Here is a 57,671-nt window from a genome sequence, read left to right as displayed (position 1 = left end):
TTTCCGTTAGTTGATATTCGATTCTCACGGGTGTTTCCGGGTAGACATGCCGGCTGATGACGCCGACGGCCTCAAGCTCCTTGAACCGCTCCGCTAGCATCCGGTCGCTCATGCCTGGGATCATTTCCGAAATATCCTTAAATCTCCGTGGACCTTGCAGCAGCCCCCGGACGATCAATCCTGTCCATCTTTTCCCCAGAATTTCAAAAGCCGCTTCAAACCTCGGACACATCGTTTGCGGATGATCTGACATCGTACTCACCTCTTCTGTATTCATTTTAACATAAGTTACTTCATTTAAGTAAGATTTTTGTGTGCCGGATTGCGTCTATTCGATGGATTTTCGCCTGGAAAGGGCATAGAAGGGCGAAGGGCTTCCGGTATTTACATAATTTCAGTTGAAAAAAAGAAACAAATCCAGTATAAATGCGATAGGAGTCAGCCCATATTACCGACAGGAGGAATTTGGATTCATGTACGGAGCACCCCATGCAGGACAAGCCAAGAGAATGCTGCTGCTCGGCTCTGGCGAGCTGGGCAAGGAGGTTGTGATGGAAGCGCAGCGACTGGGAATCGAGACGATCGCGGTAGACCGGTACGCCGATGCCCCGGCTATGCAGGTCGCTCATCGGTTCCATGTGATCGACATGCTGGACGGAGAAGCGCTGCGCCGCGTGATCGAATCGGAGCGCCCGGATCTGATCGTTCCCGAGATCGAGGCCATTGCAACCCAGACGCTCGTGGAGCTGGAGGCGGAAGGCTATAAGGTCGTGCCTACGGCAAATGCTGCCCGTCTAACGATGGACCGCGAGGGAATCCGCCGGCTGGCTGCAGAGACGCTGGGGCTCCCAACCGCTCGGTATGCATTTGCCGATAGTCTTGATGAGCTGAAAGCTGCTGTAGCGGAGATCGGAACGCCTTGCGTCATCAAGCCGATCATGAGCTCCTCAGGCAAAGGCCAGAGCGTATGCCGCACGCCGGAAGATGTCGAGGCTTCCTGGAATTACGCGATGGAGGGCGGACGCGCCAAGAAAACCCGGGTTATTGTCGAGGAGTTCATTCGCTTCGACTCGGAGATCACGCTGCTGACGGTCCGCTCGGTCAGCGGAACAACGTACTGTGCGCCGATCGGTCACATCCAGAAGGATGGGGACTACATCGAGTCGTGGCAGCCTCATGAGATGAGCGAAGCGCAGATCCAAGAGGCGCAGCAGATCGCAGGCGCGATAACGGAAGCGCTCGGCGGGTATGGACTGTATGGCGTAGAGCTGTTCCTGGCGCCAGATCGTGTCTACTTCAGCGAGGTCAGCCCGCGTCCGCATGACACGGGCATGGTGACGATGGCTACGCAGGACTTGTCTGAATTCGCGCTGCATGTAAGGGCGATTCTGGGCTTCCCTGTACCCGGCGTCCGGTTGCTGACGCCAGGAGCTTCGTATACGCTGAAGGCGGACCGGGATAGCCGGAACTTCCGCATCGGAGGCCTCGAGGAGGCGCTGTCCTTGCCCAATACGCAAGTGCGTGTGTTCGGCAAGCCGGAGACGAAGCCGGGCCGCCGGATGGCGGTGGCGCTCGCCTCTGCGGAGCAGGTAGAGGAAGCTAGAGCACGTGCCAAGCAAGCAGCGAGTCTGTTACGTATCGATTATTCGACAGGGAGCGGATTCCATGAACGCGCATGAGATTGATTACCGGATCGAAGGCACCGAGATGCAGTTTGTCGAAATCGAGCTGGACCCGGGCGAAAGTGTGATCGCCGAAGCGGGCAGTATGATGATGATGGACCAGAACATCGCGATGGAAACGATCTTCGGCGACGGCAGTGATCAGGGCAAGGGAGTGATGGGCAAGCTGTTCGGGGCTGGCAAACGCCTGCTGACTGGAGAGAGCCTGTTTATGACCTTGTTTACGAATCGGGGACAAGGCAAGGAGCGGGTCAACTTCGCTTCGCCCTATCCGGGACGCATTCTCCCGATGGATTTGTCCGAGCTGAACGGCAAGCTGATCTGTCAGAAGGATGCTTTCCTCTGTGCGGCCAAGGGCGTATCGATCGGTATTGATTTTCAGCGCAAGCTGGGAACCGGCTTCTTCGGTGGCGAAGGATTTATTATGCAAAAAATCGAAGGCGACGGCATGGCCTTCGTTCATGCCGGGGGCACCATCTGCGAGCGTGTATTAAGCCCTGGTGAGCTAATTCGCGTCGATACGGGATGTCTCGTGGCGATGACGCAGGATATCGATTATGACATCGAGTTCGTGAAGGGCGTCAAAACCGCACTGTTCGGGGGAGAGGGCTTGTTCTTCGCGACCCTGCGCGGACCCGGGCGGGTATGGATTCAATCCTTGCCGTTCAGCCGTCTCGCCGACCGGGTTTTGAGTGCCTCAAGGCCAGGCAGCCGGAAGGAATAGGGTCATATCTTGTACGGACTCGGCAATTTGCTTGACGGCGGCCGTTAAGAACGTTATCATTCATAATACAGGTTTTTTTGACTCTCAATATTGCATAGTGGAAAAGGAGTGCTGAAGATGGCATATAACCCACAGGTCGTCGATGCCAAAATCGTCAGCCACAATCCGAAGAATGGATTGTTCGAGATCGTAGCCCAACTCAAGGACCGGACGGTGTGCCGTCTTATCTACGGTACGGACGCAACCGGCACCCTGCAGCCGACTCATATCAACAGGCTGCTCAAGGAACCTTGCCCGATTTGCCGCAAGGACTTCTTGTGCAATTGCATGTCCAAGTTCAAGGGAACGATCTCCGAGCAAGCGCTGGAGATTGCAGGCAACCCGAGCTGACGCAGACCGTCAGCTGCATAGCGAATGAAGACCCGCCGGAGAACCGGCGGGTTTTTTCTGTTCTCAACTAAGCTGTGGAGGAAGTACTACATAAAGATAGTACTGGTCGACTTCCGAAAAACTGGTAAGATACAACTATAAGCATCAGGTCCTAAAAGCTTATCATAAAACTTGAAAATAAGAGGAGCTGGAACACATGAAAAAACGGAACACAGGAGCCTTTACCTTCTTAGCTTGGGCATCATTCGGATTTGCCTTGCTGGCGATGTTCATCGGGATCTATACGCTGGAAGAGGCTTTATCGGTCAAAGGGTACTACGCGGTCAGCGCTCTGTATCTGACGATGGCATCCTTCGTCCTGCAGAAAACAATCCGCGATAACCAGGATGATGCCGCTGAAGGCCGCAGAAGAAACACGGGAGCGTTCACTTTTCTCTCCTGGGCCGCCTTCGCTACCGCACTGATCGCGATGTTCATTGGGATTGTCAATCTGAATCAGCCGCTGTCGGTGCAGGGCTTCTACGCGGTGACGGCTTTGTTCCTGACAATGTCCTCCTTCGTTCTACAGAAAACCGTGCGGGATAACAAAGAAGATCAGGATACAAACGGGCACTCTGAGATTATGGAATAAAAGAGGCTTGGCCGATCTTTAGAGCCCTCCGACTTGCCGGACGGCTCTTTTGTTCTTCTCCGGAGAATTATGGTAGAATAAGGGCTATAGCCGCAAAGGAGATGACGTATGCGTATCGGTATCGTGTCCGACACACACTTATACGACCACAAGCCTGAACTTCCGGCTGCGTTAGTCGATGGGCTGCGCGGGGTGGATCTGATCCTTCATGCCGGAGACTGGATTGCGGAGTCCATCGCCGAACGCCTGGCCGCTATTGCTCCTATTGATGGAGTGGCCGGCAATAATGACGGGGCGGACATGATGCGCCGTTTCGGCAGGCGGAAGATCCTGGAGCTGGCTGGCTACCGGATCGGTCTGGTCCATGGGGACGGAGGGCGCTCGACGCCCGATACGGCGTTCCAGGCATTCTGCGACGCCGACGGCAAGCCGACGACCGACATTATCCTGTTCGGACATTCGCATATCCCGTTCTCGGAAATGCGCGGAGGCGTTCTGCTATTTAATCCGGGTTCGCCCACCGACAAGCGGCGTCAACCTTTATATTCGTATGGCATTCTGGAGCTGACCGATCAGATCGGAGCCCAGCATTTTTATTATGCGGACCGTAGTCCGCCAATTCATTCATAAGATGGAGGAGATTAGGCATGGCGACTTGGAAAGAAATTACAACGGCTGAAGAATGGGAACAAGCATTGGAGAACAGCGGTACGAAGGGGGTCGTCGTCTTGAAGCATAGCACCCGATGCCCGGTGAGCACCAATGCGCTGCAGGAATACGACGCATATCTCGGCAAGACGCCGAATACGGACGTGGATTACTTGCTGGTGAAGGTGATCGAGTCCCGTCCGGTTTCTAATCAGATCGCAGAGACTACGGGCGTGACACATGCTTCGCCCCAGGTGCTGTACGTCAAGAACAAGGAGACGGTGTGGAATACGTCTCACTGGGCCATTACCGAGGAGCATCTGCACGCAGTCCTGAGCTAATCGTAGCATGGACAATAGGCGAGAGGGGAAAGTCAGATGGCGATAGTTCCGTTTTCTTTTTTTTCCGGGGCGCTATACGCCCGAAAGGTTTGTCAGGTGTATGTGCCCGCGGGTTATCGGGAAGCAGAGGACAAGCGCTATCCCGTTGTGTATCTGCTTCACGGCGTGAATGGAGACGAGACAAGCTGGACGGTGAAGGGCGCAGCGGAATCTACGCTGGACGTGCTGATAGCCTCGGGCGAGCTGACCGAGAGCATCGTAGTGATGCCGAATGACGGCGGCTACGGACACGGAACGTTCTATGCCAACTGGTACGACGGAACAGGCCGATTCGAGGACTATATCCTGTATGATCTGATCCCGGCGATTGATCGTGAGTTTCGGACCATCGCCGACCGGACTAAGCGTTCGGTAGCAGGTCTATCCATGGGCGGCTACGGGGCATTCGTGCTGGCACTGCGCAATCCGGAAATCTTCGGAGCTGCCGCCAGCATCGCCGGCGCATTAATGTCTGCGGCGATGCTGACTCCGCAGGAGCTGCGCTCCGATATATTGCGGATCATGGGACCCGTCCACGGACCCTATGCCAAGCAGTTGGATGTGCATGTGCTGGCGGCTCAGCGCATCCGCGAGGAGCTGCGTCCGGCCCTGCACTTTAATTGCGGCCGGGAGGACTTCCTGTTCCCGGCAAATCAGGCTTTCCAAGAGCTCCTGAATCAATTGGGCTACGAGCATGAATATATGGAATTCGAGGGGAGCCACCAGTGGTCCTACTTCGGAGAGCATTTGCCTGATGCCTTGCGCTACCTGGAGCGTTCGCTTCACCGCTAACGGTTGCAGATTACTCCAGCTCATCTACAAAAAGCCTGTGGCTTCACCTTGCCGGTTAGTACGGCTCGGTGATCCACAGGCTTTTTGCATAGTTCCTTGCTGCTAGGAGGAACGGAGAGCGGACTGGGTGTCCTGTCTCCTGAGATCTGAGGCATGATCCTGCTCATCGCTGCGCTTAGGCAAGAAGACAGAGAAGGACGTTCCTTCGTCAAGCCGGGATTCGCATTCGATCCAGCCTCCGTAGTGCTCTACGTAATTCTGTGCGATGTGAAGGCCCAAACCGGAATTGGTGGATTCCGACTTGGTGGAGAAGCCTTTGTCGAAAATTCGGGCGATCTGAGCCTCCGAGATGAAGGAGCCCGTATTAAATACGGTAATTTTATAGGAATGCTGCTGGTCCTCGATCGTCAGCCTGACCGTCCGCAAGGAGTCTTCGGCAGGAATAGCCTCCACAGCATTCTTCAGCAGGTTGTGCATAATGCTGGAGAAGTAGCTGATTGGGAGCGTGAGCTGCTCGAAGCTGCAATCGAGGTCGCCGTTTACCTGAAGCTCGATTTGCTTGGAAATGCAGGTCAAGGAAAGATGATTCAGAACTACCCCGAGCACCGGGAATTTGACGGAACCGATGACCGCCTGATGTACGATTTCCTTGCACCAGACGGAGATGTAGTCTTTGGCCATATCATATTTATTCATCATCAGGAGTGCGTGCACGGTCTGGACGTTATTGATCAGCTCATGCTGAGCCTTCCGGATGTTGAGCATCGTCGCCTCGGAGGATTGTACCCAGCGTTCCTTCTCGCTGAGCTGCATGCGCATGGCCCGTTCTTGCTCCTCCAGCATCTGCAGCTTGTAATCCTTAGTCTCGATATGATCGTAGAGCTTGGCATTCTCGATCAGCACGGCAATTTCCGCGGACAGCAGACGCAGGGTCTGCAGGCGCTCTTCTTGAAACACATGAGTGGCCAGATTGTTCTCCAGGTACAGCACCCCGACCAGCTTGCCCGAGCGGGTGATCGGCAGGCAAAGAATCGATCTCGGTCTCTGCGACTGAATGTACGGGTCCTTGGCGAAGAGCTCGGCTTGCGTCGCATCGTGGAGAAGTACAGGCTCGCCGGAGCGGGCCGCATACTGCATGACGGATACGGCAGCCTGGCGGTAGCTCTCCAGCGGAGAGGCCTGCAGAACTTCGAATGGAGCCTGCAGCGCCTTATCCGCTTCAATGAATAGATGCCCGCCCCGGACAAGCGCCAGCAGCCCTCGTTCCGCTCCTGCATTCTCCAGGACGATAGCCATGATCACATCGAGCATCTGCTGGAAGACTGCCTCTCCGGACACGGCTTGAGAGGCCTTCACGACGCTGGTGAAATCGATGGAGGCCTCGGCCTGGCCCCGGGTAATCAGATACGGATACCGTTCATCCAGATCAGCGACCTTACGCTCGGCGCCGTGCTGCGCGTACAGGCTGCGTGTTTCATGCAGGTAGGCGCGTGCGACTTTCAGCTTGCCGACGTTCATGTAATGCCTGGCAGCGCATTCGCTAGCCATCGCTTCGTAATTGATGAACCCGTGCTTCCCGGCATAATGGATAGCTTGATCATACTGTTCCTCCGCCAAGCTGCGATTGCCGGTAATCCGGTTCCATTCTGCATCCAGCAGCAGCTGCATATGCAAAAAATTGTCGGGCGAATGGCCGGCCCATTTGGTCAGGAAGCGCCGGCTGGTTTGAATGCGCGAGCGGTACCGCTTTTTCTCGGAAAGGCTTGACTGCTCATAAAGACCCGCGAGGACCATCGCATAATTGAAATGATGCAGATTCACGTGCATCATGCCGAATACAGTGAAGAGGGAAGCCTCCGCCTCCTCCAGCAGCTTCTTGGCTTCGTGAAGCCGTTGAAATAGATAATACGTATGTGCCTGCATCGCGTAATACGTATGAATGATCGCCTTATTGGTGTAGGTCGCGAGCTGAGCCAGCTCACCTTCGGACATGAAGCATTCCATCTGCAGACTGCCCCCCGAAGAGAGGAACGGCGTCTGTTCCCTCATCTTGAGGATATAACGCTGCAGCACGGTTAATATCATAGACGTATCCGCGTCTTGGGCTTTCATGATGAAATTCTGATATTGTTCGGTCTCCTTGAACACATCCGCCAGATGATCTCCCTTGAACAACCGGAGAAAAAAGCTGAATGTGATCGAGTAACCCGCGTACACGAAATCCCCCGATTCTACTCCGTATTGATGAGCCTTGCGCAATTGCTCGACATTGGTTCCGATCGGCCCCTTCACCATGCTTGTGAACGCCCCGTAACCGAAATACACCTTGCACTTTACCGGCAGATCATTGAACGTATCGCTTAGCTTGACTCCGAGCATCCCATAGTCGTGGCCGGATTGCAGCCGGCCGAGGAGGGAGCTCATGATCACCCCATAGGTTGAGTAGGCCAGAGCGCTCGCTTCCGTATGCCCGTTCAGCAGCGAGTAGCTGAACATCCGCAGCATCAGATAAATATACAGCTCCGAGTTCAGATAGTAGGCAGGAGCGATGAGATGGAGCAGCAGCCGCATCACGGCGCTATGATCGGCATCGGTCATAACCGGAATATCGAGCAGATCATCGACGCTGCGCGTGCCTTTGCGGAGCTGGGACTTGAGCAGTTCCCAGATGATCGCCGGTTTGCCGATCTTGGGTCTGATCTTGATTCCGAACAGCTGCAGACCTTCCAATCCGATCCTGAGCGCTTCCTCATGGGCACCCATATTCGTGCAGAGTACCATCATCAAGGTGTAAGCATCGGCTTTCTCCAGCTTCGTCCGTGCATGCTGGATAGCCGTGGAGAACGATTGCTTGGCCTCCTCGAAATATCCGGACAAATACTCCAGCTCAGCCTTCTCCAGTTGAAGCGCATAGGCCAGTGCATATTGCGATTCCCAGGGATCTTGCAGCAGCAGCTCGTATCCGTGCAGGGCATACCGCAGTCCCGTGTCATACGCCGAGCTAGACTTGGCACGACGGCAGGCGAGCAGGTTCAGGTAAGCCAGCCGTTCGCGTTCCTCGGAAGATTCCAGCAGCGAAGCGCCTAGATTGAGCTGATTAGCGATTTCGAAGGCATTGATTTCGAGCGTATCCGCTTCACGGTAGCGGGATTCCAGAATCCGGCCGATATGAAGATGGATGAGGCACTTCTGTTCGTCGGAGACCAGGGAGTAGATGGCCTGGTACACGCGGTCGTGCAGGAACTTGTACGTCCGGTTCTCCCCATGCTCGGGTCTCGCAGATTTTGAACTATGGATCAGGCCATCCTTCTCCGCAGCCGCCAGGCATTCTCGGATATCAGGTAGGTCGTAGCCGCTGGATAACGCTAGGAGATCGGTCGTGAACTGATGGCCGATGCAGGCCGCGTGCATAAGCAGCAGCTGCAGCTTTTCCGGCAAGCGCACGATTTTGTTAATCATGAAATCGACGACATTGTCGGTCATATGCAATTCTTGAATTTTGGCTTCGTCCCAGGCCCACAGGCAGGAGTCATAATCAAACCACAGCAAGTTCTGATCAAAGATGGACCTAAAAAACTGCTTCGTAAAGAACGGATTTCCTTTCGTCTTCTGCATCATTAGCTGCGACAGCCGCCGTGCGGATTGTGTGGTCGGCTTCAGACTGTCCTCCAGCAGCAGCTCCAGATCATCCGCATGGAGCGGTTCCAGCCGGATCGGCGTATAGGTAAAGCTCTTGCTGCGCTGGACATGCTCCAGCAGACTGCGCAGCGGATGCGAGCTGCCAACTTCACGATCCCGGAAGGCGACGATGTACACGCAGTGCCTGGCATTCGTTCCGATGGTCATGTCCTGGAGCAGCTGGATGGAAGCTGCATCGGCCCATTGAAGATCGTCTAGGAAGACGACAAGCGGCTGGTCCTTGGACGAGAAGACCGATAAGTAGTTTTGCAGCGTCAGAACCAGGCGGTTGTACATCTCTGCCGGGGGAAGCTTGGGCAGTGCCTGCTGGGAACCGAGGACCGATTCCAGTGACGGATTCATTTCAAGCAGAACCTGGGCGTTAGCACCTACAAGCTGCATGATTTTATTACGCTTGACGTCCAGTTCGTTTGCTCCAAGTGTAAGCAGATGCTGCTGGAGCTGTTTACCCGCCTGATGGATGGCAAAGTAGGGCGTTTCCCGCTTGAATTGGTCAAACTTACCGGATACGAATAATCCGCCCTGCTGAGTCACCGATTTCTGAAACTCATGAATCAGGTAGGACTTTCCGATTCCCGAAATGCCGGATACAAATAAAATTTCCAGGCTTCCTTCTGTTGCGCGTTGGTAGGCTTTCTCCAGCAACGACAACTCGCGCTCCCGGCCGTAGATCGACTCCGAGATGGCGAACTGATCCGAGATATATTCGGAACTGATCTCATAATCGTCCAGAAAGCCTTCGGTGAGCAGCTTGTCTAGTGCCAGATTTAAATCCCGGCTCAAGGCGAACATGCTGGGATATCGATGGTCTGGATGCTTCATTAGGCATTTGCGGACGATATCCGAGATCGGCTTCGGAATATGCCGCGATGTCAGCGGCTCCGGCTCCTTGGCAACATGCGCATGGATCAGCTGGGAAATATCGTCGCTGTTGAACGGCGGTTCCCCCGCCAGCATGCGATAGAAAACGGCCCCGAGGCTGTAGATGTCCGTGCGATGGTCCACTCGCCGGTTCAGGCGTCCGATCAGCTCTGGCGCAGCATACAGCAAGCCGTCCATGTCCCCGGCCCATGCGGACAGAGGATCTGGAACAGAATCCGGTCCAGATGAAAGGGGGGCAGACCTGTGCAGCTCGGTCAGCCTGCTTTTTTTCCGGCTGGATTCGATAAAGAAAGCACGCGGAGACAGAGCCAGATGCACATGCTTAGCATGATGCAGCCTGGTTAAGGCTTCCGCCATGCCGGCGGCCATATGGAGAAACAAAGTGAGTTCAACCGGACTGTCCTGTACATAAGAAGACAGGGGTTGACCTTCGAGATGCTCCATCAGCAAGGCAGGGGCATCGTTCCATTCCCCCCATTGTTCAGGCATCCAGATATCAGCCGTCGTCCCCAGCTTTCCGGCTTGCCGAAACTCGTCCTGAAGCCTCTGTGGCGCGGATTCGAGCGGATGTCCGGGGAGCGGAGCCTTGAAGTAGCGGGTCAATCCGGTCGTCCGTTCTCTGGCACGGTATAAACTAATCCGCGCCTGGTCTCCAATCGGTTCGACAGATGTATCAATTAAATCCCATACCAATGCAGCGCCCTCCGATGCTAGATTTTCTGATGATGCTATTTTACTTTCATTAACTTGGTTAATCAACCGTCAAAGCTGCTCATTTCTATTGGAATATTGGACAAATCCCAGCAAAATATCCGATTTTCAGCACGCACGCATCGTGCTATTTTTCATCGTTCCCATTATGGTATATAATGTAGGGCATAATCAGGTTATTGGAATCAGGCGGAGGAATGTCAATGAAGGTGGTTATCACCGGAGGTACCGGATTTGTAGGCAAGCACTTGATCAATTACTATCTAGAGCAGAAGGTGAGTCTGATCGTCGTCACTCGGAAAAAACCAAAATCGGGTCATGCGTTGATCCGTTATGTGACCTGGGGCGAGCTGGATTCGAATGCACAGCTTATGGATGGAGTCGATGCGATCATTAATCTAGCGGGAGAAACGATTAATCAGCGCTGGAGTGCGGACGCGAAAAAAAGAATTCTGCAGTCTCGTCTTGACGCCGTCGCTCATGTCAGAACATGGATCGAGCGTGCTGAGAATAAGCCTGTGCTGATCAATGCTTCCGCGATTGCGATCTATGGCATGTCCGAGACAGAAGCGTTTATCGAGGAAAGCGATTGGAAGAAAGACGATTTTCTGTCGGGCGTGGTGGATGAATGGGAAGCAGCAGCCGAGCAAATTCCCGATGCGCGGGTCGTACTGCTAAGACTTGGGGTCGTACTGGGCAAGGACGGAGGCGCTTTTCCAAAAATGATCGCCCCCTTCAAGCTGGGTGTTGGCGGGCGGATCGGGTCTGGAAAGCAGCAGCTGTCCTGGATTCATGTTGAGGACCTGTGCAGGCTAATCCATTTCTGTATCGAGCAGGAGGAGCTGGAGGGACCGGTTAATGCCACGAGTCCGGTTGCAGTAAGCAATGACGAGTTCGGCAAGCAAGTTGCGAAGAGGATGAACAAGCCGTACCGCTTTCCAGTGCCGGCCTTCGTCATGAAGCTGTTGTTCGGGGAGATGAGCCAGCTTCTGCTGACGGGCCAGAGGGTACTGCCGAAGGTCGCACTTGAAAAAGAATTTCAATATAAGTATCCGGTTCTCGAGTTTGCGCTGGTGGATCTGCTGCCGGAGAAGAATTAGGAGGATCTGAGAGATGCTAACTTATGGGAGTACGGACATCCGAGAACTGCAGTTCGCTGGCCTCAGCCATACTGTGGACATTCGCGATGAGAAGTGGATCGACGTCTACGTCCGCTTTAACACAGAAGATCCGTCGCTCGTACCGGATTCCATCGAAGAGCTTGGCGCGCTGCTGATCGTGACGCGGGACGGGCTTCTGGTGGAGATCGCTGCCCAGGATGAGGGGCGTGACTGCGAATATCAGTTTACCGAGTCCGAGAAGGAGCAACTGCGCCGTTATTATGCAGAGCAGGTACAGCCTGAGCTGTAGAATACGCGGTAGCTTCGTAGAGGCTGTCACTACTACGGCGGATCAGTCCGGTGATGGTTCCATGGGTGATAGGTCTAAGGTTGGCTGTGACGAAGGCATAGGGGCTGTCCAGGAACGGATAGGGAACGGGGGAGTCTATGAAGGTCAACAGAATCATAGCCAATATCGAAGCGCGGGACGTAGCCGCAGCTAAAACCTTCTATCAGGATGTGCTTGGCCTAGAGGTGCTGATGGATCATGGGTGGATCGCCACGTATGGATCTGCCGGGACAATGCAAGTACAGCTCAGTGTCGCTTCACAGGGAGGATCTGGCACGCGTGTGCCTGATCTCTCGATCGAAGTGGATGATGTCGACGCAGCCTATATGCGGATGAAGGAAGCCGGAATTTCGATCGAATATGGGCCGGTTGACGAGCCTTGGGGCGTCCGGCGGTTCTATGTACGCGATCCATTCGGTAAGCTGGTTAATATATTGGCGCACCGGTCTCCAGACTGATGCGCTGGCCCGAGAACGGGCTGCTGATGACAACGGATGATAAGAAGGAAAGACCTGGCCGCCGGCCAGGTCTTTTTCCATGGAACATTCTGTATGATGTCGGAACGGTTTATTTCTTCTTCTCCATAGCGGCTCGAAGCGCCTCCTCCAGGCTGGAGCCCAGTGAGACCTTGTCGCTGTACTGCTCGGCCAGCTGCGCTTGCTGGCGCTTGGCGCTGCGGCCTCCCTTGCCGCCGGGAGCATCCCCGAGCATCTCGATCACATTGCAGGGCTTGCACTGCGCATATTTCCCGGCCTTGCCCTCGTGAAGCTCCATCTTCTTGCGGCATTGCGGGCAGCGCTTGTTCAGCAGCGGCGCTTCGGCTGCGCGGCGGTAGCTGCATTCCCGGTTGCTGCACAGGAGCCGTTTGCCTTGCTTGCCCTTGATCTCCTGGAGCTGGTTGCCGCATTCGGGACAACGGGAACCGGTCAGGTTATGCGGCTTGTACTCGGCACTACTAACCTTGACCTCGCGAACGATCGTCTCGGTCTGCTTGCGTATCCGGCTCATGAAGGCGTCAGCGTCCCCCTGTCCGGCGGAGATGCGCTGCAGCTCCTGCTCCCAGGCAGCGGTCAGCTCCGAGGAGCGCAGGTCGGGTGAGACCAGGTTGATCAGCTGGGCTCCTTTGCCTGTAGGCTGCAGCGTGTTCATCCGCCGTTCGATGGTGTCGGTCTGCAGCAGCTTCTCGATGATATCGGCACGTGTCGCAGGAGTACCCAGTCCATGCTTCTCCATGACGGTCAGCAGGGAGGCCTCGGTGAAGCGCCCCGGCGGACGGGTCATCTGCTTGTGCAGAGACAGGCGGTGCGTATCCAGCTTCTGCCCTTGGGTCAACGGAGGCAGTGCCTGTGCGGCTCCGCCGCTCTCGGCCGACGGACCGTCTGTGTCGTCATCGCTTGCCTCCGACCAAACCGCCTCCTCATACAGCTGCCGCCAGCCCTGCTCGCGGACAACCCGCCCCTTGGCATGGAAGGATTCCCCGCCAAGCTGAACCATGACCGTCGTCTCATCATACCGGTATGGCGGGTAGAATAGGGCCAAGAACCGCTTGACGATCAGATCATACAGCTTGCGCTCGTCGGCGCTGAGCAGATGGAGCGCAGGCCGTTCGTCCGTCGGAATAATCGCATGGTGATCGGTTACCTTACTGTCGTCCGCGATCCGTTTGGTGACGGGAAGGGGCCCCGCCAACAAGGGCTTGATCAGGCTTGCATAGGGCGGCAGCTGGAGAGCTCTCAGCCGGCCGGCCAGCGTCGGCACGATATCGGTGGACAAGTACCTGGAGTCGGTCCGCGGGTACGTGACCAGCTTATACTGCTCATACAGCCGCTGCAGCACATTGGACGTCTGCTTGGCCGTGAAGCCGTACCGCTTGTTCGCATCCCGCTGCAGCTCAGTTAGATCATAGGCCAGCGGATGAGGCTCCTGCTTCTCCGTCTGCTTAAGCTGGGCGACCTGAGCCGGACCGGAACGCTCAAGCTTGGCGACGAGCGTCTCTGCCGCAGTCTTATCGAACAGACGTCCATCGGGAATGGCTGTACTGCGCCATTGCCCCTGGAAGGAGCCGAAGTCGCAGCGAAGCTGCCAGTAGTCCTTCGACTGGAAGGACTGAATCTGCTGCTCGCGGTCCATCAAGGCAGCAAGAGTCGGGGTTTGGACCCGTCCTGCCGCAAGCTGGGCGCCATGCTTGCAGGTGAGGGCGCGGGTCAGGTTCAGGCCGATCAGCCAGTCGGCTTCCGCACGGCATACCGCGGACCGGTACAGCCGGTCGTAATCGCGGCCAGGCTTCAGCGAGGCGAAGCCGTCCCGGATTGCTTTATCGGTCTGGGAGGAAATCCACAGCCGCTTGAAGGGCTTGCGCCACTGCACCAGCTCCATGATCCAGCGGGCCACCAGCTCGCCCTCACGGCCGGCATCTGTCGCGATGATTAGCTCCTTGAGGTCATTTCGCTTGGCGAGCGCCGAGATCGCTTTGAACTGCGGCGTCGTTTCACGAATGACCTTCAGCTTCATGCGCTCCGGGATGAGCGGGAGATCCTCCAGACGCCATTCCTTATAGCTTGGGTTATAGTCCTCGGGCTCAGCAAGCGTTACCAGATGCCCGAGCGCCCAGGTTACGATATAGGCAGGTCCTTCGAAATGATGTTTTTGTTTCTGGCTGCAGCCGAGCACACGTGCGATTTCTTTGGCGACGCTCGGCTTTTCGGCCAATACGAGTGATTTCATAAATAGAAGTCTCCTTTCATCCGTTCGTACAGCGGTTTCCTTACTTGTTGTACCATATTTTCACGTTGAGCGCTAACTATGACATTCTTTGGCATGGTTATCGGGTATAATAGATGGGAGGCATATATGAAGGAGATTCGGAGAAGCGGGGGAGCCAAGGTTGGGCAAATCCAAAAGATTGATGGAATTGATGATCGCGGTCAATAAGAGAAGGAAGTTTACCGTCAGGGAGCTGGCTGAGGAATTTCAGGTGTCAAAGCGTACCATCATGAGAGATCTGCAGGTACTCGACGAGCTGGGCCTGCCCCTATACGCGGAATATGGACCGCATGGTGGTTACCGGGTGCTGAATGAGCGGATGCTGCCGCCGATCATGTTCTCGGAGCAGGAAGCGGTCGCGATGTTTTTCGCTTACCAGTCCTTGCAGCATTATGGGGCGCTGCCTTTCGATCAAGAAGCAGTAACGGCCTTGAATAAATTTTATTATTATTTACCGGACGATACCAAGCAGAAGATCGACGCGATGAAGCAGCGTGTTGCCTTCTGGTCCCCCATGCGGCCGATGGAGGTCCCATTCTTGACTCTGCTGCTGGACGCAGCCATCAGACAGTGCCCCCTCCGGGTCACTTACGACTCCAAGGATGGAGCGAAGGAACGGGTCATTCAGCCGATTGGCGTTTATTCGCATAATGGCTACTGGTATTGCCCAGCCTACTGCTGCCAGAAAAACCGGACTCAGTTATTCCGGGCTGACCGTATGCTGGAAGCGGATTGGGCCGGCGCTGAGCATCCTGTCATAGATCTGAAAGACTGGACGCTCAGCGAGTGGTTTCGCTCTCCCTCGGAACGGCCGGATCAGCAGGGTGAGAGCACGGCTGAGAAGCTGGAGGTGGAAGTGAAGCTGACGGCGGAGGGAGTCCGCAGGCTCCGCTGGGAGTCGTGGATCGAGCAGGAGCTCCAGGTAGACTCCCGGGGAGAGGGCATGCTCCATATGAGTATTGTTCCGGGCAACCTGCAGTATTTTGCGCGGTATTTTGCCGGGCTTGGCCCGGATGCCGTCGTGCTGCGTCCCGAAGCCATGGTTGCGGAAATCCGCAAATGGCTGACGGAAGTAACCCAGGCGTATGGACTGCCGTCCGTACCTTCTGAAGGATAGTGTGAGGATGCCGATTAGCCCGTATAAGACGCCAAGTCATTTCTCTTGGCGGATTTTTGCGTGGAACGCCACGAAGACTCGCTTGCTAGCGTGTACAAGCGCTCATAGAAGCGGCGTGCAGGCTGCTAGGGAAGAACCAGTCTAACCTGATGACGGATCGCGTCATCGTCAGGACAATTCAAGGACAGAACGTAGAGCATCGCTGCCGGAACATGCTATAATAGCGTACAACGCCTTGAATTGGAAGAGAGTGAGCGGGGGTATGAATCCTAGAGAGCAGTTCGGACTGATCGATATTTACTTATTCGACCAATTATTGAAGGGGCGTATTGCGCCCGGCATGCGTATTCTGGATGCAGGCTGCGGGGAAGGGCGCAATCTGGATTATTTTCTGCGGGAGAAGTACGAGGTTTACGGCGTTGACCGGTCCGAAGAGGCGATCAAGGCCGTCCGCCATCAGGCATCCGGGTTGCTGCCGGAGCAGCTGGAGGAGCGGTTCCGCGTGGAATCGGTCGAGAAGCTCAGCTTCGCCAACGATTCCTTTGACGTGGTGATCGCATGCGCTGTACTGCATTTTGCGGAGAATGACGAGCATTTCCGGCAGATGATCACGGAGCTGTGGAGAGTGCTTAGGCCGGGCGGCCTGCTATTCGTCCGTATGGCCTCGGCCATTGGCCTGGAGGATAGAATCGTGCCCCTCGGCGACCGGCGCTATGCACTGCCTGATGGCAGCGAACGGTACCTGGCTGACCTCGACTTCCTCCACAAGTGGACGGACAAGCTGCACGCGCTTTTCCTTGAGCCGGTCAAAACCGTTCAGGTGGAGCAGCTGCGCTCCATGACGACCTGGTGCGTGAAAAAACCGCATATTTTATTTTTCGATCCGATCGAAGAGATAGGAGATTACGAAGAACTAGAGGAGAGATAGAGAAACATGAAAATCCGAGTATCTGCCGTCCAATATCATCTGCATACGGTGGCAAGCTTCGGCGAGTTTGCCGAACAGGTCGAGCATTATGTCAAAACCGCTGCGGAGTTCGAGGCGGAGTTCGTGCTGTTTCCGGAGCTGTTCACTACCCAGCTATTGTCCATCGGACATCCGGACAACCGCAGGCAGGGCTTGCCCATCACGGCGCTGCCCGGATTCACCGGGGACTATGAGGCGCTCTTCAAGCGGTTGGCAGTGTCTACTGGGATGCACCTGATCGGAGGAACCCACGTTGTGGAAGAAAACGGCAAGCTGTATAACGCCGCTTACCTGTTTTATCCAGATGGCCGTATCGCCACCCAGCGCAAGCTGCATATCACCCCGTCCGAGGTGAAGGAGTGGAGCATGGGCGCAGGAGATTCGTTATCGGTTTTCGATACGGACAAGGGCAGGATCGCTGTGCTGGTCTGCTATGACATCGAGTTTCCGGAGATCGTGCGGATGGCTAAGGCGAGAGGCGCGGACATCATCTTCTGCCCGTCTTGCACGGATGACCGTCACGGCTTCCACCGGGTGCGCTATACCTGCCATGCGAGAGCGATCGAGAACCAGGTATATGTGGTCACGACAGGAACGGTGGGTTCGTTGCCTACGGTTGATTTCATGCGGGGCAATTACGGGCAGGCGGCGATTATCACCCCCAATGATGTGCCGTTCCCTCCAGCGGGCATCATGACGGCCGGAGAAATCAATGGGGATATGGTTATTACTGGTGACCTGGATTTGCAGCTTCTCTACAACGTGCGTGAGAAGGGCTCGGTAACGACGTGGCGCGACCGCCGCACGGATTTGTACACGGACTGGAGCTAAGGGGGGACCTGCGATGAGCATCTACCGGAAGGACATCTACGTATTTGACGGTGACCGTCCCGTGAAGGCCTTGATCCGTTCCTATACGGAGGCTGATTTTGAAGGCTTGATCCGCATTCAGCAGGAAAGCTTTCCTCCGCCGTTCTCCCCTGAGCTGTGGTGGAATGAGGAGCAGCTCGGCAATCATGTCAGACTGTTCCCCGAGGGAGCCCTATGTGTGGAAATCGAGGGGGAGCTGGCTGCTTCCATGACCGGTATGCTTGTGAATTACAATCCCGGGGACCCCGATCATAGCTGGGTGGAGATGACGGACGCGGGATACATCTGCAATCACCTGGCGGACGGCAATACGCTGTATGTGGTCGACATCGGGGCCAGGCCCGCTTACCGCAAGCTGGGTCTGGGCAAGTGGCTGATGCTGTCGATGTATGAAGTCGTAGTACGCTTGAACCTGCAGCGTCTGCTGGGGGGAGGGCGTCTTCCGGGCTATGACCGTGTAGCGGATGAGATGTCCGCCCAAGACTATGTGCAAGCCGTCATAGAGGGAAAGCTGAAGGACCCTGTCCTGACGTTCCTGCTCAGGTGCGGCCGTACGCCGGTGAGGCTGATGGCTGATTATCTGGACGACGAAGAGTCGCATAACTATGCGATGCTGATGGAATGGAGAAACCCATTCCTGCCCCAGGAAAGCTGAGCTGTCAGCACAGTATAGCAGTTGGGAAAGGACTGGTGTCTTTCCCGACTGCTTTTTTCATCATAAGCTACGAAAACTTAACATACATATGCATTGACTATGTATGGTTTAAGGCGGGATAATAGAACAAACCCAAACAAGCCTGCTCTCTGCATGAAGAACAGGACAGAAAGAAGGCTGGATAGATGAATTCCATATCGAAACCCTCACACGCCGAAGCCGGGGAGAAGCTGTTACGTGTTCTGGTGTTCACGCTGATTCTCTCGGTTATGAACGCCTCCATGTTCAACGTCGTGCTTCCGGAAATCAGCAAGCAGTTCCAATTGTCTGCGGCTCAGGTCAGTTGGATTGTTACGGCCTATATGATTGTCTATGCGATCGGCTCCATGACCTTCGGCAAGCTGGCGGATAAGTACAGGCTGAAGGATCTGCTGACCATCGGCCTAACGTTCTTCGCGTTAGGCTCAATCGTCGGACTTGCAGCTACGGAGTTCTGGATGATCATTGCCGGACGCGTGCTTCAGGCTGCAGGCGCTTCCGTCATTCCGGCTACAGCCATGATCATCCCGATCCGCTATTTCGCTCCCGAGAAGCGCGGACGCGCTCTGGGCACAACGGCGATCGGTTTGTCGCTCGGCGCCGCACTCGGGCCTATTGTGTCCGGCTTCGTGACGAGCTTTGCAAGCTGGCGATTTTTATTTGCACTGTCCATTCTGGCCCTGCTGACGCTTCCGTTCTACCGCAAATACCTGGATGACGAGCGCGGTCAAGCCGGCCGGATCGACTATCTCGGGGGTTCTCTGCTGGCTGCTGCGGTAGCTTCGCTGCTGCTAGCCATCACGCTCTCGGCCTGGGGTCTGTTGCTGGCGGGGGTCCTGCTGCTGGTGCTGTTCCTGGTGCGTATCCGCACGGCTGCGGAGCCTTTTGTGCAGCCTGCGTTATTTCGCAATAAGGCCTATGTGTCCGGCCTGTTGATTGCTTTTCTGGCTACGAGCTTCAGCTTCGGTCTGGCCTTCACCATTCCCCAGCTGCTGGCGGGGGTCAATCACATCACTCCTGCTGTCATTGGCTTTCTGTTGTTTCCGGCGGCGATCTCCTCCGCATTATTGGGAAGAAAAGGCGGCAAGCTGGCCGATGACAAGGGCAATTCGTTTCTGGTATATATGGCTGCGTTCCTGCTTCTGCTTTGCTTTCTGGCGCTGTCCACGGTATCCGGACTTTCGCCTTACTGGATTGCTTTATGTCTGATCCTTGGTTATGTAGGACAGACGTTCATGCAGATTGCCATGTCCAATACCGTATCGCTTACCTTAACTAAAGAACAGACCGGTATCGGAATGGGGCTGTTCTCGATGCTGAACTTTATTGCGGGCGCTGCAGCGACGGCTATTCTGGGCAAAATCCTCGATTTAGGCACGCCTTCCGTCCGCTTTAACCCGCTTTTCTTCGCTGCGGACGGGCTTATGTTCAGCAATATCTTTCTAGCGCTGAGCGGGCTTCTGCTTCTCGTCATTCTGCTTTATGCCGGGTTGTTCGGCGGCGCCCGCAAGCAAGCGGCTCGTAAAGCGCGTGAATCCGTTGCCAGATAGCATCATTCGGCTGTATGTTGGTTTAAAGCTTCTTCTTCACGGCAACAATGAACGTAAAGACTAGGAATTACGTTGCGTGAGGAGAAGATTAGGATGAATCGGAATACAAACAAGCGAATCCGGGCTACGGCGGCTCTGCTGGCCTTGCTGCTGGCAGCAGGCTGCGAAAGCGGGATGCTGCCCTGGATGGGAGCGAATGCGAAGCCGAAGCGGGGACATGACGCTCATACCGGTGAAGGCAGTACGGCTGTTATGGCCGCTGAAAGCTCGATGATATCCATCCCTGTTAAGCTGGCGGGCTCCAAGGGAGAAGCACTCGGGGAAGTCTTCCTATCCCCTTCGCCGGAGGGCGTCCGCATTCAAGGGCAGGCCCAGGGTCTGGTACCGGGCGAGCATGGTTTCCATGTGCATGAGAACGGGGCATGTACGCCTCCAGATTTCGCATCGGCTGGAGGGCACTTCAACCCCGGCGGGCATGTCCACGGGACCAAGAGCGAGGGTGGACCGCATGCGGGCGACCTGCCGAATCTTGTGGCAGATGCACAGGGAAAGGCTAAGATCGACATAGTGGCTGGTGCCGTCACCCTGGAGAAAGGCAAGCCCCATTCCTTGCTCAAGGATGGGGGAACCTCGCTGGTCATTCATGAGAAAGCGGATGACTATAAATCCCCGCCAGCGGGCAATGCAGGAAGCCGAGTCGCCTGCGGTACCATTCTTCCGAAGTAGCCGTATCCGCTATGTGTAAATCGAATGGTCGCATCAAGCCCAAATAAAAGCAAAAGCACGCCATCTCCCTGTATGAGGGAAAGGCGTGCTTTTTGCTTTGCCGCAAGAGGGAATCTCCGGGGAAATGTCACCGGGAGCTCTGCTCCTGCCGTCTGGCTTAGTCCTCGTAAAGTCTGTTTAGCACAGATCGCTGTTCGTCAATAAGCCGAAGCGGCTTCTGCAGGCTTTCCGCATGGGGGAAATGCTCGACAAGATGCCGGTAGACTTGGGCCGCATCGCCAAATCTTCCGACCGAGCGGGCAATATCCGCGATGGTGGCATCGGCCTTCCAGCGGCTGATTTCATAGTCAGGGCTCACCGTGCCCCGGTAAGAGGAGAAGCCCAGCTTGGCTTGCTTGAGCGAGGCTTCTGCCTCCCGGTATAAGACGTAGCCTTGCTTTAGCTTGGCTACAGCCTGATAGAAGAGTGCATCCGGGAAATCAGGATGGAGGGCGAGCGCCTTCTGGCAGCTGGCCTCGACAGCTGACCAGTCGGATTCGGCAGCACGAAGCTTCACCGTCAGCATATAGATATCAAGCATACGGGCGAAGGAAGGGACGTGCAGGGCAGCAGCCTCCGCTTGCTCCAGACTCGCAAGTGCCTGCTCGCGCAGTCCGAGTGACAATGATTCACGAGCATGGTACAGCCACCAGCCGGGCTGCTCCGGCTCTTCCTCGGTCATTAGGCTCAGAAGCTCCAGATTGCGCCTTAGCTTGTTCTTGTCCGCTACCACGGCAGGCTCATAGCCGTCATGCAGCAGACGAATGCGGACCGGCTGACGGTAAGCGGGGAAGCTGAGCCGGTCGCCCTGCTCCGGCCCGATCTGTTCATGCACTCTTCCGTGATAGCAGAGCCCCCGGTGGAGCGGGAAAAAACGGGCCTGCGAAAATTCATGCATCACCGTTCCGCTCACCTGGTTCATCTGCCACACGTATAGGATCGGCGTAAGAGGCAGCTCGTCGAACAGCCCCGCGGTCTCTCGTACGGCTGCAACATCCTCCGGGTGCAGGACTTCGTCGGCATCGATCCACAGCACCCAATCCGAGCTCATCTGGCGGAGTCCTTCATTGCGCAGCTCTGAGAAGCTCTGCTGCCAGCCTGTGCGGATAATCCGTACGCCGGGAAAGCCGGAGGCAATGTCCACCGTCCGGTCCGTGGAGCCGCTATCGACGAGAACGATCTCGTCCGCTGCACTTCCCAGGCTGGACAAGCAGCGGGCGATAACGCGTTCCTCGTTCTTGGCGATAATGCCGATCGCGACCGATACTTTCTTCGGCTGGAGCAGCAGCTCGACATCTTCACGGAAGGGACCGGCGGGCACGTCTTCCAGATGACGGTGAACGCCGTCTACCCAGTCGGCTTGCGGGTCCAGCAGCCAGGCGCGATCGAAAGCCCGGCGGGCTGCCAAGCCGAAGCCCTGATGCATCAAGGCTTCGCCCAGCAAGGACCAGGTCTGCGGGGCGAGGGGAGCCTGGCGGATTTCCGCCATCGCTTCGCGCTCGGCTTCAGCATAGCGCCCATGCTGCAGATGGTCGATCATGCTCGCGTAATAGCTACGGGACGATAGGTTGTCGGTCATCGATAGCTGTTCCTATTCCTTAGGCAAGAAAGGGAATTGGATCTCGTAGACCGTTCCCTCACTTCCGTTGTACAGATTAGACCTTAGAATAAACGTGGTCCTTTCGTGCAGCTGAATATCGGGCCCGGTAATCTCGAGCAATAAATAATTCGGATCTGACTCAGCAATTAGGGTTGCCGAGAATAGCGGATTCACAGATTCGATCGTCGCGCTATTTGAAATGACATCCGTGCCGAATGGATTCAGCAGTCTGTATTGATTGCCGGACCGCAACCGATGACTCGCCGTTACGTTAAACTGATCGATAAATCCGGTTCCGTCCGGAGCAGTTGCAATTAGCGTTACGCGATTGCTCTCAGCGGCCAAGGAGGTCAACTGCAAGTCTTGACCGTCTTCCGAGAGGCGGGCATCCAGAAGGAACGGATTATCACTGAACGCCCGGAAGGTATACGAGCCGCTCAAATTATAGCGATGCTTCAAGCTTTTGAGAGTCAGCGTACTGCCGGTGGACAATTGCTGATCCGGCATTTTCCGGATAGCAGCCTGATCGGCTTTCCTGACCGTGACCTGCTTCTCCGTCACTTGCTGATGATTATCCGTCGCTGTGAATACTACCGTTCCCTCGGTTCCAGCAGGAACCGAGCCGTTCAACTCGAGAAATCCTGTATGGTCCGGTGTCGTACTCAGCCAATAGTTCTCTCCATCCCGACCTCTTTCGGTCAGATTCATGCTTACTGTGAAGTCATCGTCCTGGTCCGGATCGACGAACAGCTTATGCGGATTGAGAATGGAAATGTCCGGATACACGTCAACGCTGGACGGAAGCAGCGAGACCGGTGGCTGGTTGAGCTGGAAGATGTATAAAGCCTCGGCGTAGCCCTGGATGTCGCCCACCCTTACTCTGACCGGAATGAAAGGCGGCTCCTGAGTGGCTTCTTTCGTCCTAGTCAGCTTCAAAAACATCCGTCCCTGGTCTTGATTATCAGAGGCCAGCTTGGCCTCGTAGCCAGGATAGGGCTTATCATCCACTACTTCATAGTAAAGCTCATCATTGTCGCTATCGTAGAAATTGTCTTGTATGCCCCTAGCTCGGGCCACTTCCCCAACCGGCTGGCCTTTCAAGTAGCTCACCCGGATTTCTGGTTCCTGTGCAACAGGAATCTCGTTGAATTGCCCCCTCAGCTCGAAGTTGAATACGCCACCCTTGCCGTCCGTAGCCGTCAAGTAGAGGTGCAGGCTGGTTTCTCTGAATTCTGCATGTTGAAGCAGCCCCTCAAACTTAAGTGTATTACCGCTTAGATACACATTTTCCAGACCATCGAGATTAGGTTCTATCGGCTCATCCCAGTACCAGCTGTCATTGAGCAAGAATGTCAGCGGATCGCTGTCGGTATCTGCCACAAGCGTATTCAGATCTAGGTCTGGGAGTGGGCCTGTACCTTTGATAAATATACGCTGTTCATGCTGGCCTTGGAAGTTCCCAATAAAGGCCGGAGCATGGTTGGGCTTTAGCTGATAAGTCAGAGAGGCTGTCGCTCCAGAATCATCTGTGGCCGTGACCGTAAATTCAGGAGTCGCTTCTTCTTGACCCAGCATGCCGAAGATATGAAGCTTCTTGCTGCCTTCTTGATCAATGATCTCAGCAGTCAATCCATGCGGCAGAAGAGGGCTCACGTCGAAGCTTAACGGATCCATATTCGGGTCCGAAAACAACGAGCTTAACGGCTCGCTCGTAAAGCTGATCTCATGCTGGCCGGCAGCCAAAAAGTACCCGGTTACGACAGATTCTTGCGGCACCGGCACCGGGGCTTGATTGACGGCTTGCAGTGAAATGGAAGCTGCTCCCGATAATGCGGGAAGTGAGTCGTGACGAATCTCCGTTGCGGTTACGGTAAAGGTGGCATCGGTCTGGAGCCGTCCTTCGAAAACAAGGAAGCCTCCTGAAATAAACGCCCCCAGCCCCCCCGAAGCGTTGATTGTAAAGCTGTACGAAAGATTGTCTCCTTCCGGATCCGTGAAGAGCTTGTTCAATTGAATAGCAGATACTGTGGAACGCTTGTTCACATTCAATTGAAGCGCACTGCCTACCGGAGGGAGGTTTGTCAGCTCTACCCTATACGTAACCGTGTGTGACCCTCCCATCGGGTCGGTTGCGGTGACGTTGAAGCTCGCGGAATCCGTTTGTTGCCCCGTGAAGGATAGAACGGCATTTCCTTCGATAGAAGCGGTCAACCCCCCGCTGGAAGCAGGCGTCACGCTATAAGTCAACGGGTCCATGTCGGGATCCACGAAGTTGTCCGTCAGCGGCATCGGGAGCGGTGTCTGATTCCAGATGCCTGTAACGGTTTGATTCTCCGCTTTGGGCGGGTTATTGATAGGCATCAGCTTGTAAGATGCGCTAACTGATGCGCCATGGATATCTGTTGCCGTTACGGTGAAGATGGCCTGCTCTCTGGGCACTCCTTGGATCAGCAGCTTTTCTCCCGATATGGAAGCCGATAATCCTCCGGCAGATGAAGGATCTACGGAGAACGTCAGCTTGTCCCCATCCGGATCCAGGAAGTTTTGTGTCAAGTAGATTGTGTCGACCAAGTTATGCACGGGAATCGAGACGACCGGCTCCTTGGCTACGGGAATCCGATTCGATACGGTGAACGTAAAGACAGCCTCACCGTACAAGCCTTCACCATCGGTGGCCCTGACCGTAAAGCTTGCCGTACCCGTGATACTGCCTTTAAATTGAAGCTGGCTGCCGACAATTTTCGCCTTAATGCCCTGAACCTCCTCCGGGAACGAAGGGGTCACTTCATAAGTTAAGGCATCACCGTCCGGGTCGGTGAAGTAGGAGCTCAGATCAATCGGTTCTAGCTCCGAGTTCCTGGTCACTTCCTTTTTGAACGGAGTGCCTACGGGAGCTCCATTGCTAAGCAAGAACGTATATGTAACTGTCCGGGAACCGCCCATCGGGTCGGTAGCCGTAATATCGAAGGAGGCCTCACCATCCTGCTGTCCGGTGAAGGAGAGATGATGACCATCAATATAGCCGGTTAGCCCTCCACTTGTCGCGGTAGAAGAGAGACTGAATTGAAGCGGGTCGCCTTCCGCATCGTGAAAGTTCTCGGTCAAGTCAAGGGTGTCCGGTGTCTCGCCTCTCGCACCAGAGAAGGTTTTCGATGTAGCCGTCGGGGCAGTATTAACCGGTGTCAACTGATACACGGTACTGGCCGATGCCTGATCCGGATCGATAGCCGTAACCGTGAAGGAAACGTTCTCCCTGGGTATCCCGTTAAAGCTCAGAAAGCTTCCATTGATAAGTGCGCTCAAGCCGCCTTGTTCCATCGGAGTGATATGGAATTCGAGATGATCTCCGTCCGGATCGCTGAAGTTGTCAGGCAGATAGATGTCAGGGACACTATTATGAACGCTTAGGCCTATCCATTCTTTCGCTGCTACAGGAGAACGATTCTCCAGGGTGTAAGTAAAGACAGCGCTGGCTTTGGCGCCTTGGTTATCCTGGGCCGTGACCGTAAAGGATGCGTTGTCTGTAAGAAGACCCTCGAATACAAGCGTTCCGCCGTTGATAGCCGCGGTTACCCCACCTGATGTCTGAGGCGTAACCGTATAGGTCAGTGCATCTCCGTCCGGGTCGGAGAAGTAGGTAGCGAGCGTGACTGACGGAAGCTTAGCGTTCTTAGAGACTTTGGCGGTGAAGGGCGTCCCTATCGGTGGACGATTCTCGATGGTGTATGTAAATGCTGCGCTAACTGACGCGCCGTGGTTGTCTGTAGCGGTTACGTTAAAGGACGCATTGTCCTTAATCCGGCCATTGAACACCAGCTGGTCGCCGATGATACTGGCAGTCACACCTCCAGATACAGAAGGGGAGACCGTATAGGTTAGCGGGTCGCCGTCCAGATCGGAGAAGTGGGAATTCAGCATGACGGAAGGAAGTTCCGTATCTCGAGCTACCTGTACCGAAAGCGGTGTGCCGACGGGCGGACGGTTGCCGGCCTCCTGGGACGGGTTCAGCGTAAGACGGAAAGGAACTGACTCGTACTGCCCGTCGCTGGCGATCAGCGAGAGATTCGTAGTTCCAGCGAGCTGCCCGGTGAACTTCAGCATGCTTCCGTCGATAAAAGGGCTGAGAGGCTGCAGGTTCCCGGTATAGGTAACTCCTGTGACCGTTGTCTCGGCTATCCGGAAGCTGATCGGGTCTCCATCCGCATCGAAGAAGTAAGGAGGAAGCGAGATGGCAGACGGCTGCTGATACACGGCTGAATATACGCTGGCATTGAGGGATACGGGAGCGGGAGGCGTATTAGGCAGCAGCTTGATGGATGCAAATGCGCCCTTGGGATCGGTTGCATAGATGGTGAATGCGGTCCTGCCCGTTTGTCTGCCGGTCAAGGTCAGTCGGCTTCCTGACATGGACGCCTGAACGCCATTCATCGAAGCCGGAAGGACCACATAGTCCAGCGCGTCGCCGTCCGGGTCGCTGAAGAAGGCAGACACATCCAGCGTAAACCCCGAGCTATACCGCACCGCGTATGTGGCTTGGGTGACGACAGGCGAGTGGTTCGCTTTCACTTCTCCCGGAGCCAGGGTTTGCAGGTAGGTGGAGACGGAGGAGCGATCGGTGAACTTGGAGGGGTTGGCTCCCATGTAACGCACCAGATCGCCGATGTCCATCTGGCCGTCAGTGCCGGCATCCAGGACGTTCACGGCGACTTGGCGGGAATTTCCGTTCAACGTGACCGTAAATGTGGCTTGACCCGGCTGGCGGAAAAATAACTGCAGGTCGTTGGCATCGCGATTCAAGGATACGATCTCGCTGTCGCTGTTGCCCTCGATCTGGAAAGTCCCTTCGCTGCCGCCAAATAAATCCTTCAGCTGCAGCTTCATCCGCTCGCCGGGGAGTGCGATGATGTCGTGAACCGGTTGAGGGGTCAAGCTGGCATGGGCAGCAGGGGCGGGATAGACGACGGGAGCTATGATCAGCGACGCCGCTAGAAGTGCTTTCCATGCTTTGGAGGAAGCTGGAGCGGAGATAAACGGTTTATTCGACATAAGAAACCTCATTTCGTCAAATCTATAATTCTATCTTACCATGAACAAAGAAAGATTTAGAATCACCCTTTACGAAAAAATGAGGTATAGTGACAAAATTCACGGAAAGCCTGGGAGAAAAACGGCCTTAGAAATTGGCATGCGTTTTGTACTAGGAACGGTAGGTCCGGGTGTTGTATACTAAAAAAACGACTTCTTGCGAGAAGTTGCTAGAATCCGGATTCAGAAGAGCCGGACGGAAGAGGGGATAAGCGTGAAATTTGACGTTGATTATATTTCATTTTTTGTCATCCAAGTGGATGGGGAAGAAGGACAGGGGAAGCGCAGCAAGCACTTCCAGACCATGGACGGGGAAGCTTATGCGGACAGCGAGCTCAGCGGGTTTCTTGACGGCGAGTTCTCCAAAACAGCCAAACGGAAGGCCGAGCGCCATCCGAAGGCCGAGCAGGTGCCTACCAAGATCGGGCGTTTCCTGACTGAGCCCGGCTACGATCTCGACAGCAATCCGAACTATAACTTGTTCGCCAGGCTGCGCATGGCTGGAACGCTGGATCAATTCATGGGCCATGCCGACGAGCTGGTTACCGCCTACATGGAAGCAAGCGCGATCCGCGGCGGTGCGATGTTCGTCGTGCGGGCGAAGTTCAACCAGCTCTTCGATGAGCCGTTCCTATTCGTATTCAAATGTGATTTCGAGCAGAAAATTGCCCGTATCACGGACGAACGCAGTCTGCTTGACCGTGTCGAGATGGCGATCAACGCCAAAAATCTGAAGTCGATTATGTATCCGCATATGCCGGAGCCCGGCATTCTGGAGAACTGGGAGCTGAAGATCCACCAATCCTCCCACGCGCGCTATTTCGAGGATTTTCTGAAATATGTCGAGTATGAGAAATCCGTTCCGGAGCTGATGAACGAGCAGGTGCTTGGGTTCGTGCAGCAGTACGTGGAGCAGGTATACGAAGATAATACGGAAGCCAAGGAACGCGAGCTGGAGGAAATGGAACTGTGGGCGCATAGTGAGAAGCGGGAGCTTCAGGAGAAATGGGAGCCGGCCCAGGTCATCGAGGCGGCATCCATCATGGTCGAGCAAAAGCCTGACTTGGAGATGAAGATCGATCTCGGCGGCATGACCGTGCGGGCGCTGCTCGCCGATTATGGAGATCGGCTGCATATCGCCAAGCTGGGAGACCGTTACGTCGTCGTGATGGAGGCGGAGGCGCTGCAATTCGACAAGGGCATCTCGCCGATCGAGCTGCTGCTGCCGGAGACTCTGGAGGTGCTGGTCGAGCGGATGCGCGAGAAGGTCAGGGAAGAAGGCCGGGAGGCCGCGCTGCCTTATTGATGTAGGGATCCGGGCTCCACTTAGGTCAACGCGGGAGCCCAGCCCGTTGCCGTCAGGCTTTGAAGCCAACAGCAGAACAACGCGTTAGTGCTTGCATACCGAATAGCCCGTCTCCCTCTGTACAGGGAGGACGGGCTATTCGTATTTCCCGAGGCTTCAGCAGCCTTGCGGTTCATGAGGATATACCCGCCACGCCCGGCCGTCGCTGTCCTCGGGCTATTCGCCAGGCGAAGACTGGGACCGGAGCGGCCGCCGCTGCGGCTTCACCACATCCAGCAGCAGATCCTGCTGCTGCTGCGCTTCCCAGGTGGCGGCGAAGCGCACCTGGTGCGACACGCCGGGCAGGTCGTAGCGCTGCGCAAGATGCTGCCGCGCCGTGCCGACGATCAGCGTGTGCAGACGCACGCGCTTGGTCTGCCCGAGCGCTGCCAGCGCCTCACGCACAGGCGGAGACACCGAGCCGACGCCGTCGGTGACCATGACGAAGTCGGCGTCCCGGTAGCGCGGCTCAGTGCCGACCAGCTCGATGCCGCGCCGCAGCGGCGCATCGAAGTGCGTCCCGCCGCCGAAGGCAAGCTGCGACAGCGAGTAGAAGCCTGCCCAATCCGGCTTGCGCCAATATAGCGGACGCTCCAGCAGCTCGCCGCGGGCGCCGAATAGCAGCAGCTGGAAGTCGCGCTTCTCCAGCATGCTGAAGGAAGCGAAGGTTGCGATGAACACCTGGGCCAGCCGCAGCTTCGCCCCGCGCATCGAGTGGGAGGTATCCAGCATGCAGATGACCGGACCTTTCTCCGGCTCCTGGGCGCGGCCTGAGATGGTGTAGCTCAGCAGCTTGCCCTCCAGCCACTTGACCAGGAAGTAATCCTCGTAATCCGGGTCGGCCAGCAGGCTGGCCTCGCTCGGGAGCATATGGGCGATATCCGCAGATTGCCGCAGGTCGTCATAGCTTTCGGGAATACGAGGAGATCGGGCGTTCTTGCGCGAAGCCTTGAGCTGCTGGAGCTGACGCCCGACTTCCTGCAGGAAGCTCAGAAGGTCCGGATAGCGCTTCAGCTTCTCCACCCACTGCAAGTAACCCGCATACTGCTGCCGATGCAACCGCCCGAGGTCGCTGCCCCAGCGGCGGTTCGCCACGAGCTGGTTCGCCTTCAGCAGCTCGGATAAGTCCGTTTCCTCCGCGGCTTCGCGTCCAAGCGATTCGGAGAGAGCTTGCCCGATCCAAGCGCCGAGCTGCTCATCCAGCAGGCGGAACGACTCCTGCTCCTTGCGCCGGAGCCGCTCGGCCTGCTTCTCCGCATCACGGAGCTCCTGCTCCGCCTTGGCTAGCTTGTGCCGCAGCTTATCGCGCCGGAGGAAGTCCGTACGCATCTCCTCTTGAAGGGAGCTGACACGCTCGCGCAGCGCTTGAACCTCGCCGGCCGCCAGAGGTTTGGCATCGAGGGCGGCCTGCTTGTCCTCAATCTTCTGCTTGCCCTGCTGCAGCGTATAGCCGACGAGGCGCAGCTTCTCGACCTGCTTGTCCGACAGATGCTCCTGCACGGTCGATGCCTCCTGCTCGTGCTGGCCTTGCTGCTTATTGCGTTCACTGAGACCGATCGTGCGCAGCTGGGCTTCTTCCTGCTTGCGACGCTTGACCTCTTCCTCGAAGGTTGCCGTCAGCCACATCAGCGCCTTGAGTGCGGTGCGGAAGGAAGCATTGGCTTGCCCGATCGTGAGGGGATGCAGCTTGCGGTAGAAGTGCTGCCTCCGCAGCTCCCGGACCATCCAGCGGTGGAAGGGCTCCGCCTGAACGTAAGGCTCCTCCTCGGGCTTGGCCAAATAAAAGCAGTGGTAGAAGTCGGCGAACAGCTCTACCGTGAACCAGGCGGTGCGCAGCTGCACATCCCGCATCCACTCCTGGGCGGTACGTGAATTCGTCACATACCCGTCAAATACATAGCGGTCGACCTTGGCCGCACGGATGATCATAGGCTCACCTCGTCTCCCTAGAGCGTATAGTCGTAATCCACGCCGGGCAGCTCGCGGTCGAACAGCGTGCGGTATAGCCCCTGAAGCGTCTGCAGCGTGCGCTCGCCCTGAATGCGAAGATGCGTGTACTTCACCGCAAAGTGCGCTGTTTGCAGTACCAGAAAGTTGCGGTTACGGATGTATCCCGGCAAATCCTTCTCCCGCTGCAGCCACTGCACAAGCTTGCCCTGCAGCTCGCGTGCGGTCTCCTCCAGCTCCAGCTTGCATTCTTCCAGGTTGGCTTTGGCTCTTTGCTGATCCTCCTGGCTGAGGCGTGCGCCGATTTCCTTCTTGAATTGGAAGGCATGGAGCGCTTCCTCCTGACCGAGCCAATGCTTGGCGATTCGGTCGTATCGGCGCAGCGGTAGCTCGCGTTCTGTCTCCGCCTTAAGCGTATCCTGGAAGCTCTGCTGAAACAGGCCGTTCAGCACGCTGTAATCCTCCGGGTTATCCCATAGCATATGCGGGGTGAATACAGTGTCCCAGACGTTTGCTTCGGTGCGCCCGTTCAGCGCGGCGGAGGTCTGCCATACTTGTCCGATCTTACGCCAGCGCCGGTCGGATAGCTTGTATTGTTTGTCTTCCAGCGCCGTCTTGAGCTGATACAGCATATAAATCAGCGTCTCGGGCAGAGTCACCTTGGAGGCTGCGGCCCGCACCGTGTCCACGTGGGTCAGCGAGAGCACTGGGGACAGCGGCTCGTCCGACAGCTGGAACATCCGCTCGTAGCTGGACATTTGCTTCAAATATTCTACCTCGTAACGGATCAGAAACCGGTCGTACAACGCTTCGAGCTGCTCATTGTCATCGGGTAGCTCGTTGGAGGCGGCGATCAGGAAGCGCAGTGGAGCCTGCTGCTTCTCCTGTCCATTGAAGAAGATGCGTTCGTTGAGCATGGAGAGCAGTGCATTGAGAATGGCGCTGTTGGCCTTGAAAATTTCGTCCAGAAAGGCGAAGTCGACCGCAGGCAGGTAGCCCTCCGTCTGGCGGACATATTGGTCCAGCTTGAGCTGGCGAAGCGAGACGGGGCCGAACATTTCATCGGGTGTGGTAAACCTTGTGAGCAAATAGTCAAACCAGCGGCCACCGTCAAATAACTGGGCGACGCCGCGGGCAAGCTGAGACTTGGCTGTGCCGGGAGGCCCGACCAGCAGTGCATTTTCGCCGGCCATCAGGCCCAGCAAGAGGAGACGGATCAGTTCTTCCCGTTCCAGGAATCGAGCTTCGAGCTGTTCGATAGCTTGTTCGAGCTTCTGTTGGATGATGGCAATATCGTTCATGTCAGAGAGTCCCTCCGTAATGATCAGTGAATTGGATTTATTGTACCAGACCCGGTGCAATTTCTCTAATTCGTCTCGGCCGGTATTTGGTTTTTTGTTCCAACAGGCTGGACATGCTACAATAGAGTAGAATGCAGGCAAGCCTGCTGCAGCAACTAATCTGGGTGTAATCAAGAGGAGGACTTTAACCGATGAACGTGTACGATTTTACCGCCAAGACGATCGAGGGAACTGACCAGTCATTGTCCGCTTATGCAGGAAAGGTGCTGCTGATTGTGAATACGGCCAGCGCTTGCGGTTTGACTCCTCATTATAAAGGGCTGCAGGAGCTCTACGAAGCTTACTCTGATCAGGGGCTGGTCGTGCTCGGATTCCCCTGCAATCAGTTTGCAGGCCAAGAGCCTGGAACGGAAGAGGACATCAAGCAGTTCTGCGAACTGAACTACAAGGTGAGCTTCCCGCTTTTCGCCAAAATCGACGTGAAGGGCGAGCATGCCCATCCGCTGTACCAGTATCTGGTGGAGAGCGTACCTGAGCCTTACCGCACGGGGGATATTGAATGGAACTTCGTCAAGTTCCTGGTGAACCGCGAGGGTGATGTCGTGAAACAATTTGGAGCACGCACAGAGCCTTCTGAGCTGAAAGCGGATATTGAGCAGCTGCTGGGTTAAGCGGCAGCGTCTTTTCTGCACCGGCTAGCGGCGCACTTCCAGCCAGGCACGTGCCAATGCGCGCCTGGCTGCGGAGGGCTTCCGTCCCGAGCTGTTGCGAGGTTTTTTGCAACAATTCCTTAAAAACGATTTCCTCTTAGCCGAAAACGTTCTATAATAGGCTACAGCGGACCACACATGTGTGACGCGGGCTATGGAAAACGTGTGCATAACGGTTGAAAGCCGTTATCGGACTTTGAAGGAGGCCGAACGTATGGCAGGGATTGAAGCAAGCATGGAAAGTAAATACGAAAGGCTCCAACATATATTGCGCGATATGGGGAAGGTCGTGGTGGCTTTCTCCGGCGGGGTGGACAGCGCCTTTCTGCTGAAGGCGGCTTTGGACACTCTCGGGGCGGACAACGTTCTAGCTATTACGGCTGATTCCGAGACGTATCCGGCGAGGGAGAAGGCCGAGGCGATCAAGCTGGCCGAGGCAATCGGAGCGCCGCACGAGGTGATTCCGACGAGCGAGCTGAATATTCCGGGATATGCGGAGAACCCGACGAACCGGTGTTATTTCTGCAAAAACTCGCTGTTCGATCATCTGATCCCGATCGCCGAAGCGAAAGGCTATCCGCATGTCGTGTTCGGAGCGATTGCGGACGATCTGGGCGAGCATCGCCCCGGACTGCAGGCGGCGCATGAACGCGGCGTGCTTGCTCCGCTGCTGGAGGCGGGCATTCGCAAGTCGGAGATCCGCCATATGTCCCGCAACTTCGGGCTGGCGACCTGGGATAAGCCGTCCTTCGCCTGCTTGTCGTCGCGGATTCCGTACGGCGAGGAGATTACGGCTCGCAAGCTGTCGATGATCGATCAGGCTGAGGACTTCATCATGCAGCTTGGCTTCCGCCAAGTGCGGGTCCGCCAGCACGGCAATCTGGCCCGGATCGAGGTGGCCGCTTCGGACCTGGCCGAGCTGCTGCCTGTCGCGGAGACGGTGCATGCCAAGCTGCGGGAGATCGGTTATGACTATGTGACACTGGATCTGCTCGGGTATCGTTCGGGCAGTCTGAACGAAGTGCTGCCGGCATCGGAGCAGGCAGTAGCCAACTAAGCCATTACAGATAAACTCGCACAAGCATGCCAAGGGGGAGCTAGAGAACGATGAGTAAACCGACGATCTATATTTCCAAGCCGATACCGGCTGAGGTACTGAGCTATCTGCAGGAGCATGCCATCTGTAAGATGTGGGACGGGCAGGGAACAGCATCCCGCGAGCAGCTGTTATCCGAGCTGGAAGGAGCGGACGGACTGCTGACGCCCGGGTCCCAGATAGACCGCGAATTGCTGGACCGCGCGCCCAAGCTGCGGGCCGTGAGCAGCATCTCGGTCGGGTACAACCACTTTGATCTGGAGGCGATGGGCGAACGCAGAGTCGTCGGCACCCATACTCCTTATGTGCTGGATGATACGGTTGCCGATCTGGTACTGGCTCTCATGTTGTCCGCGGCTCGCCGTATTCCCGAGCTGGATGCCTATGTCAAGCGGGGCGAGTGGCAGCGCGGCAAGAAGCAGGCGGAGGACGCCAACTTCGGCTTGGATGTGCATCACCGCACGATCGGCATCATCGGCATGGGGCGGATCGGTGAAGCCATCGCCCAGCGCGCGGTGCACGGCTTCGGGATGAAGCTCCATTACTACAACCGTTCGCGCAAGCCCGAGGCGGAGCAGAAATATGGAGCGGTTTACTCGACGCTGGAAGAAGTATTGAAAGTTTCTGACTTCGTGGTACTGATGACACCGCTCACACCGGAGTCGCATCATATGATCCGCAAGGAGCACTTGGCGCTGATGAAGCCTTCGGCTTTTCTCATCAATGCCTCCCGTGGTCAGACCGTAGACGAAGCCGCTCTGATCGAGGCGCTGCAGACCGGCGTAATCCGCGGTGCCGGGCTCGATGTGTTCGATCCGGAGCCCCCGCAGCCCGATCATCCATTCTTCAACATGCCGAATGTCGTGACGCTGCCGCATATCGGCTCGGCGACCTCGTCGACCCGGTTCGATATGGCGATGCTCGCAGCCCGCAACCTCATTACGGCACTGAGCGGCGAGCGTCCGGAGCATGTCGTACCGGAGCTTCGCCATCTGTTCGACTAGAGCTCGAAGACGGAGAATGTCATCATAAAGAAATAACCAAAGAGGGTATCCCGAAAGCCGTGATAATGGCTGTGGGACACCCTCTTTATTTTTAGCTTATGCGGAATTGTGTTGGACATAAGGAGAGCGAGGCAGTCACCGTTGATGTGATCTCCAAATTCGCCGGCCAATGGGAGAGAAGTTCGGTTCAAAATAAAATGTCATTGCAATTTGAAGTTAAAACATTTATTATGGATATCGAAGGTCCATAATAATGGTGATCATGAGGGGGAAGAAATGAGAAGGGAAGGTATGGGATGAGGAGCTCAAACATTGCAGTCACAAGGTAAAGAAGAATTGATGCATGTCTTGTATTCTAATTATGGATATTATCGGTCTATGGAGGTATAAATTTATGGCGGATAAAAAGATTCTCGATGTAGTGATTATTGGAGGCGGTCCATCGGGGTTGAACGCTGCCCTCGTGCTGGGGAGGGCAAGGAAGCATGTCGCGGTGATCGATGAAGGCCGTCCTCGTAATGCTGTAACCCAAGAGACTCACGGGTTTCTGACCCGAGACGGAATAAGTCCCGGCGAATTTCGGCGCATTGCGAAGGAAGAGATTGGCGCCTATCCAACGGTGTCCTTCGTGGATGATAAAGCTGTATTGATTGCGAGAACAGACGGTCAATTTCAAATTGCGACTGCGCAAGGAAAAACCTTTGCGAGCAAAAAGGTGCTGTTTGCCATTGGTATGAAGGATCGGCCGCTGAACATTCCAGGGTTGGGGGAGGTTTATGGGAGAAGCGCCTTTGTCTGCCCGTATTGCGACGGCTGGGAGTTAAGGGATCAGCCGCTTGTCATCATTACGAAGGGGGCTGAGCTTATGCATTTCGCTCCACTCATATCCGGATGGACGAACCGTTTTACCGTCTGCACGAATGGCCCCGATGAGCTGACGGATGCTGAGCGTGAGGAGCTCCAACGGAATCAAGTGCCTCTGTTCGACTCGCCGATCCGGCACATCGACTCTAGCGACGGGATCGTCCGGCAAGTCGTTCTTGAAGACGGGACGACCGTTCCATGCAGGGGGATCTTTTTCAAACCGGAGCTGGTTACGGGATCGGACTTGCCGCGAACGATCGGATGCGAGATCACGGAATGGGGAGCGGTCCAGGTCGATGACTTCGGAAAAACGAACATTCCGGGTGTCTATAGCGCCGGGGATGCAGCATCGCGAATGCATCAGGCTATAGCTGCGGCTTCGATGGGCGCCTTTGTCGCCGCGGTCATCAACAATGAGCTAAATACAGAAGCTTGGGGGAGAACCTTATGATCGATTTAAAACATATTAAGCGCGGTCCAATCATGTTTGCTCTAATTATTGGCATGTTCGTCGCCGCTTTAAACGAGACGCTTATGGGCAATGCACTTCCCGAATTGATGAAATCGTTTGACGTATCTGCGGCAACGGCCCAGTGGCTTTCCACCGCCTACATGCTCGTCGTTGGCGTCCTGGTTCCGGTGACGGCCATCCTGCAGCAATGGTTCACGACCCGGCAAATATTTCTGTCGGCGATGACTTTATTCTTCGTCGGTACAGTCGTATCGGCGGTGTCGCCGGAATTCAGCGTGCTGCTGATCGGGCGGATTATTCAGGCGATAGGAACCGGCATGCTGCTGCCGCTGGTGATGAACGTCATCATGACCATCTATCCGCCGGAAAAGCGGGGTGGAGCGATGGGGATGTTAGGACTCGTGGTCATGTTTGCACCGGCGATAGGCCCGACCATATCGGGATTAATCGTTGACGCGCTTTCATGGCGCTGGCTGTTTTATCTGGTGATACCGTTTGCGCTGCTCTCCATTATCATAGGAGCGGCTGTCTTGAAGAATGTGTCGGAAGTCACCCGACCGCGAGTGGACCTCTTATCCATCGTGTTGTCGACGATCGGCTTCGGCGGAATCGTCTATGGGTTCAGCAGTGCTGGCGAGCACGGTTGGTCGGAGCCGGCGGTGATTTGGACCATCACGGCGGGAGGCGTCGCCTTGGCCCTGTTCGTCTGGCGGCAACTGCTGCTGAAGGAGCCTGTCATGGATTTACGGGCGTTCCGGTATCCGACATTTGCGCTTGTCGCGGTGCTGCTTTTTGTGCTTATGATGACATTTTTCTCATCGGCGATTATGCTTCCGATGTTTATGCAAGGTGTGCTCATGGTCACGGCATTCAAGTCCGGTTTGATCCTCCTTCCTGGCGGGATCGTGAACGGGTTCATGGCGCCGGTCTCAGGCAAGCTGTTTGACAAGTTCGGGCCTCGCGTGCTGGTCATCCCAGGACTGGCCATTGCCGTCATCTCGTTGTGGCAATTCACCCGATTCGACGAAGCAACGAGCACCGGCTTCCTCGTCGCCGTTCACATCGCGCTGATGATTGGTATCGCGCTAGTCATGATGCCCGCACAGACAGCTGGGCTCAACCAGCTGCCAAGCCATCTGCACCCGCACGGGACCGCGATCTTGAATACGCTGCAGCAGGTGTCCGGCGCCATCGGTACTGCCTTGTACATCAGTATTATGTCGGGCGGACAGAAGCAGTACTTGAGCGGAGCGAGCGATCCGCAGGCTCCCGCGGAAATCGCCAAAGGACTTGCGGCCGGTATTAACAACGCATTCTGGTTCGGCGTTATCATAGCGCTCGTAGCACTCGTACTCGGCCTCTTTCTCCGTAAAGGGAAATCGCCGGAGCATGAACAGGCGGCGGCAGGCTGAATCAGGCCGTTTGTTGAAGGTAACCATCAACCATAAGGAAAGCGTGGGGAAAGCTCATGAACGATTTTTTCAATGCAGCCAACTGGGAAGAAGCTTGGAAAGACGAGTCAGATTTGAAAATCAGCAGGCTGAAAAAGAATGGCATCGATCCTGCCAGAGCTTTTGACAATAAGGCCAAGACCTTTAACGAACAATCATTTAGCGAAGAGGGGAGAACACGTAGCAAGCGAATTATGAACTGGCTTGAAGGACAAGGAGTTCGCTTTGAAAATGCCTCCGTTCTGGATATTGGCGCAGCCTCAGGGGTATTCTCCGTGCCATTTGCGGAGCGAGGAGCCCGTGTTACGGCTGTAGAAACCTCTCCCCCGCAGATCGAATTGCTGGAAGAAAACATCTCGAAGTTCGCCGATGACCAGGTGAAGATTGTACCTGAACGGTTTGAAGATCTTGACGTGTTGGCCAAAGGCTGGAGCCAGGCCTTCGATCTTGTCTTTGCCTCGATGTGCCCGGTCATTCACAATTGGGAAAGCGTAGAGAAGCTGCTCCATTGCGCACGGAAATTCTGTTATATCAGTATGCCGGCTAGCCCTTCGGAGCATAGCCTAGTGAATGAAATTTGGCCGCTCGTCACCGGTCAGCCGTACCATGCGACACATTCAGAATTGGGATACTTGCTGCATCTGCTGTATCTGAAAGGTTATGCCTACGAATCGCTAATCACGCGGGAAACGAAAACGACGGAGGTCACCCGAGAAGCGGCGTTACAGGAAGCGCTGACTTGGCTGGGCCATCACCGTCTGCCTACAGATGAGCGGAATCGGAACCTCATTGCTGACTATTTGGAGCAAGCATATCCGTCCGGCCAAGTAGTCATTCAGGAGGGCGGACGTTATGGTAAGGTTCTGATTCGATTGCAGGATCAGAACATGTATGCAAGAGAGATTTGAGTCCGATAAGGCGGATTACGTATTAACACGATATTTCTCATTCAGGTGGAGACGAGCTCTCCGCCTTTTTGTCATTGTCCTCCTTGGAAAGAGACTTTTAAATAAAATCTATGGTTGATTTTGGACGGGTTCATAAGCAACTATGTACAAAGGAGCTCATTTGCTTTAACTTATATAATATGGAACAAATATTAAATTTTAAAGGGGCAGTATCTTGATGCTAGAACTCTCCATTAACGAGCCTGACGAGCTTGTGAAAGTCGCGCATGCTCTATCCTCCCACACCAGATTGAATATCATCAAGTTGTTATTGAATCATAATAATATCAATGTGAATGAAATCGGGGAAAAGCTGCAAATACCGACGTCTACCGCAGGTGTAAACGTCAGAGTCCTTGAAGAGGCGGGACTTATTCAAACGGAGATCCTGCCGGCAAGCCGCGGAGCCATGAAGATATGTAACAGGAATTTCGACGATGTGAGATTTATTTTGAATCCGATTGCAGGATACAAAAATAAGGATCAAAGCTACGAGATCGAAATGCCTATCGGGCATTTCTTCGAATTTGACGTCCAACCAACCTGTGGTATGGCTAATCCCGACGCTATGCTCATTGTTGAAGACGATCCATCCAGCTTCTTTTTCCCTGAATGCAAAACGGCGGAAATCATCTGGTTTCGACAAGGATGGATCGAATATCGTTTTCCCAAGGCTTTCCCGCAAAAACATCATCTGAACTCCGTTGAATTTTCTTTGGAGATATGTTCGGAAGCCCCTAACTTCAATAACGACTGGCCCTCCGACATTACGATTTGGATCAATCATGTAGAAATCGGAAACTGGACGTCACCAGGGGATTTCGGGGATCGCCGAGGCAAGAACAATCCGGCCTGGTGGCAAGACAGCAGTACGCAGTACGGGCTTTTGAAGACATTTCGAATCGACAATCATAGAAGCACGGTGAATAATGAAAAGATTTCTGATGTTTGTTTGGAAGATCTACAATTAGGTTCATTCCCCTATATCTCTTTCAAGCTTGGCGTCAAGCCCGATGCTGTAAATAAAGGTGGCATTAATATATTTGGACACGGTTTTGGAGACCACCAGCAAGACATTATCATGAAAATTCATTACGATACGATTGCGGATAACTAATCAAAACAAAAAACATGTATATAATGGTGCGTTAGCGCCTTTTTTTTGCTTCAAACAAACAATAAATATGTTTGAAATCGTTGACAATGGATTGATTATCCCATTATAATCCTAAATGAACTAACATATATGGGTAAAATAATGGTTGAAAAAGCTTTAGAATGCGAAAATTGTAATTCATTCGAAAAGGGAAGGAGAGGAAGAACACTTAACTGCTTTAAATATAAAGATTCTCTTCAATTAAAACAAAAAGTATGTTTTATTCGAGCGAAAAGGATCACAAACGATGACAAAAAGAAAAGAAGTCTTCATTACGGATATGACATTCACGAACCCGATGATGGCAAACGGGGCGGACCCCTGGATGTACCGTCATATCGACGGCTAAGGCCAGAGTGATTGCTCTGGGGATTCGGATAAGGTCATTCGCAACAATTACAATGATGGTACAGGAGGAATTTAGCCCAATGACAACACTTAATACGCCTAGGACGGATTACCCTCGTCCTGATCTTCGACGGAATGAATGGCTAAGCTTAAACGGAGAATGGGAATTTGCTTTTGACGATGAGAGGAAGGGCCATAGCGAAAAATGGTATCTAGCCGATGCAGCGTTCGATCGGACGATTCAGGTGCCGTTTGCCTATCAAAGCGCGCTCAGCGGGATTGGCGATCCTTCCTTTCATGATGTCGTCTGGTATCGGAAGGCCATCGAGATTCCGAAAGCTTGGGAAGGACGGCGGGTCGTCCTTCATTTCGGCGCGGTGGATTACTTGGCGCGCGTGTGGGTCAACGGGCAATTGGCCGCCATTCACGAAGGGGGACATACTCCGTTTCATGCGGACATTACCGACTTGCTGGCGGATGACGTCAATGTCATAACGGTGAGGGCAGAAGACGACAGCAAAAATTTGACACAGCCCAGAGGCAAGCAGTATTGGGAGGAGCAGTCCGCCAGCATTTTCTATACCCGTACGACGGGCATCTGGCAAAGCGTGTGGCTGGAGCCGGTATCTCCCGTTCATTTGAAGAAAATCAAATATAAATCGGATATCGACACGAATGACATTGAAATTCGCTCGTTCTTAACCGACGTTCCCGCGGGCCAAGAGGTTTGGCTGAACGTGAACATCAGCTTCGAGGGCGCGCCGGTCGCGGAGGAAAGATTCAAAATCAAAGGCCGGGAAGAGACGCGTACGATAAGGCTTCATGACTATAACGATCATGGGCTGGGACGCTGGTGGACACCTGAGAAACCGAATCTGTATGACGTTCATTTTGAGGTGACGGTGAACGGCGTCACGGCAGATGAGTGCGACAGCTACTTTGGCATGCGGAAGGTTTCGATCGAGAACGGCAAGTTCAATCTAAATAACCGGCCGTATTTCATGCGTCTGGTGCTCGACCAAGGCTATTTTCCGGATGGCAATCTGACCCCTCCGTCGGAAGAAGCGATTCTTCGCGATATTACGCTCACGAAGGCGATGGGGTTTAACGGGGTACGCAAGCATCAGAAAACGGAGGACCCCCTATTCTTGTATGAATGCGACCGGCAAGGCTTGCTGGTCTGGGGGGAATGTGCGAACGCTTACGTCTATTCGGAAGAGTACGTCCAGCGCTTTACACAGGAGTGGCATGAGATCGTAGAGCGGGACTATAACCATCCGTGCATCGTCGCTTGGGTGCCGCTTAACGAAAGCTGGGGCGTCCCCAATATCCAGATCGACATGAAGCAGCAGCAGCATGCGTTGGCGATGTATCACTTGATCCGTTCACTCGATGATACGAGGCTCGTGATCGGCAACGATGGTTGGGAGATGCTCAAGACCGATTTGATCTGCATCCACGATTACGAGTGGAAGGAAGAGGTGTTATCGCAGCGCTATGCAACAGCGGATCATGCACTCCAAGCCATGCCGGCTAACCGGAGAATCCTGGTCGGAGATACCCAGTACGAGGAACAGCCGATTCTCGTGACGGAATTCGGGGGGATTTCCTTCCGGAAAAGCGATTGGGAGGGCTGGGGTTACTCGGGGGCAAGCGATGACCAGGATTTCATTAACCGGCTGACAGCGGTAGTTCGTCCCCTTCATCTCTCACCAGTCGTGCAAGGGTTTTGCTATACGCAATTAACCGATGTCGAGCAAGAAATTAACGGTTTGCTCACCTATGACCGTGAGCCCAAGGTTCCGATTGAGGCGATTCGGAAAATTGTATGCGGAGAGGTTTAGGAAAATTGCCGCTTGGGGCCATATTCGTCATAAAAAAAGAATCGATTATTGGCACGCGATCTTGAGCCGCAATGGGCGAAAGAATAGATTAAGCATGGAAAGCAGGGTGACAGATGAAGAAAGAGGCATCAGCCAAACAGGGAACTTATCATGACGAAGAAGCCATATGGCTTTATTCGGGAGCTTATGAGTGTGCTATATTGCCCCGGATCGGGGGAAACTTGATTGCGTTTCGCGACACCGAGCGGGGATACCGTTTTTTGCATGAACCTGAACTGGACGAGATGGAAGCCTTCCGAGCAAGACCTATTATTCATGGCATTCCGGTTCTGTTTCCTCCGAATCGGTACGAGGATGGACGCTTTCCATGGAACGGCCGAACGTATACTTTGCCTATTAATGAGGAGAGTACGGGCAATCATCTTCACGGATTTCTGTATAACATCCCCTGGGAAGTCGAATCGTATGGAAATAAAGGAGCCGACGCTTCCTATGTCCGCCTGAAGCTAAGCTTCGATAGCTCCAGCGAGGCGTACCGCTATTTTCCTCATACGTTTGTTTTTTGGCTGGAATATACATTAAGTGTGAAAGGGCTGCAGCAGCAGGTTCTTATTCGCAATGACGGGAACGAGCCGATGCCATGCCTGTTGGCTTTCCATACTTCGCTTAACGCGCCGTTCTGTCAGACCAGCCGTCCGGAGGATTACTTGTTCCAAATGACGCTGGGGGAGCGATGGGAGTTAGATGATAGGATGCTCCCTACAGGAAAGCACCAACGGCTGACGGAGCCCGAAGAGGCGATGAAGGGAGCGGGTGTTTATCCGTTCTTTGAGTCGATGGACAATCACTATACGGCGCAATCGCAAAATGGCAGAAATCGCGCTGTGCTGACCGATCTTCGCGAGAAGGTTTCTTTGGTATATGATGCTGGCGCCTCCTACAAGCAATGGATGATTTGGAACAATAACGCGACGCCCGGATTTTTCTGCCCGGAGCCTCAGGTCAATCTGGTTAATGCGCCGAATAGCAAGCTGCCTCCCGAGGAAATCGGCTTATTTGCTCTGGCTCCCGGAGAGCTATGGGAAGAAACGAGTCTTTTATACGATATCCCTGCTAAAGGGTAGGATTAATCAACGCTATCTCTAGCTACAAGTAGAGCGGGGAATGATAGTAGGCTCAGGGTGCTCAGATTTTTAGTAAAAAAGTGAAAGAAATTGCACATCCTTCTGCTACAAGCAAACCGGCCATGCCTCTATACTGTGAGTAACTGCAACAAGCATTTACAAAATCGAAAATAGAGGTGGTTACCTAATGAGCGCCCTGAGCCGGGATTCCGCAGCGGCAGTAAGCGTTGCCCGTCCCCCCCGCAAGACCAAACTGAAAAATCACAATCATGCAGCTCTTGCAGGTTATCTGTTTATCGGCCCATGGTTGCTAGGGTTCTTATTCCTGACCTTATGGCCAATGCTTCAATCCTTATATTATTCGTTTACCGATTTTTCGCTGCTCGAGCCTGCTAAGTGGATCGGTCTGGACAATTATAAAGAAATGTCAACCGACCGTTTCTTCTATAATTCCCTTAAAGTGACCTTTGTTTATGTGCTGCTTTCCGTGCCGGCCAAGCTGTTTGTGGCCCTGATGGTCGCTATGCTGATGAACCGGAAAATTCGTGGCATATCCTTTTACCGAACCTTGATTTATCTTCCCTCGCTAATTGGCGGCAGTATTGCCGTGGCGATTTTGTGGAAAAATATTTTCGGGCTGGACGGGTTTGTGAATCATATCGTTCCACTGCTTGGCATCGACGCGAAAAACTGGATCGGTACGCCCGGTACAGCGCTTGGAACTCTTATTATCTTGCGCTGCTGGCAGTTCGGCTCGGCGATGATTATTTTCTTAGCCGGGTTAAAACAAATCCCGAATGAGCTGTATGAAGCATCCTCGGTGGATGGAGCGTCCAAGCTTCGCCAATTCTTTACCATCACGCTTCCGATGCTGTCGCCGGTTATTCTGTTTAATTTGATCATGGGAGTCATTCAATCCTTCCAGATGTTCACTTCCGCTTTTGTTATAACAAACGGAGGTCCGTTGAACTCAACCGAAGTGTATGCACTCTATTTATACCAGAAGGCGTTTACGTCCTTTGATATGGGATACGCTTCCGCACTAGCTTGGGTGCTGCTGATCATCATCGGCATCGCTACATCGATTAACTTCATCGCATCCAAGTATTGGGTGTTTTATGAAGCTGAGGCAGGTGATGCAAAGTGAAGCTGAACGCCCGCGCAAGTCAACTGTGGACGCATCTGATTTTGCTTGTATTCAGCCTGGTTATGTTCTATCCGGTTTTGTGGTGGATCGGAGCTTCCTTTAAATCCAATCCCGAGCTTGCTTTACCGACATTGTTCCCTTCCGTCTGGATGTGGGAAAATTATGTGAAGGGCTGGGTTGCGCTGCCGAAGTATACGTTCACCTACTTTTATTTGAACAGCGCTAAGCTTACGCTTACAACGACCGTGCTTACAGTTATTTCAAGCAGTCTGGTTGCGTTTGGCTTTGGCCGGCTGGAGTTTCCTTTCAAAAAGCTCTGGTTTTCCTTGCTGCTGCTCACGATTATGCTTCCTGGACAGGTCACCTTGATTCCTCAATATTCCATGTTTCATTCTTTTGATTGGGTCAATACTTATTTGCCTTTTATTGTCCCTAGCGCGATGGGCAACGCCTTCTTTATCTTCCTGCTTGTGCAATTTATTCGCGGGCTGCCCAAGGAGCTGGACGAGTCGGCCAAAATGGACGGCTGCACCTGGTTCGGCATTTATTGGCGCATTATTATGCCACTGACCTTACCGGCCTTGGTAACCGTCATGATCTTTTCGTTTCTTAACGGCTGGGAGGACTACTTTGGACCTTTAATTTATTTGAATTCCGTTGATAAATATACGATCCCGCTTGCTTTGCGTATGTTTGTCGATACCCAGTCGGCGACCGCCTGGGGGCAGCTTTTGGCGATGTCGCTGTTGTCCATTACTCCGCAAATTCTCGTATTTTTTTTCGCCCAGCGCTACTTTGTGGAAGGTATTGCAACGACCGGGTTAAAGGGCTAGAAGATTGTAGACGATTAAAGAGCTGCGTGTGGGTTATCCCATCCACGCGGCTTTTTGTCTCAAGGAGGTGCGCGTTCTGAAAAGTCCTTTCAAGAAATACCGCATCGATTCTATTTTGTCGGGCAGCTTTACCGGATTTTTTATTTTGCTTCTCGTGATTGTTTGCTGGGTGAGTTATACCGTCTCTTCCAGAGAACTGGCGGAGAATACTTCAGTTTATCAGCAGGAGCTCATGCGTGAGCTGAATAAACAGATGATGCTGCAAATGCGCACCGTCGAGCAGCTGTCTCTCGTGATTTCCCGGAACACGGAGCTTTTGCATTACTTGGATCTGCCCGACAGCGATATGTATACCAAGCTGAAAGAGCAAAGCGAGTTGGTTCAGGTGATGAGCAAGCTGATTAATAGCACGCCAAGTCTGCTCTCGATGAGGATGTATGTCCATAAGCCTACGTTTTCCGATCCCAAAGATTTTGTGAGCTTTGTGGAGCATAGCGAATTGTTGAACGAGCCTTGGTATGCGCAGGCCGAAAAATCCGACTCTGTCTGGCTCGGAGAGCGATCTGTCGAGACGATGCAAGGCCCACAAAACGTCGTCACGTTTGCCCGCAAAATTTATTCCAATAATTTGGAGTATCAGGGTATTTTGCTGCTTCATGTAAAGGCTAAAGTGCTCTACAACATGATGATCGGCGAAAAACAAACGGCTCACCGCTATTTGCTGGATTCCGGCGGCAGGCTGATCATCGGAACCAATCCGTCAATGTTCTCGGAATTAAAGCTACCGGAGCTATTGGATATGGCTCAGTCCGGTACCGGGTATATGCATATCAAGGGAAGGGAGAACGGTGCCAATACGGATTATTTACTTGTATGGGCCAAGTCGTTTAATGAAGGATGGGTCCTGACAGAGGTCACTTCGTGGGGAATGATTGCCGCAGGCAGCTTCAAGCTGGCCATGACGATTTTTTGGATCGGGTTTGCCTCCATATTGGCGGCGGTCTTGTTTACTTTATATTTATCCAGAAGCTTCACGAAGCCGATTCGGCAATTGCTTCAAGCAATGGGTAGATTTCCGTTAGAGCAAAAGCGGGTGGAGCTGCCGGATGATTATCACAATGAATTCGGCTCGATGTTCAAGGGATACCGCAGACTTACCGAAAGAATCGATGAATTATACGACAGCTTGGATCTTGAGCATCAGAAGAAGCGGAAAGCCGAGATCAAGGCGCTGCAAGCTATGATTAATCCTCATTTTCTGTACAATACGCTGGACCAGTTAAATTGGATGGCAATTGATTCTGGTCATGAACGAATGAGCCATGTGCTGGAGCTGATGGGCCGTATGTTTAGAATCGGACTATCGAATGGAGAAAGCCTGATCACGCTGGAGCAGGAGCTGACGCATACGGAATGTTATTTGCAAATTCAACAGCTGCGCTGGGAAGAAGGCTTGCTGTACACCGTTGCTGTAGAGGATGAACGTCTGAAAACTTATCTCATACCCAAGCTAACCCTTCAGCCTTTTGTGGAAAATGCGGTTATCCATGGATTTCACGACAGGCAGCAAGGACATATTGCGATTACTGTGCTTCAAGACGAGCAAGGCCTTGCCATCCGGATTGCGGACGACGGTGTAGGGCTGCATCCGGAGTGGAACCGCAAGCCCCGGAGAAAGACGGGCGGCTACGGCATAAGGAATGTGCGGGAGCGGATCGAAGCATATTTCGGAAGTCCGTATGGCATCACGATAGAACCAGGCCTGGAAGGGAAGGGAACTCTGGTTACCTTGCGGATTCCAAGGCTGGAGCCTAACGATAACGGAGGGGATGACGATGTGGAAAATCGCAGTCATTGATGATGACAAAACGGTCCTGCAAGGCATGAGGAAGATCATACCATGGGAAGATCTGGAGGCGGAATTTGCCGGGGATGCAACCGACGGTCAAAAGGGGCTGGAGCTGATCGGTTCCGCCAAGCCGGATATCATCATCACCGATATTTATATGCCCGTGTTGAATGGGCTGGATATGATTGAGGAACTGCGAAAAAACGGTTACGAAGGTAAGATTATCATTTTAAGCGGATACTCGGACTTCGAATATGCCCGGCAAGCGCTTCGGCTCAATGTAGATGATTATCTGTCAAAACCGGTTACGGTGCTAACGATAAAGTCCGTATTGGAAAAAGCGATTATTGAGCTGGAAGGGATGTCTGTCAGAAAGCTTGAGCAGTATGAGCTTGTGCAGAAGCTGATGCAGTATGAGCCGTTTGTTGAGCAGGAGCGGGTGAAAGCGGTAGTAACCGGACATACAGTGGCAGGCAGACCGCTGCCTCCGTTTTTGCAAGGCAGTCCCTGCGGAGAAGATTCCTCCGAATATGTCGTCGTGGCTGTTGAGATTTTGCGGACTGTACGCGTATCCGAGGTTTCACCAAGCGATTTTAGTTTGTTCCGTTTTGCGGTCGGCAATATTTTGCAGGAGGTTATTGCAACGGCCTGGAAGGATGCCCGTCTGATTGAGCTGCACAGCCATCATATGGCTGTATTGCTGCATGCGCCGAAAGCCGGGAAGGAAGAGGCCGTTCTGCGAATCCGTCCGCTTTGTGAAAGTATGGTACAGCATGTGGGAGATTACTTAAAGGTACGACTCAAAATGGGGATCGGAAGGTGGAAGGAAAGCTGGCACCATATATCCGATTCAACCGAAGAGGCGTTTCAAGCATTGGCGGCTAAACGGCATCTGCCTTATCCAGGCCTGCCGTTGTATGAATTCGTCAAAGATGGCGACCCGGCAGCCAAAAGTGACTTTAAGGCAACGGAGGTGCGCCCGGTGCAATTTTACCAGCAGCTGGGCGAGGCGATCCGCCTTTTGCAGGAGCCTCAAATTCAAGAGGTTGTGGAGCGATTTTTTCAGCCGTTGGAGAACACTGACGGACTTGCCGAAAAGGATGTCCGTCATGTTGGGTTGGAAACCTGGGCGATTTTAACCTATTCGCTGCTGGATGCAGGGGTTCGCGCTGACGAGGTGTTTGATGCGGATCAAGTTAAGGAAGAACTGGAGCGGCTAGGGGCCCCTGGGGAGCTTAAGGCATGGCTGCTGGATAAGGTGGCTGTGTTCTGCAGCTTACAAGGGAAAAGCGAAAAGCTAAAGCATAAGCAGGCGGTCAATTTTATGATTCAGCATATTCATGAGCATTTTGCAGAAGACCTGCATCTAAGCGAATTGGCGGAGAAGGTGTATATATCCAGGAACTACTTGAGCAATATTTTTCGGCAAGCCACGGGGGAGACGTTCAACAGCTATGTGACCCGCGTCCGGATGGAAAAAGCCAAAAATATGATTATGGAAGGCCGGTGGATGATTTACGAAATAGCGGAAAAGGTCGGTTACAAAAATGTGCCGTATTTTACCACGCAATTCAAAAAATATACGGGCTGCAATCCGTCTGAATTCGTTAAAAACTGAAACAAATTGTGCATCTCTGTTCTATTCAATCGGCTCCCTGTTTAGTACCATAATTGTAGGGAAATCACGATATAGAAACCGAGAGGGGCAATCTTATGAAGTATGTACGTAAGCTTTCAGCAATTGGACTATCATCGGTACTGGCTGTGTCTCTAGCTGCCTGCGGCGTTAAGGAAGAAGCCAAAGCTCCTAATAACGCGGGTACAAGCGGCGAGCAAAAGGCGGTCAAGCTGCGTATTATGTGGTGGGGTTCGCAAGCTCGCCATGATGCAACTTTGAAAGCGCTTGATTTGTACACGAAAAAGAATCCTAACGTCACCTTTGAACCCGAATATCAGGGCTGGGACGGATATTTGGATAAAATATCAACCATGGCCGCAGCGCGCAACCTGCCGGATATTATCCAAACGGATGCCGCTTGGATTGCCGACTGGGGCAGCACTAACCGCTTGATGGATCTGACCGGTGCGATCAACACGAAGGATGTGGATCCGGCACTGCTTAACACGGGCAAATATAAAGACAAGTTGTTCGCTATTCCGCTCGGCAACAATGCGTTTGGCTTGGTATACAACAAAGCGGAGCTGGAAAAGCTCGGAATTACACCTCCCAAGTACGGCTGGACCTGGGACGACTTCTTTAAATTCGCCAAAGAGGCGAAAGCCAAGCTGGGCAAAAATCAATATGCGTTCAAGGACTTAACGGCTGACGGACTGTACGACGCCTATCAATTAGCTAAAGGCAAAGGCTGGCCCAGAGCAGACGGCAAATTTAATTATGATAAAGAGACCTGGCTCGATTGGATGAAGAAATTCGCTGAGATGAGGGCAGCGGGAATCGTACCGCCGGCTGACGTCACGATTTCCGATAAAGGAGCCGATGCCAAGCTTGATCTTATGATCCAGGACAAGATATTGCTCAGAAACTCCCACGCTGCTGAATTTTCGGGATTTGATGCGTTAAAACCGGGACAGCTGGCTTTGGTGACGATACCTCAGGATAAACAAGCGGGAGGATGGCTGAAAGCCTCCATGTATTGGAGCGTAAGCCCTGACACCAAGCAGGCGGAAGCGGCGAAAAAGTTCATGGATTGGTTTATCAACGATCCGGAAGCGGCGGATATACTCGGCACCTCGAGGGGAGTGCCTGTTTCTAAACAAATCGTCACCGGGCTGGAATCGAAATTTACGCCGACCGACAAGGCTGCTATTGAGTTGATCAATAAAACCGCTCCGAATGCGCAAGTCTTCTACCCGGGACCAGGATTAAAGAACGGCTGGGATAAATTCGAAAAGGAATACTCCAACCTTGTCCAGCAAATCATGTTTGATAAAATAACACCGGAAAAAGCTTGGGAGCAGATTGAAAAGCTGGGCAAAGAAATTAAATAGAATTCGATAGACATAGTCGCAACCATAGTCCTCAAGTTCTGAGAGCCCCATCCATCGTGGTCTCTCAGAACTTGAGGTTTTTTATTCGCCGCCCAAATAGAAGGAGCCAGATCTACGGAGTAGATCTGGCACAATACATATTAAATTCCTTTGTCAATCAGCAGCTTCATGAATAGCCCGCCCTGTACGGACCTGTTTTGGAAGCTTTCTATTTTCGCGGTTACCGCCGAGTAAAAATCCGTCATCGGGACCCGGCTTTCCGATTCATGATACGCAAGCCACAGACGATCCACCAGCGTAGTAAAGTCTTCCTTGTTGTCACAAAGCGTGGCGCTCCACACCAGCCAATCCGACTTGGTATAGGTGTTGCGGCTATCCAGCATGAGGCCGTAAGGGCCGGAATGCTTCTCGATATAGGCTTTCGTCTCTGTCTTAAAGGTATCTTGAGGGAATAAGTTCAGACCGAAAATGTGATCCCATACGGCATTGTATTTCATACTGAAGGAGCCTGGTTGGTCAAAGGCCAGACGGAATGTCCCGTCTTCATTGGCGGCCATAGCCAGCCATTTGTCAACCATGGAGCCGGCAATCCTCAGCAGCTCCTCTGCCTTCTCCTCATTTCCGGCCAGGCGGTTCAATATGGAGAAGCTGGCGATCCCCATGATGGCTTTGATCGACAGATTGCAGTTATGAGCCAGATGTCCCGCGAAATCGTCCGTACACAGCTGGTTATCCGGATCTACACCGTTGTCGATGAGGTACTGGCACCATTTCTCAAGATGACTCCAATTCTCCTGAGCGAACGAGACGTCTTTTTCAGCAAGCGCGACCGCCGCCATACAGATCAGCATATTGCCGCATTCCTCCACCGGCATCTGCCAAGTCGGGCATGTACCATGGCTGTATACCTGTCCGTTCAGGAGGGGATAGGTTCCCACATCGTGGGGAGCAAAGTCGTAATGCCAAACATCCATGGAGGCATACTTGAAAATCGGTCTTAGCATCCCTTTAACAAGCTCAGGGTTATATAACAAAAATAGAGGGATAGAAGGGTAGGTCACGTCGACGGTGGCGGCACAACCGTTACTGAAATTTTCTTTGGAAATAAACAGCACATCTCCGCTTGGATCCACACAAACTTTATGTGCTGCAATAGCCTGCCGGTAGGCAAGGGATAGCAGCTCCGCATATTTTTCATTGCCTGATTCCGTGGCATCCTGAACCAGCTTGGAAGAAAAAAGCTCGCATTTCTTGGAAAGCGAATCATATTCGCTCAGCGTTTGCTGAATAGCTTCCTCGATGGTTTGGCCGTCCTTTTTCCAATAAGCATTTAGCGGCTCATGGAAATATTCAATCGACTTGATATCGTCGTAAGCGACAGCAAAAAGTCCTTCAGAGTTCTGTTCTGTATCGAGCGGGATCGATAATGCAAGTGTATGGTTTAAGGTACCATATGCATGGGTGCTGGCCGTAGCCGTTACCGAGGCCTGATCATGATTGGACGCCAGATAGAGGTATCCCCAGTTGATTCTAAGGTCATCTCCAGCTGCATTTAATATTCGCTGGGTCTTACTGCCCACCCTGCCGCAAGCAAAGGCCGGCTCGCTAAGATCGGTGTATTCGGTTGGGAATTCATATTTTAAATTTTGGCTTAGCTCGTCATCCACCGTAATGGTAATCGTCACATGATGATTTTTCCCGTCCTTGCTGGAAGCTTTCGTATAGATATAAGATACGGGTCTGGACATCAGCTTCAAATCATCCAATAGAAGAGGTGTGGTAAAGGTAACTTCTAATTGAATCTCATCACATTCAAAGCGGTAACTGGATGAGAGTGCCGTAATGTTTAAATTCGTTTGATTCATTTTCAGGCTGTTTGGCGTATCGCCCATAAACAGATAGTCTTTGCCATCGATGGCAGCCGTGCCCGTCATTCGGTGAGGTTTACCCGTCCAATGCAGGGTGTCCGATTCATTCAATCTGTCTGCCATCGACCAAACGGAAAAATAAGGATCTACGGTAATAAGCGGAACAGCTGGCGCGCGCAAATTCATGTTAATTCCTCCTGTTTTCTCCTTGAATTCGATATAGTTACAATAATTTTTGTGCTGCTTGTAGTTTAATTTATCATAATGATAGGGTTATAATAATAGGAGAAATCATTTGAATTGTGAGGATTATCATCATGCGTGAAGAAATTTATAACTTTTGGCATATGTGTGATTCTGCGTTTCCGCTGAATGTTATTATGTCGGGAATCTCTTATTGTGATAAAAATTACCGGATTGAACGGCATGGGGAGGAGCTGTATTCGTTCGAATACATCATCGATGGCAATGGGGTTTTGGAGATTAATTCCCAAACCTTGTACCCCCAAAAAAATGACGTCTATATTCTAACTCCAAACAGCGATCACCTGTATTATTCCAGTGAAGATCATCCGTGGACTAAAATTTGGATTGTTTTTAAGGGGGACTTGGCCGAATATTTGTTTAAGCGGTATTTGCCAGCAGATACGTATATCATCAAGGACTGCAATATACTTTCCTATATGAATGAAATCATCAATATCTCATCCGCTAGGGATAAGAGTTATTCCGAATTGATCGATGAAGTCTCCGTCATGCTGTTGAAAATCGTGTTACATGTAAAAAACCATTTGGAGCATAAAATGCTCTCTGCTGCGGAACAGATCAAGCTATGCCTGGATGTAAACATTGAAAACAGGCTAGATATGAACGATGTGAGTACACAGCTCGGCTATTCGAAAAACTATATCATCAAGCTGTTTCGCGAAACGTATGGGATTACTCCCTATGCGTATTTCCGCAAACACAAAATCGAGCTTGCCAAGCAATATTTACTGAATACTCATCTCAATATCAATGAAATCTCCGTCAAATTGAACTTTGCGGACCAGCATTATTTTTCTTCGACCTTCAGAGCCGTTGTCGGGATTTCCCCGTCTGAATATCGGAGAGGTAAAAATAAAACTGCGAGCCAGACTATTCCCTCTAGCTCCAATTCATGCTAATCTTAGAAACTATATCGACTTCAACATGCGGCGGGTGGGGATATGATTCTTAAGAAAGCGCTATCGATTAAAACAAAGCTCGTTTTGCTTATTTTATTCTTTTTGTGTGTTCCGCTCCTGTTATTTGGCACACTATGGTTCGAAAAAGCATCACAGAGCATCGAAAAAAATGCAATCGATTATAGTGAACAGCTGATGGGGCAAATCAATTACCAGCTGGACGGCTATTTCTCCGATCTCGACAGGCTGACGTATCCGCTGCTGCTGCATCCGCAGATTCAATCGTTTATGAAGCTGAACCCTGAGGATCAATATGACCGGTATCTAACGAACAAAAAAATGTCCGAGGAGCTGTTCCCGAGCATTACGTTCGGACGACCCGATATTTATGGATTATCCATCGTGTCCAAAAATGGTATCGCTACCGCTAGCTACAGCTCGATCGCCGGAAGGGAAAGCTACGAGCAGTACAAGGACGCGTTGCTCGGCGAGCGCAACTATCGCGTGGTGGGCATCGAGTATATGGAGGCCACCCCGGTGCTGACGATTGCCCGCAAGTTTCTGGATACGGTTTCCTACCAGTCGAACGGCCTGCTGATCGTCTACCTCAGGCTCAACGAAATCATCAAAATTTGCGAGAAAATCAAGCTCGGAGAAACCGGCTTCGTCTGGGTTATGAATGAGGAGGGGAATATTGTGTACCACCCCAATCGGCAAAAATGGGGGAGTTACGCGATGACTCCCGAGCTGGGCCACCGGCTGGCGGTGAGCCAAAACGGTCATTTTGTGGAAAAGGCGCAGGACGATAATCGGCTTATTATTTACGAGAAATCCGAAAAGACGGGCTGGACGCTCGTATCCGAAGTATCGCTCCAGGAATTAAATCAGGGGATGATAGGGCTTCGGAATATTACCGTGTGGGTCGGGCTGCTGCTTGTCGGTCTTGCTCTGATGCTGACCGGGGGCTTCTCGCTTTATTTGACGCAGTCGCTGCTTCATCTGCAGCGGTTGATGCGGCGAGCCGAGGACGGGGATTTGAACGTGAAAGCGCCAGAGAGGCGAAACGACGAGTTGGGCGCTTTAAATAAGGGCTTCAACCGGATGGTCGGTGAAATCCGCCGGCTGCTCGACGAGGTGCAGACGTCCCGGATGAAGGAGCAGGAGATGGAAATACGTCAGCGTGAATCCGCGCTGCAGGCGATGCAATCCCAAATTAATCCGCATTTTTTATACAATACGCTGGAGATTATTAATTCATATGCCATTGTCGAGGAAGTGAAGCCGATAAGCCGGATGGCGACTTCGCTGGCGGATATTTTCCGTTACAGCATCAGTAATCCGGGCCAGGCGGTGTCCCTTCTGGACGAAATCCGGTATATCCGGACCTATTTGAACATTCAGCAGGAGCGGTTCCAGTCGCTGCAGGTCGAGCTGGATGTCGATGAGTCGCTGCTATCGCAGGTTCAGGCCATCCGGCTGATCATTCAACCGATTGTCGAGAACGCTTTCAAGCACGGTTACCAAGCGCATAAGCAAAAACCAAGTTATATCGGCCTATTCGGATATATGGAGGATGAAGATTATATCCTGCGTATCGAAGACAGGGGCCAAGGCATGGATAGCAGGCTGATGGAGCGTTACAATATCGCGTTTGCCGGAGATTCCCATACTGATGACACCGGAGGAATGCGCAATGCAGACGGACGGCTGGAAAATGGCGTCAGCGGCTGCTTCGATACGATCGGTCTGTGGAATGTGCATCAGCGGCTGCGGATCAGCTTCGGGCAGCCTTACGGATTGCGAATCGTGAGGTCAGGAACGCTGGGGACGATCATCGAGATGCGGCTTAAGTGTTCGGCTTGGCATAAGGAAGAAGGGGGAAACCATGATGTATAGCGCTTTAATTGTCGATGACGAGGTGATGATCAAGCGAAGCTTGACGAAGCTGATCAACGGAAGCGGGCACGGGTTTCAGGTATGCGGCGAGGCGGAGGACGGGGGCGAGGCGTTGTCGCTCTGGGAGCGGTTGAAGCCGGACCTTATCATCACGGATATCAGTATGCCGGTTATGGATGGTCTGGAGCTGATCGGACAGATCCGCTCCCGGGGGCTGGAGCCGGAAATTATTATTTTATCCGGCTATGACGATTTCGGGTATGCCCAGCAGGCGATGCGCTACGGAATTATGGACTATGTATTGAAACCAGTTCGCCAAGAACTGTTGGAGGAGCTGCTCGCGAAAACGGCGGATCGGCTGAATCAAAAAGGCAGAAACCGGCAGGAACGGGGGCAGAGATTACGGGAATGCCGGGAAACCGCGGCCTTGCTCGCTGACTATTTGTGGACGGCCCGCGATCCGGAAGCTCTGCAGCAGCTGAGCGGGTATGTCCGGCAGCTGATGAACCGCGGTTTGCCTCCTGCGCAGTGCGCCGAGCGGCTGGAGGACGCGCTTGTACTGGCCGAAGCAGAGCTTGTCGCGCAGAGCGGAGGGAAGCTGCAGGAGCTGCCCAAGCCTTTACTAACGCTGGCAGCGGGTGCTGCGGATGAGGTGTTGCTGCAAGCCGGTCGCATCATAAAAGCCTATTCGGAGCAAATTCGGGGGATGAGAAGCTGGGGGCAGTTTCAAGGCATCCAGAGGGCTGTACAGTTTATCGACGCTCAATACACGAATGAGCATTTGTCGCTGTCCCAGGCGGCGAACGAAGCCGGAATGTCCGATTCTTATTTCAGCAGATGCTTCAAGGAGGAGCTGGGCCTAAGCTTCATTGATTACTTGATCAGGCTGCGGATGACGAAGGCCAAGGAGCTGCTGAAGGAAGCCGATAGTAAAACCTACGAGGTCGCGTTCGCCGTAGGCTACAGCGACTACCCGCATTTCTCCAAGTCGTTTAAAAAGGTTTGCGGCCTATCGCCGAACGAATATAAGAAGCGACTCGGGCAATAAGCAGTGCCGCCGGCTGCAATAGCAGCCGAAATGTATGCTCTCCGCCATACAAGGGGAGGGCACGTCCAAAAAAACGTCCGGTGAATTGCCGGGCGTTTTTTTTGGATTGTAAAGGAAATAGAAGCCGTCAGAGACATGTATCTCGGTCAAAAAAGCACAACAAATTGCAGCAAAACACATGGAAGCTGAACTTGATAGCGATTACAATAAAGCGTATTGAGGGAGGAGATACACAATGGCACTTAAAAGGACGGCAGCGAATCCCGCATTCTCCGCTCCAGCAGCCAAACGGACGCCTTATTTGTTGAAGCATTGGCAAATCTATACGATGGTGCTCCCGGGACTGATTTTCTTCGTTTTATTCAAGTATATTCCGCTTACAGGCGTCGTGATCGCGTTTCAGGATTACAACGTGTTTAACGGAATATTCGGCAGTAAGTTCGTGGGGCTGAAACATTTTTACAATTTGTTTACGTATCCCGAATTTCTTCGCGTATTGAAAAATACGGTATTGATTAGCATGTACCAGATCGTACTTGGCTTCCCGGCTCCGATCCTGCTAGCCATGCTGATGAACGAAGTGCGCAAGCAGTTTTTCAAACGAACGGTGCAAACCGTGCTCTATCTTCCGCATTTCTTGTCGTGGGTTATCGTCGGAGGGCTTGTCATCAACTTCTTGTCCCCGAGCTCGGGCATGGCGAACGATGTTTTGAAATGGCTCGGCAAGGACCCCGTATTTTTTATGCAGGAGCCAAGCTATTTCAGGTCAATCGTCGTCATTTCTGGGATATGGAAAGAGGTAGGCTGGGGGACGATCATTTATTTAGCCGCCTTGGCAGGCATTAATCCGGAGCTTTACGAAGCTGCCGAAGTGGACGGAGCGGGCAAGCTTCGGCAGGCTTTCAGCATTACGCTGCCCTCGCTGCTTCCGACCATTATGGTGCTGCTGCTGCTGCGGATCGGCAACGTGCTCGACTTGGGCTTCGAGCAAATCTACATGCTGCTGAATCCGCTTGTGACGGAAACCGGCGAAATTATCGACACCTACATTTACCGGATCGGTCTGCTGGGCGGACAGTACAGCTATTCAACGGCTATCGGTTTGTTCAAATCGCTTGTCGGAGTTATACTAGTCGTCGGCGCCAACCGATTGAGCAAGAAGACAACCGGGGAATCGATTTATTAACGACAGAGAAAGGGAGGGTGTTTCCTTGATCAAGGAAAGTACATCACGGCGCGCTTTTATTTATAGCAACTACTTGTTTCTTACTTTTACCGCCCTGGCCATGCTGCTCCCGTTCTTACATATATTTGCGGGCTCGCTCAGCAGCGGCAGCGCCATATCCAAAGGTCTCGTCAGCATCTATCCGGTTGAATGGACGCTGATCAATTATAAAGCCGTTCTTCAAAATGCGGCGATATGGAAGTCATTCGGCGTGACTGTGACTTTGACAGTCGGGGGAACTTTGTTTAACCTGCTGTTTACGTCTCTGATGGCCTACGGATTATCCAAAAATGAATTGAAGGGCCGTTCTATTATTTTGATGCTGATTGTGTTTACGATGATTTTTCAAGTGCCGATGATTCCGGGGTACTTGCTGGTCAAGGCATTGGGCATGCTGAACTCGTTGTGGGCGCTTGTTATTCCCGGGACAATAAGCGCTTTCAATCTGATTATTATGATTTCCTTTTTCCGGAGTATACCCGAAGGGCTTGTGGAAGCTGCCCGGATCGACGGCTGTGGTGAATATCGCACCTGGTGGAGCATTGTGCTTCCGCTGTCCCTTCCGTCGATGAGCACGATCGGACTCTTTTACGCGGTCGGGCACTGGAATGGATATTTCAAT

General features: G+C 53.3%; 44 protein-coding genes and 1 pseudogene (2 of these 45 cut by a window edge). 37 read left to right on the top strand and 8 right to left on the bottom strand.

All coding sequences use genetic code 11. The features are described 5' to 3' along the window. A protein-coding gene (locus tag WMW72_RS11610; RefSeq protein WP_341415629.1) for a winged helix-turn-helix transcriptional regulator crosses the window boundary here: on the bottom strand, positions 1-253 show its 5' portion. It extends 71 nt beyond the left edge of the window; the window shows 253 of its 324 coding nt (coding positions 1-253); the start codon lies at positions 251-253; its stop codon lies beyond the left edge, outside the window. Between the two features lie 220 nt (positions 254-473). Between WMW72_RS11610 and purT the strand changes: the two genes are divergently transcribed. The 8 genes and pseudogenes from purT (at position 474) to WMW72_RS11570 (ending at position 5,247) form a co-directional block, all read left to right on the top strand. Beyond that, the gene (gene purT / locus WMW72_RS11605; protein WP_341415628.1) at positions 474-1,679 is read left to right on the top strand and encodes a formate-dependent phosphoribosylglycinamide formyltransferase; all 1,206 of its coding nucleotides are present in this window, start codon (positions 474-476) and stop codon (positions 1,677-1,679) included. Continuing rightward, entirely contained in the window at positions 1,666-2,406 is a 741-nt protein-coding gene (locus WMW72_RS11600) for a TIGR00266 family protein (protein WP_341415627.1), read from the top strand. The genes purT and WMW72_RS11600 overlap by 14 nt, the downstream gene beginning before the upstream one ends. 117 nt (positions 2,407-2,523) lie before the next feature. Further along, positions 2,524-2,796, top strand: a complete 273-nt coding sequence (locus WMW72_RS11595) for a hypothetical protein (RefSeq protein ID WP_341415626.1) — start codon at positions 2,524-2,526, stop codon at positions 2,794-2,796. Between the two features lie 196 nt (positions 2,797-2,992). Then, positions 2,993-3,187 (top strand): annotated as a pseudogene (locus WMW72_RS11590) (YiaA/YiaB family inner membrane protein); the annotation flags it as partial. Beyond that, complete coding sequence (locus WMW72_RS11585) at positions 3,167-3,427, top strand: YiaA/YiaB family inner membrane protein (protein WP_341415776.1); 261 nt, start codon at positions 3,167-3,169, stop codon at positions 3,425-3,427. The pseudogene WMW72_RS11590 and the gene WMW72_RS11585, both read left to right, overlap by 21 nt. 108 nt (positions 3,428-3,535) lie before the next feature. Further along, complete coding sequence (locus WMW72_RS11580) at positions 3,536-4,057, top strand: metallophosphoesterase family protein (RefSeq protein WP_341415625.1); 522 nt, start codon at positions 3,536-3,538, stop codon at positions 4,055-4,057. 17 nt (positions 4,058-4,074) lie between these two features. Further along, entirely contained in the window at positions 4,075-4,416 is a 342-nt protein-coding gene (ytxJ, locus tag WMW72_RS11575) for a bacillithiol system redox-active protein YtxJ (protein WP_341415624.1), read from the top strand. Positions 4,417-4,452: 36 nt separating this feature from the next. Next, positions 4,453-5,247, top strand: coding sequence for an alpha/beta hydrolase (locus tag WMW72_RS11570; protein ID WP_341415623.1), 795 nt, complete (start codon positions 4,453-4,455; stop codon positions 5,245-5,247). 102 nt (positions 5,248-5,349) lie between these two features. On the opposite strand, the gene WMW72_RS11565 is transcribed toward WMW72_RS11570, so the two are convergent. Continuing rightward, entirely contained in the window at positions 5,350-10,521 is a 5,172-nt protein-coding gene (locus tag WMW72_RS11565) for an AAA family ATPase (RefSeq protein ID WP_341415622.1), read from the bottom strand. Positions 10,522-10,742: 221 nt separating this feature from the next. Here WMW72_RS11565 and WMW72_RS11560 point away from each other — a divergent pair, with 221 nt between their 5' ends. The 3 genes from WMW72_RS11560 (at position 10,743) to WMW72_RS11550 (ending at position 12,446) form a co-directional block, all read left to right on the top strand. After that, entirely contained in the window at positions 10,743-11,639 is an 897-nt protein-coding gene (locus WMW72_RS11560; RefSeq protein ID WP_341415621.1) for a TIGR01777 family oxidoreductase, read from the top strand. Between the two features lie 13 nt (positions 11,640-11,652). After that, the gene (locus WMW72_RS11555; RefSeq protein ID WP_341415620.1) at positions 11,653-11,949 is read left to right on the top strand and encodes a hypothetical protein; all 297 of its coding nucleotides are present in this window, start codon (positions 11,653-11,655) and stop codon (positions 11,947-11,949) included. Between the two features lie 137 nt (positions 11,950-12,086). Beyond that, positions 12,087-12,446, top strand: a complete 360-nt coding sequence (locus WMW72_RS11550; RefSeq protein ID WP_341415619.1) for a VOC family protein — start codon at positions 12,087-12,089, stop codon at positions 12,444-12,446. A 109-nt stretch (positions 12,447-12,555) separates the two neighbouring features. Here WMW72_RS11550 and WMW72_RS11545 read toward each other — a convergent pair whose 3' ends face one another. After that, on the bottom strand, positions 12,556-14,712 hold the full coding sequence (locus WMW72_RS11545) for a DNA topoisomerase III (RefSeq protein ID WP_341415618.1): 2,157 nt from the start codon (positions 14,710-14,712) through the stop codon (positions 12,556-12,558). A 181-nt stretch (positions 14,713-14,893) separates the two neighbouring features. Between WMW72_RS11545 and WMW72_RS11540 the strand changes: the two genes are divergently transcribed. The 6 genes from WMW72_RS11540 to WMW72_RS11515 all read left to right on the top strand — a co-directional run bounded on the left by WMW72_RS11540 (position 14,894) and on the right by WMW72_RS11515 (position 20,675). After that, positions 14,894-15,868: a helix-turn-helix transcriptional regulator gene (locus tag WMW72_RS11540; RefSeq protein WP_341415617.1), complete on the top strand. Its 975-nt coding sequence runs from the start codon at positions 14,894-14,896 to the stop codon at positions 15,866-15,868. A 262-nt stretch (positions 15,869-16,130) separates the two neighbouring features. After that, the gene (locus WMW72_RS11535; protein WP_341415616.1) at positions 16,131-16,796 is read left to right on the top strand and encodes a class I SAM-dependent methyltransferase; all 666 of its coding nucleotides are present in this window, start codon (positions 16,131-16,133) and stop codon (positions 16,794-16,796) included. Between the two features lie 6 nt (positions 16,797-16,802). Continuing rightward, complete coding sequence (locus WMW72_RS11530; RefSeq protein ID WP_341415615.1) at positions 16,803-17,666, top strand: carbon-nitrogen hydrolase family protein; 864 nt, start codon at positions 16,803-16,805, stop codon at positions 17,664-17,666. A 13-nt stretch (positions 17,667-17,679) separates the two neighbouring features. Next, a complete protein-coding gene (locus tag WMW72_RS11525; RefSeq protein WP_341415614.1) occupies positions 17,680-18,360 on the top strand; it encodes a GNAT family N-acetyltransferase in 681 nt (226 codons plus the stop codon). Positions 18,361-18,545: 185 nt separating this feature from the next. After that, on the top strand, positions 18,546-19,949 hold the full coding sequence (locus tag WMW72_RS11520; protein WP_341415613.1) for an MFS transporter: 1,404 nt from the start codon (positions 18,546-18,548) through the stop codon (positions 19,947-19,949). A gap of 93 nt (positions 19,950-20,042) precedes the next feature. Further along, on the top strand, positions 20,043-20,675 hold the full coding sequence (locus tag WMW72_RS11515; protein ID WP_341415612.1) for a superoxide dismutase family protein: 633 nt from the start codon (positions 20,043-20,045) through the stop codon (positions 20,673-20,675). 157 nt (positions 20,676-20,832) lie between these two features. Here WMW72_RS11515 and WMW72_RS11510 read toward each other — a convergent pair whose 3' ends face one another. Together WMW72_RS11510 and WMW72_RS11505 are read right to left on the bottom strand one after the other, a co-directional pair. Beyond that, positions 20,833-22,293 carry a glycosyltransferase gene (locus tag WMW72_RS11510; protein WP_341415611.1) on the bottom strand — a complete coding sequence of 487 codons (1,461 nt, stop codon included), beginning with the start codon at positions 22,291-22,293 and terminating at the stop codon, positions 20,833-20,835. Between the two features lie 12 nt (positions 22,294-22,305). Then, on the bottom strand, positions 22,306-27,360 hold the full coding sequence (locus WMW72_RS11505; protein ID WP_341415610.1) for an Ig-like domain-containing protein: 5,055 nt from the start codon (positions 27,358-27,360) through the stop codon (positions 22,306-22,308). Positions 27,361-27,613: 253 nt separating this feature from the next. On the opposite strand from WMW72_RS11505, the gene WMW72_RS11500 reads away from it, so the two are divergent. Further along, on the top strand, positions 27,614-28,705 hold the full coding sequence (locus WMW72_RS11500) for a DUF3900 domain-containing protein (RefSeq protein WP_341415609.1): 1,092 nt from the start codon (positions 27,614-27,616) through the stop codon (positions 28,703-28,705). A 216-nt stretch (positions 28,706-28,921) separates the two neighbouring features. On the opposite strand, the gene WMW72_RS11495 is transcribed toward WMW72_RS11500, so the two are convergent. Beyond that, a complete protein-coding gene (locus tag WMW72_RS11495) occupies positions 28,922-30,673 on the bottom strand; it encodes a vWA domain-containing protein (protein ID WP_341415608.1) in 1,752 nt (583 codons plus the stop codon). A gap of 17 nt (positions 30,674-30,690) precedes the next feature. After that, positions 30,691-31,992, bottom strand: a complete 1,302-nt coding sequence (locus tag WMW72_RS11490; RefSeq protein WP_341415607.1) for an AAA family ATPase — start codon at positions 31,990-31,992, stop codon at positions 30,691-30,693. Between the two features lie 191 nt (positions 31,993-32,183). Between WMW72_RS11490 and WMW72_RS11485 the strand changes: the two genes are divergently transcribed. The 14 genes from WMW72_RS11485 to WMW72_RS11420 all read left to right on the top strand — a co-directional run bounded on the left by WMW72_RS11485 (position 32,184) and on the right by WMW72_RS11420 (position 49,846). Then, complete coding sequence (locus WMW72_RS11485) at positions 32,184-32,663, top strand: glutathione peroxidase (RefSeq protein WP_341415606.1); 480 nt, start codon at positions 32,184-32,186, stop codon at positions 32,661-32,663. 253 nt (positions 32,664-32,916) lie between these two features. Next, positions 32,917-33,759, top strand: coding sequence for an ATP-dependent sacrificial sulfur transferase LarE (larE, locus tag WMW72_RS11480; protein WP_341415605.1), 843 nt, complete (start codon positions 32,917-32,919; stop codon positions 33,757-33,759). Between the two features lie 50 nt (positions 33,760-33,809). Next, entirely contained in the window at positions 33,810-34,802 is a 993-nt protein-coding gene (locus WMW72_RS11475) for a 2-hydroxyacid dehydrogenase (RefSeq protein WP_341415604.1), read from the top strand. A 394-nt stretch (positions 34,803-35,196) separates the two neighbouring features. Further along, complete coding sequence (locus WMW72_RS11470) at positions 35,197-36,117, top strand: NAD(P)/FAD-dependent oxidoreductase (RefSeq protein WP_341415603.1); 921 nt, start codon at positions 35,197-35,199, stop codon at positions 36,115-36,117. Next, the gene (locus WMW72_RS11465; RefSeq protein WP_341415602.1) at positions 36,114-37,550 is read left to right on the top strand and encodes an MDR family MFS transporter; all 1,437 of its coding nucleotides are present in this window, start codon (positions 36,114-36,116) and stop codon (positions 37,548-37,550) included. The genes WMW72_RS11470 and WMW72_RS11465 overlap by 4 nt, the downstream gene beginning before the upstream one ends. A gap of 56 nt (positions 37,551-37,606) precedes the next feature. Beyond that, entirely contained in the window at positions 37,607-38,497 is an 891-nt protein-coding gene (locus WMW72_RS11460) for a class I SAM-dependent methyltransferase (protein ID WP_341415601.1), read from the top strand. A gap of 217 nt (positions 38,498-38,714) precedes the next feature. Next, positions 38,715-39,653, top strand: a complete 939-nt coding sequence (locus WMW72_RS11455; protein WP_341415775.1) for an ArsR/SmtB family transcription factor — start codon at positions 38,715-38,717, stop codon at positions 39,651-39,653. Positions 39,654-40,120: 467 nt separating this feature from the next. Beyond that, positions 40,121-41,884, top strand: a complete 1,764-nt coding sequence (locus WMW72_RS11450; protein ID WP_341415599.1) for a glycoside hydrolase family 2 protein — start codon at positions 40,121-40,123, stop codon at positions 41,882-41,884. 113 nt (positions 41,885-41,997) lie between these two features. After that, positions 41,998-43,008: an aldose 1-epimerase gene (locus tag WMW72_RS11445; RefSeq protein WP_341415598.1), complete on the top strand. Its 1,011-nt coding sequence runs from the start codon at positions 41,998-42,000 to the stop codon at positions 43,006-43,008. A gap of 187 nt (positions 43,009-43,195) precedes the next feature. Continuing rightward, positions 43,196-44,155, top strand: coding sequence for a carbohydrate ABC transporter permease (locus WMW72_RS11440; protein WP_341415597.1), 960 nt, complete (start codon positions 43,196-43,198; stop codon positions 44,153-44,155). A gap of 62 nt (positions 44,156-44,217) precedes the next feature. Beyond that, a complete protein-coding gene (locus WMW72_RS11435; RefSeq protein WP_341415774.1) occupies positions 44,218-44,988 on the top strand; it encodes a carbohydrate ABC transporter permease in 771 nt (256 codons plus the stop codon). 28 nt (positions 44,989-45,016) lie between these two features. Continuing rightward, on the top strand, positions 45,017-46,846 hold the full coding sequence (locus WMW72_RS11430; RefSeq protein WP_341415596.1) for a sensor histidine kinase: 1,830 nt from the start codon (positions 45,017-45,019) through the stop codon (positions 46,844-46,846). Then, the gene (locus WMW72_RS11425) at positions 46,824-48,455 is read left to right on the top strand and encodes a response regulator transcription factor (RefSeq protein ID WP_341415595.1); all 1,632 of its coding nucleotides are present in this window, start codon (positions 46,824-46,826) and stop codon (positions 48,453-48,455) included. Before WMW72_RS11430 ends, WMW72_RS11425 begins: the two co-directional genes overlap by 23 nt. A gap of 95 nt (positions 48,456-48,550) precedes the next feature. Beyond that, positions 48,551-49,846: an ABC transporter substrate-binding protein gene (locus WMW72_RS11420; protein ID WP_341415594.1), complete on the top strand. Its 1,296-nt coding sequence runs from the start codon at positions 48,551-48,553 to the stop codon at positions 49,844-49,846. A 140-nt stretch (positions 49,847-49,986) separates the two neighbouring features. Here the strand turns inward: WMW72_RS11420 and WMW72_RS11415 are convergent, their stop codons facing one another. Then, positions 49,987-51,900: a glutaminase domain-containing protein gene (locus WMW72_RS11415; RefSeq protein WP_341415593.1), complete on the bottom strand. Its 1,914-nt coding sequence runs from the start codon at positions 51,898-51,900 to the stop codon at positions 49,987-49,989. A gap of 131 nt (positions 51,901-52,031) precedes the next feature. Between WMW72_RS11415 and WMW72_RS11410 the strand changes: the two genes are divergently transcribed. From WMW72_RS11410 to WMW72_RS11390, 5 genes are all read left to right on the top strand, one after another. Further along, entirely contained in the window at positions 52,032-52,880 is an 849-nt protein-coding gene (locus tag WMW72_RS11410; RefSeq protein ID WP_341415592.1) for an AraC family transcriptional regulator, read from the top strand. A gap of 42 nt (positions 52,881-52,922) precedes the next feature. Beyond that, the gene (locus tag WMW72_RS11405; protein WP_341415591.1) at positions 52,923-54,776 is read left to right on the top strand and encodes a sensor histidine kinase; all 1,854 of its coding nucleotides are present in this window, start codon (positions 52,923-52,925) and stop codon (positions 54,774-54,776) included. Beyond that, positions 54,766-55,824 carry a response regulator transcription factor gene (locus WMW72_RS11400; RefSeq protein WP_341415590.1) on the top strand — a complete coding sequence of 353 codons (1,059 nt, stop codon included), beginning with the start codon at positions 54,766-54,768 and terminating at the stop codon, positions 55,822-55,824. Before WMW72_RS11405 ends, WMW72_RS11400 begins: the two co-directional genes overlap by 11 nt. Positions 55,825-56,059: 235 nt before the next feature. Further along, complete coding sequence (locus tag WMW72_RS11395; RefSeq protein ID WP_341415589.1) at positions 56,060-57,010, top strand: ABC transporter permease; 951 nt, start codon at positions 56,060-56,062, stop codon at positions 57,008-57,010. A 25-nt stretch (positions 57,011-57,035) separates the two neighbouring features. Next, on the top strand, positions 57,036-57,671 hold the 5' portion of the coding sequence (locus tag WMW72_RS11390) for a carbohydrate ABC transporter permease (RefSeq protein WP_341415588.1). The gene runs 234 nt beyond the window's last position; the window shows 636 of its 870 coding nt (coding positions 1-636); the start codon lies at positions 57,036-57,038; its stop codon lies beyond the right edge, outside the window.

The sequence above is a fragment of the Paenibacillus filicis genome, assembly GCF_038070315.1.
Taxonomy (GTDB): domain Bacteria; phylum Bacillota; class Bacilli; order Paenibacillales; family NBRC-103111; genus Paenibacillus_G; species Paenibacillus_G filicis.
Note: the sequence above shows the minus strand (reverse complement) of the source record. Positions and strands in the feature narration are given on the sequence as shown.

Bases quoted from the DNA above. Each gene is read 5' to 3' on its own strand.
- WMW72_RS11435 (WP_341415774.1), top strand. From the start codon at position 44,218: ATGTTCTATCCGGTTTTGTGGTGGATCGGAGCTTCCTTTAAATCCAAT.
- WMW72_RS11525 (WP_341415614.1), top strand. From the start codon at position 17,680: ATGAGCATCTACCGGAAGGACATCTACGTATTTGACGGTGACCGTCCC.
- WMW72_RS11450 (WP_341415599.1), top strand. From the start codon at position 40,121: ATGACAACACTTAATACGCCTAGGACGGATTACCCTCGTCCTGATCTT.
- WMW72_RS11530 (WP_341415615.1), top strand. From the start codon at position 16,803: ATGAAAATCCGAGTATCTGCCGTCCAATATCATCTGCATACGGTGGCA.
- WMW72_RS11460 (WP_341415601.1), top strand. From the start codon at position 37,607: ATGAACGATTTTTTCAATGCAGCCAACTGGGAAGAAGCTTGGAAAGAC.
- WMW72_RS11545 (WP_341415618.1), bottom strand. From the start codon at position 14,712: ATGAAATCACTCGTATTGGCCGAAAAGCCGAGCGTCGCCAAAGAAATC.
- WMW72_RS11540 (WP_341415617.1), top strand. From the start codon at position 14,894: ATGGAATTGATGATCGCGGTCAATAAGAGAAGGAAGTTTACCGTCAGG.
- WMW72_RS11490 (WP_341415607.1), bottom strand. From the start codon at position 31,992: ATGAACGATATTGCCATCATCCAACAGAAGCTCGAACAAGCTATCGAA.
- WMW72_RS11560 (WP_341415621.1), top strand. From the start codon at position 10,743: ATGAAGGTGGTTATCACCGGAGGTACCGGATTTGTAGGCAAGCACTTG.
- WMW72_RS11455 (WP_341415775.1), top strand. From the start codon at position 38,715: ATGCTAGAACTCTCCATTAACGAGCCTGACGAGCTTGTGAAAGTCGCG.
- WMW72_RS11425 (WP_341415595.1), top strand. From the start codon at position 46,824: ATGTGGAAAATCGCAGTCATTGATGATGACAAAACGGTCCTGCAAGGC.
- WMW72_RS11595 (WP_341415626.1), top strand. From the start codon at position 2,524: ATGGCATATAACCCACAGGTCGTCGATGCCAAAATCGTCAGCCACAAT.
- WMW72_RS11600 (WP_341415627.1), top strand. From the start codon at position 1,666: ATGAACGCGCATGAGATTGATTACCGGATCGAAGGCACCGAGATGCAG.
- WMW72_RS11475 (WP_341415604.1), top strand. From the start codon at position 33,810: ATGAGTAAACCGACGATCTATATTTCCAAGCCGATACCGGCTGAGGTA.
- WMW72_RS11405 (WP_341415591.1), top strand. From the start codon at position 52,923: ATGATTCTTAAGAAAGCGCTATCGATTAAAACAAAGCTCGTTTTGCTT.
- WMW72_RS11510 (WP_341415611.1), bottom strand. From the start codon at position 22,293: ATGACCGACAACCTATCGTCCCGTAGCTATTACGCGAGCATGATCGAC.
- WMW72_RS11410 (WP_341415592.1), top strand. From the start codon at position 52,032: ATGCGTGAAGAAATTTATAACTTTTGGCATATGTGTGATTCTGCGTTT.
- WMW72_RS11555 (WP_341415620.1), top strand. From the start codon at position 11,653: ATGCTAACTTATGGGAGTACGGACATCCGAGAACTGCAGTTCGCTGGC.
- WMW72_RS11495 (WP_341415608.1), bottom strand. From the start codon at position 30,673: ATGATCATCCGTGCGGCCAAGGTCGACCGCTATGTATTTGACGGGTAT.
- WMW72_RS11485 (WP_341415606.1), top strand. From the start codon at position 32,184: ATGAACGTGTACGATTTTACCGCCAAGACGATCGAGGGAACTGACCAG.
- WMW72_RS11395 (WP_341415589.1), top strand. From the start codon at position 56,060: ATGGCACTTAAAAGGACGGCAGCGAATCCCGCATTCTCCGCTCCAGCA.
- WMW72_RS11550 (WP_341415619.1), top strand. From the start codon at position 12,087: ATGAAGGTCAACAGAATCATAGCCAATATCGAAGCGCGGGACGTAGCC.
- WMW72_RS11400 (WP_341415590.1), top strand. From the start codon at position 54,766: ATGATGTATAGCGCTTTAATTGTCGATGACGAGGTGATGATCAAGCGA.
- WMW72_RS11415 (WP_341415593.1), bottom strand. From the start codon at position 51,900: ATGAATTTGCGCGCGCCAGCTGTTCCGCTTATTACCGTAGATCCTTAT.
- WMW72_RS11520 (WP_341415613.1), top strand. From the start codon at position 18,546: ATGAATTCCATATCGAAACCCTCACACGCCGAAGCCGGGGAGAAGCTG.
- WMW72_RS11515 (WP_341415612.1), top strand. From the start codon at position 20,043: ATGAATCGGAATACAAACAAGCGAATCCGGGCTACGGCGGCTCTGCTG.
- ytxJ (WP_341415624.1), top strand. From the start codon at position 4,075: ATGGCGACTTGGAAAGAAATTACAACGGCTGAAGAATGGGAACAAGCA.
- WMW72_RS11440 (WP_341415597.1), top strand. From the start codon at position 43,196: ATGAGCGCCCTGAGCCGGGATTCCGCAGCGGCAGTAAGCGTTGCCCGT.
- purT (WP_341415628.1), top strand. From the start codon at position 474: ATGTACGGAGCACCCCATGCAGGACAAGCCAAGAGAATGCTGCTGCTC.
- WMW72_RS11535 (WP_341415616.1), top strand. From the start codon at position 16,131: ATGAATCCTAGAGAGCAGTTCGGACTGATCGATATTTACTTATTCGAC.
- WMW72_RS11470 (WP_341415603.1), top strand. From the start codon at position 35,197: ATGGCGGATAAAAAGATTCTCGATGTAGTGATTATTGGAGGCGGTCCA.
- WMW72_RS11465 (WP_341415602.1), top strand. From the start codon at position 36,114: ATGATCGATTTAAAACATATTAAGCGCGGTCCAATCATGTTTGCTCTA.
- larE (WP_341415605.1), top strand. From the start codon at position 32,917: ATGGCAGGGATTGAAGCAAGCATGGAAAGTAAATACGAAAGGCTCCAA.
- WMW72_RS11420 (WP_341415594.1), top strand. From the start codon at position 48,551: ATGAAGTATGTACGTAAGCTTTCAGCAATTGGACTATCATCGGTACTG.
- WMW72_RS11580 (WP_341415625.1), top strand. From the start codon at position 3,536: ATGCGTATCGGTATCGTGTCCGACACACACTTATACGACCACAAGCCT.
- WMW72_RS11445 (WP_341415598.1), top strand. From the start codon at position 41,998: ATGAAGAAAGAGGCATCAGCCAAACAGGGAACTTATCATGACGAAGAA.
- WMW72_RS11505 (WP_341415610.1), bottom strand. From the start codon at position 27,360: ATGTCGAATAAACCGTTTATCTCCGCTCCAGCTTCCTCCAAAGCATGG.
- WMW72_RS11570 (WP_341415623.1), top strand. From the start codon at position 4,453: ATGGCGATAGTTCCGTTTTCTTTTTTTTCCGGGGCGCTATACGCCCGA.